This is a genomic window from Flavobacterium limnosediminis JC2902, from assembly GCF_000498535.1.
Lineage (GTDB): Bacteria > Bacteroidota > Bacteroidia > Flavobacteriales > Flavobacteriaceae > Flavobacterium > Flavobacterium limnosediminis.
Genome location: NZ_AVGG01000011.1, coordinates 115,344 through 173,014 on the forward strand (window position 1 = coordinate 115,344; position 57,671 = coordinate 173,014).

The following is a 57,671-nucleotide window of genomic DNA, read 5'->3' on the forward strand; positions in this document are numbered from 1 at the left end:
AAGTCACTGAACCACCCGAACAAATTGTAGTACCTGAAGCCGTAGTAGCCCCTGGTGCCGGAGTTCCGGAACATGCATTGGAAACTGCATAAGCCAGATATCCCGTATAACTACCCGAAGCAACAGCTGCATTAGAAGTTGTGGTGTTTGGAGTACCTGCCGCATAAGTTGCAGTAGATCCGAAAGCATTTGTATAGATTCCTGCTGCACTTGGCGCCTGTACAGGAATATTCACAGCAGAAATTCCGGAATCACCAAGTCTAACATTGACATTTGTAACTGTCCCACTTAGCAAAGGTGCTTCCCATCTTTTAGCCGATAATGACGTAATGGATGCGTCTACCGATCCGGTATTTGTATCGAAAGCTTCTGCTTTCATAACAGATACAGCAGTAGTAGCCGGTGCTATCGAAACGGGATTGTAAGCCGTTTTACCTACCGGATATAAAATATAGTTTGTATTGGCATTCCCTGAAGCGATGGTTCTTGAGAACGGCCCTTTCACATAAGCCGTAGCAGAACCTCCCGAAAGTACTCCGGCAGCTGCCGTTGTTCCTAAAGTCAATAAATTAACATTGGAGGTAGTAACAAAGCCTTGAGTCAGCGTTAAAGTCCCGCTTACAGACAATGGCACATTTAAAGTGACACCCGAAACATTGGAATTATTTACCACTAATGATGTCAGGTTTGCTGTTGGAGAAGCAGCTAAATTCTGAAATACTCCCGAACCTGAAATAGCTTGTGCGTTTGTACTTGCCGAAGCTGCCCCGTTTGTCCATCTGGCCATCTGGATGGTTCCCAAATTGGTAAGGGTTCCATTATTTACGACATTCCCTGCAACATATAGTGTTGAAGTTGAATTCGTTTCAAATACACCGGAAGCAATTGTCAAATCGCCTAAAACACCAAAGGCAGAAGTATATTTTACAAGTCTGTTTGTACCTGTATTTGCATCAACAATCATATTCCCCAGCGAATAATAATATGATCCCGGGAACAGATAAGCATAGAAACCATTGGCGTGCCCTCCCGCAGTTGTTGAAACGCCATTTCCGAATTTAACGGTGTGACTTGTACTCGCTGCATTTGCCGCACCCCCTTGGGATATTGACAATGCATAATCAGATGTTGACGCCCCGAAGTGAGGATCAACAATTGTTAAAGTTCCTCCGGTCCAATTTAAGTTAGCTACAGCAGATGCCGTTACACGTACCAACGGAGTTCCTGTGGTAACACTATTTGCCGTAGTCCCGTCACTACCATCCACAATAATATTTCCTGAAGATTGATTAAAAGTTGATCCGCCATTGTTCATTAAATTTCCATTGATGTTCAATGTTCCGCCAGAAACGGTTAAAGTACCGTTATTGATTAGAAAGTTATTATTTAATGTACAACCTACTGTTAGGTCTCCCGAAGCATTAACCAAAGTACCTCCAGAACTAATCGTTACATTTTTCGCAACATTACCGGCAGAGTTGGAAGTCACCGTGGTTCCCGCAGCGACAGTTACCGGATCCGTACAAGTAGGAACCGTCCCTTTATTCCATGTTGAAGCCGTATTCCAATCTCCGGATACGATCGAAGAGAACGGAATATCTGCAATAATAGTAGCCAACGTATAAGATCCGGTCACTAAATCTGTCGGTGTCAACCCGATTCTGTGACCTCCGGGAGTAGTTGTCCCGGCTTCATGCGTTCCTACAAAAGTATCATCGGTTTTTATTACCCGTGTACTTGCCGTCATCAAAGCTCCTCCGAAAAGTCCGGGTGCCACCATTTGAATTTTAAAGGACGCCACACTTGTGGGAGTACCCGCCAATGCAGAAACCGTCCAAAAATCATTTGCTTTTGTATCCAGGACTGTTGCTCCGTCTGTATAAGCCCCTGAGGTTGTTCCTGCGACGTTATTATATGCAACTCCCAATACTCCCGCCGCCGCCGTTGGGGTTACACGTTCAATCCAGGCAGAACGTCCCTGGCCGAAGGAATCTATAAAAGGATACCTGCTTGTGGCAGTAGTGGCATCAGCTCCCGAAGTAAACGAAGTACCGGTACCGGTAGCCGTAAACCATCTTCCGAAAACGGTACCGGAAGTAAATCCACCTGCTGTATAACTTAATGTACCAGCAGAAGGAGATGCGTTACCCAAAACAACGCTTGCACCTCCCGAAGTACTGACTCTTCCCGCTGTTAGCGTTAAAGTCCCACTAACCGATATGGAATTTGAAGGTTGTGTCGCGATATTAGCGGTCCCCGGTAATGTAACACCTCCCACAATAGGATTATTGATTGTCAAACTGGAGAAATTTGCAGTTGGAGTAGTCAAAGAGTTTACAAAAACACCAGTCCCTGAAACGGTTTGACTGTTTGCAACTGTAAAAGCACTGTTCGTACCTAAAACCAATGCTGATGTTGAGGAAGACCCCTGAACCGTCATTGTCCCGTTATTGACAATGTTACCACCAACAGCCAATAACCCGGAAGTATAGCTTTGTCTGAAATCACAATTTGCATTAATCGTCAGGTTTCCTTTGATATGACAACCATATGAAGTTGAATTGTTAATTGAGGCACTCAACCATCGTCCGGTCGTGTTACCGCCGTTCACAATTACGTTTTGAACTGGAGCATATCCTGAAGCATACGTTTCTAAAGAAAAACCATCATTATTCCCTGCTGTCGTGCTGGTCCCATCACCAAAAATAAATGTGTGAGTCCCGCTAAAATAATTTACAGAAGCCGCCAAACCAATACTAACCGATCGATTGGTACCACTTCCTGTCGCATAAGTGTTGACATGCGGATCTATTACTGTAATTGACCCAGCCGTACAACTAGGTGTTCCTCCCGAAATTGAGAAGAGGTGTGTTCCGGAAGCGACAGACCCTACAACAGTGTTGTTATTATTTCCGTCAACCGAAAACACCCCGCCGGATTGATTAAATGCCCCTGAAGACATTAAAAAATTTCCATTCAAAAGAACAGTTCCTGTTCCGGACAAATTAAAAGTCCCGCCATTTACCAAAAAGGTAGAGTTATTTGCCGAAGCAATACTAACCGTAAGCATATTCGAAGACACCGTTAAACTACCTGATGTCAGGGTCAGTTTCCTTACTGAGGCATCACCTGTCAGCACCATTGCAGATGCATTCTGAATGATAAAATCGTCCGCATTACTTACAGAAGCCGGAGCAGTTCCAGTTCCGTCAGTTGCAGTTCCCCAACTATTCACATCGTTGAAATCCGTTGCCGATGCTTTGGAATAATACGTTGTCTGGGCACTAACCTGCAAGCCGTACAACATCGTAAAGAAAAGCATGACCAACAAACCTAAAGGATTATTTCTCCTTTCAGATCTGTTCTCATGCCATCCCCGTAATACAGTTGAAGCTCGATTGAACGAACTTCTTTTTAAATTGTAAAAATTCACCATATAATAGAAATTTGTTAATAATTTCCAAATATATCGATATAGTGTTCTAAAAAACACAAAAAATATTGCGAATCACATATTTTAACAAATTTAAATTTTTTAAAACCAATAACAACAATTTGTGAGAAAAAACAAATGTAAATATCTTACATATTTTCCGCATAAAAAACCATAAACCACCAGAAAATCGGTATGCTCTCCACCCAGAAATCGGTGTAATAGTTCGAGCGCTTCGGACTGGAGAAAACAGTAAAAAGCGCAATAACGACAACCAAAACCAGATTAATCCAAAGTTGTTGTACCTGAAAATCGGATTTTAAAAATTCAAGGAAGTAAAAGGGTATCAATAAAAACAGATTGAGGATTTTAGTTTTTGCAACGCCTAATTTCTGCGGAACAGTCTGCAACGACAAATCATCGTTCTTCAAATCGATAATTTCGAAAATCAATATCAGAATGATAATCAGCAAAAAACGCTGACAGAACTTCAACCAGACATCATGAGAAAGCGTCAAACCGGCGTTTAGTATCGGAAGAAAAAGCGTAATCCCCGCCCAACAAAAAGCTACGATATAAATTTTTACGCCCGCCCAATTGCGTGCATTGCCAATCTTCGGGAAAACCGGCAACGTATAAAGCAGTGTCAGTGCCAAAAAACCAATCGCTACCAGTTGCGTTATTCGTTCGAGATGAAAAAAATAATATCCTGCAACCGCGAAAGAAACAACACTCACTACAACGATTCCTTTCAGTTGCCTGCTCCATCTTACTTTTTCAGCCCGAACCAATGCTTCATATTTCACAAAATTATACCCTACGATAGTTCCGAAAAACGCAAATAAAATCATCGGCTCATCATAAGCAATATGAAAGAAATGAAAGGTCATCCGAATCAGGGCATACACGGACAAAGCCACATGAATGCTTGCGCTGATATAAAAGGACAGTATTCGCTTGAGTAATTGCATCCTTACAAAAGTAATCAATCTGTTAATAAGTGTGATTTTCGGTTGACAATTCTGTATAAAATTGAGGTTAAAAAACAAGATTATTAGGATATTAATAATTATTTTTGTGCTCGTAAAAAACACAACTCATTTTTTTTTGTTTGAAGTGGTAAAACACTCAAGCGCTTAAACAAACAGTACAGATAACTGATGAAAACAGATGCATTTGCTTTAAGACACATCGGTCCGAGAGAATCAGACCTGCAACACATGTTCAAAACCATTGGTGTAAAGGACATGACGCAACTACTTTATGAAACTTTTCCGGACGGAATCCGTTTGAAACAAGATTTACAATTAGACCCTGCCATGACCGAATATGAGTATTTAACTCATGTGACACAGTTAGGCGCAAAAAATAAAGTATTCAAATCGTATATCGGTTTGGGCTATCACCCTGCTATCGTTCCGCCGGTTATCCAAAGAAATATTTTCGAAAACCCGGGATGGTACACGGCTTATACTCCGTATCAGGCTGAAATCGCGCAAGGCCGTTTAGAGGCTTTATTGAACTACCAGACTACGATTATCGAATTAACTGGAATGGAGATTGCTAACGCTTCCTTATTGGACGAAGGTACTGCTGCTGCTGAAGCAATGACGTTACTTTTTGACGTAAGAACGCGCGACCAAAAGAAAAACAACATCAATAAATTCTTCGTTTCTGAAGAAATTTTACCGCAGACTTTATCGATTTTACAAACACGATCAACTCCTTTAAACATTGAGTTAGTTGTTGGTAATCATGAAACTTTTGATTTTTCAGAAGATTTCTTCGGAGCAATGTTACAATATCCTGGTAAATACGGACAGGTTTTCGATTACGCAGGTTTCATCAACACCGCAAAATCAAAAGAAATTAAAGTAGCGGTTGCTGCTGATATCTTGTCTTTAGTAAAACTAACTTCTCCGGGAGAATTAGGAGCGGCTGTAGTAGTTGGTACTACGCAGCGTTTCGGTATTCCAATGGGTTACGGAGGTCCTCACGCAGGTTTCTTCGCTACTAAAGAAGAGTACAAACGTTCGATGCCCGGTAGAATTATTGGAGTTTCTATCGACGTAAACGGAAACCGTGCCTTACGTATGGCATTGGGTACTCGTGAGCAGCACATCAAACGTGAAAAAGCGACTTCTAACATCTGTACCGCACAGGTATTGTTAGCTGTTATGGCCGGAATGTATGCTGTATACCACGGTCCGAAAGGATTACAATACATCGCTGATAAAGTTCATGCTTCGGCGGTTACAACTGCAAAAGCACTATCTTCAATCGGTGTAAACCAAGTGAACTCGGCGTTCTTCGATACGCTTTTAGTGAAAGCCGATGCTGCTAAAGTAAGAGCGATTGCTGAGAAAAACGAAGTAAACTTCTTCTATCCGAACAACGAAAGCGTTTCCATCTCTTTCAACGAAACGACTTCAATTTCAGACATCAATACGATTGTTGCCATTTTCGCAGAAGCGGCCGGAAAATCAGCGGTTCATGTTTCGGAATTGGCTACTGAGGCACACTTACCGGAAAAATTAATCCGTACCTCATCGTTCTTACAACACGAGGTATTCAACAACCATCATTCGGAAAGCCAATTGATGCGTTATATCAAAAAATTAGAGCGTAAAGATTTATCATTGAACCACTCTATGATTTCTTTAGGTTCTTGTACGATGAAATTGAACGCGGCTGCTGAAATGTTACCACTTTCAATGCCAAACTGGAACAGCATCCACCCGTTTGCTCCGGCAGATCAGGTTCAAGGATACTTAACAATGTTGAAAAAATTAGAGCAACAGTTGAATGTAGTTACAGGTTTCCAGGGAACTTCATTACAACCAAACTCAGGTGCTCAAGGGGAATATGCCGGTTTGATGGCGATTCGCGCTTACCACATCTCTCGTGGCGAAGGACACCGTAACGTATGTTTGATCCCATCTTCTGCTCACGGAACCAACCCGGCTTCAGCTGCGATGGCGGGAATGAAAATCATCGTAACCAAAACCACTCCGGAAGGAAACATCGACGTAGAAGATTTAAGAGCAAGAGCTATCGAGCACAAAGACGATTTATCTTGTTTGATGGTAACATACCCTTCTACTCACGGGGTTTACGAATCATCTATCATTGAAATCACTAAATTAATCCACGATAACGGCGGATTAGTATATATGGACGGTGCAAACATGAACGCACAGGTTGGATTAACAAATCCTGCTACTATTGGTGCAGACGTTTGCCACCTGAACTTACACAAAACATTCGCAATCCCTCACGGTGGTGGCGGACCTGGAGTTGGACCAATCTGTGTGAACGAGAAATTGGTTGACTTCTTACCAACTAACCCGGTAGTGGCTACTGGCGGTAAAGATGCTATCTCTGCTATCTCTGCTGCGCCTTACGGTTCTGCTTTGGTATGTTTGATTTCTTACGGTTACATCTGTATGTTAGGTGCTGAAGGTTTACGTTCGGCTACTGAGCATGCGATCTTAAATGCTAACTACATGAAAGCGCGTTTCGAAGGTCACTTCCCTATCCTTTATTCAGGAGAAATGGGTCGTGCGGCTCACGAAATGATTTTAGATTGTCGTGAATTCAAACAAAACGGAATCGAAGTTACCGATATTGCAAAACGTTTAATGGATTACGGTTTCCACGCACCAACCGTATCGTTCCCGGTAGCAGGCACTTTAATGGTTGAGCCTACTGAATCTGAAGATTTAGCAGAATTAGACCGTTTCTGTGACGCATTGATTTCCATCCGAAAAGAAATCGCGGAAGCATCTGTAGAAGACACTAACAATCCGTTGAAAAACTCACCGCACACGTTAGCGATGTTGACTGCTGAGCGTTGGGATTTCCCATATTCAAGAGAAAAAGCGGCTTATCCGTTGGAATACATTGCCGACAACAAATTCTGGCCATCCGTTCGTCGTGTAGATGATGCTTATGGAGACAGAAACCTGGTTTGTTCTTGCGCACCGATTGAAGCGTATATGGAAAGCTAAAAAAAGAAAGCCAATAGGCAATAGGCAGAAGCCAACAGTAACCCTTTCGGAAACGGAAGGGTTATTTTTTTGTAAAATATCAATACATTTTTCGCACCAAAAAAGAAAATAAAAACACTTTTTACAATTTTCCTGACATTATCATAACATTTTCACAAAAATACCTTAAAAATTATTTTTTTTAAATATATCCCGATTTAGAATAACTAACTTAGTAGGATTGAAACCTACGTCATGGCTATAAAAATAACGGGCTCAGGAAGCTACATCCCGACCCAAATTGTTACCAATACCGATTTTGAAAGACATCAATTCCTGAATGAAGACGGCTCCACTTATGCCGTGCCGAATGATGTAATCGCAGAAAAATTCAAAGACATTACCGGAATAGAAGAACGCCGTTATGTTGAGAATAACTTAACCACTTCGGACATTGCTTTCTTTGCCGCCGAAAAAGCGATAGAAGATTCAAAAGTTGATCCGGAAACCTTAGACTATATTATTGTTGCCCATAATTTTGGAGATGTGAAACACGGTGCCATCCAATCGGATACCGTACCCAGCATTGCTTCCCGGGTAAAGCACAACCTGAAAATCAGAAACCCTAAATGTGTGGCATACGATGTTATGTTTGGCTGTCCGGGCTGGATTGAGGGCATGATTCAGGCACAGGCTTTTATCAAGGCAGGCATGGCCAAAAAATGTCTGGTGGTTGGTGCCGAAACTCTTTCCCGCGTGGTCGATGTGCACGATCGGGACAGTATGATTTATTCTGATGGTGCTGGGGCAACCGTTCTTGAGCTAACCGAGGAAGAAGGTGGCTTTCTGTCGCACGAAACCGCCTCGTTTACTTATGAAGAAAGTGAGTTTTTGTTCTTTGGAAAATCCTATAACGTAGATCATAATCCCGACATACGTTACCTTAAAATGTACGGCAGAAAAATATATGAGTTTGCCCTGAGTCAGGTTCCGCTTGCCATGAAAACCTGCCTGGACAACAGCGGCATTCCGATTTCCGATCTTAAAAAAATCCTGATTCATCAGGCGAATGAGAAAATGGACGAGGCCATTGTACAACGCTTTTTCAAATTATACAAACATACACCGCCTGAAAACGTAATGCCGATGAATATCAAGAAACTAGGAAACAGCAGCGTGGCGACAATCCCAACCTTATACGATCTGATCCTGAAAGGTAAAATTGAAAATCAGGAATTGCATAAAGGCGATGTGGTTATTTTCGCTTCGGTGGGAGCGGGTATGAACATTAATGCGTTTGTGTATAGGTGTTAGTCATTAGTGGTTAGTCGATAGTAGTTAGCCCGCTATGAAAAAGTCTTCCCGCCGTTCAAAGTCTCCCGACTTTGAGCAATAAAGTTTACAACAGTACGAACTAATCAATTAAAAGAAAAGCTACAGCGTTAAGTTGTAGCTTATTATTTTTGTTCTGGAAATGAGCACGCAAATTCTCCTGGCTTTGCAGAGCAGGTTTTTTAGACACAAGTATATCTCTTTATAGTCTACAATAATGCAGTAGCCAAAAAATCACCAATTTTGGTGATTGTGTAGGTGGTTTTTTATGGGTAGGTTTGGAGAATTGCACTAGGGAATCATTACAGCTAAATTACTCACAACTTTGTTGATAATCAACCATATTGATTTGAAGTGTTTTTATTACAAATTTGTATCTTAGTGCGACAAAAAAAATTCTCTTATAAAACAGGATTCAACCAAACATATCTAAACAAGGCATAAGCAACTTTAAAACAACGAATATGATAGAAAATGACTTCTTTGGACTTCATAAAGAACGAAAACTTAAAGACTCAAAAGTTAGAGAGATTTTCACTCCACATCAACCAATTCAAACAGTTGAATTTTTTTGTGGTAGAGAAATGGAAGTAACTAGAATCATTGAATATCTCAATACTCCAGGACAGCATGCATTAGTCTATGGAGATAGAGGTGTTGGCAAAAGTTCCTTAGCTAATATTACTTGCGATTTATTAATTCGGAATGTTATAAGCGGAAAACTCTATAAAAAAAGATGCGACAGTTACGATAATTTCGCAACTATTTTGAGATCTCCTTTAAATGATGTTGATGTTAACATAGATTTATTAGAAACACAAAAAACCACCTCTGGAGCTATCGGTTCGGATAAATCGCTCGTCCCTATTCTACCTAGCCTTGGAAAATCCCATGTTTCAAAAGTACAAGGGCATGGGCAATCTTCCCTTTCACCAAGTTGGGTCTGCGAAAAACTGAGAGGTGTTGATGGTATTCTTTTAATTGATGAATTTGATATTCTATCCAACGATGAAGACAAAAAAAAGATAGCGGAACTTATAAAACAACTAAGTGATTGTGCTTCAAAATTTAAATTATTTATTGTTGGAATTGCTGAAAGCAGTTCTGACTTGACAGCTGGACACCCTTCAGTCCAAAGATGTCTTAAAGAAACTCGAATTAGCAGAATGATAGATGATGAATTAGAAGCTATTATTTTAGCTGGGGAAAAGAAACTAAATTTAAAGTTTAATGATGCTGCAATTAAACGAATCGTAAAAGTTAGTTCCGGATATCCCCATTTCACACATCTTCTTGCTCTAAAATCCGCCGAAGATGCAATTTTAGACCAAAGAAAAGATATTAATCTTAAAAATATTATCGAAGCAACTAGAAGAGCAGTAGATGATTCAGAAGGCACATTAAAACAAGCTTATGACAATGCCGTAAGATCTTCTGCTACTGATGAATATAAAAAAATTCTTTTAGCAGCGGCTTGTAGTAATGCTGAAGAAATTAAAGCTTCAGAGTTAAGACAAAAATACAAGGATTTATTTGAGACCGATATAACGCAAGGACATTTAAATAATCATTTTCAAAAAATTGTTTCTGAAGACAATTCAAACATTTTAAGAAGAATTGCGAAAGGCGTTTATAGATTTAATGACCCGCGAATGCCAAGTTTTATTAAAATCGCTCAATCATTTATCGAGAAAGACTAAACACTAATTCTAAAAACAATTGTAATTCACCTGCTTCGCAAAGTCCTTCAGATAGCGCGAACTTCCTGCTCGTACCCATATAGCGTTTAACTGTTTTGAAAATAGATTTGAATTAGATTGTGGCATAAGCAAGATGCTCGCACTAGAGGGGGATTTGACAACAGACATCGCTGAAATGCTTTCTGTGAAAGAATTAAAATCGAACTAGTGAGATTATATAAAGCTAAAAAAACTATCTTTTTTGTTGTATATCCCTAGGTAGTCAAACATTTAATGAATCGCTCGAATTCAACTAACATTAATAAAAAATAAAAAATTATGCAAAAAACTATCATCTTAGCACTACTATTCATTTGCTTTCACACATTCGGACAAACTAGCAAAGAAGATTTAATTTCTTCCATTCTTAACCAAAAATATGACTCAGATACAACCATATGGGGAGAAAATGGAGATGAAACAAAAACCCTTTCTACAATCCGAACAAAAGTTTTAATAATAAAAAACAATATTAAAATTATCAATCCGAAAGGAAATAACTATGCAATCGTAATTATTTGTGACTCCATTATTACAAGTACAAGTTCCAAAATATCTTCAGAGTCCGATTTAAATATTTTCGCTAATTATGGTGGAGGTGTATTGACAATAGAAAACACGAAAGGAGCAATTGGTGAAAATGGGATAGAGTCTAATAATCCTGCTTTAAACATCAATAATAGAGCAACTGATGGCAAAAAAGGTAAAGGCGGAAAAGATGCAGGTTGCGGATCAAGAGGACGATGGGGTGCAAAGAGTGGTGGTAGTGGAAAATCAGGACAGAATGGGCAAAAGGGTATCAATGGTAATCTTGGGAATTTTGGACAAGACGGGACACCTGCAGGTGCGGTCGTGTTCATTTGTAAAAATTTCCATCCTAATACGGAAATATACATTAATTCTATAGGCGGAAATGGTGGAAATGGTGGCAAGGGACAAGATGGAGGGAAAGGACAAGATGGCGGAAATGGTGGAAAAGGCGGAAATGGTGGAGAGTCTGGCTGTGGCAGAGGCTCAAAAGGTGGTGGAAATGGCGGAAATGGCGGAAATGGCGGAAATGGTGGTGACGGTGGTGACGGTGGCGACGGTGGCGATAGTGGTGATGGCGGATTTGTAAAAATATATTCACTAAATTCTTCGATTTCTCCATTATTATATGTGGTAAATAATCTAAGTGGAGAGCCTGGTAATGGTGGAAATGGTGGAAACGGTGGAAACGGTGGAAATGGTGGTAAAGGTGGAAATGGTGGTAAAGGCGGAAATGGTGACATCTGGAGAGGACCTTCCGGAGGCGGTAAAGGTGGAGCCCCAGGAAATAATGGAGTTCAAGGAAACAAGGGACAAAATGGAAACACAGGCATCAAGGGGAAACGCGGAAAAATCCTTGTTGAAGAAGGGAATCAATATTTAAAAGTTGAAGAAACAGAAATCACACAGATAATCCGCGGAACGGTTACTGAAAGTCAGATTGTTTTTTAAACATATTATAAATAAAAGAAAGCAACTAGACGTTTTATACTGTGCAATAAAAAGAAAAGCTACATCATTAAGTTGTAGCTTTTTGTTTTTGTTCTATAAATGAGCACACAAAGTCTCCCACTTTACCGAGCAGGGTCTAAATTTTAAAATACAGTCGATGAAACAACAAAACGACATTTTTTTCGAGAGACAATACCTAACATTATTCATTTTGACAATGATTATATCATTAGCTATTCTGTTACTCATAAGCACTTTGTCACCTAACAAAGAAGAAGGCATGTTAGCCATTGCAATAGTTTCTGTACCATTACTAATCGCAGTGCTTTTATTCTATAAAATGGATACAAGAATGTCCGATACGGAATTATCTGTCTCCTTTGGCATAGGCCTGATTAAAAAAAGCTGGAAAACGAATGTTCTTGATTTTTCTGTTTCTAAAAATATGAACGCACCTTGGTACTATGGCATAGGCATCCGCATCTTGAATGACGGATTGCTTTACAATGCTCATCACGGTGATGCAATCGCTTTTTTCAATAAAGAAACAAACCGTTTTATCTATATCGGCACTAAAGAGAAAGCAAATTTCAAATTATTTCTCAATAGATTTACTCCCCGCTAGTTCGAAGATATTGCCGACGAATTTGTGGCTTGTACCCGAGGCTTTATAAAAACTGACGAAGTAACCCCGCTGCGCATCGGGGACTTATCATTCCGGATATACTGTACTTTCCAAAATATATTTATAAGTTTTTTGATACTCGCCAAAATAATAAGCACCTATATCACCGTAATACCGGGATAAAGTTATCGTCTTGTACACATTGTGATCGTTATCATATGAACGTGTACAATTGTAATCAAAAATGTAACCATTATTCGGAAAAGTGCATTGCAACAAACCCATAAAATCATACCAATGAATATTGGTAGTTGTTACTATATGACATTCCTGACCTTCAAGTTTTCCCTCTGTTATGGTGGCTATTGTTTGTTGGAAAGGATCAGCAATTGTTTGATCGTCATTTACAACAATTCTGCCATTTTGAAGTTCGCAATCGTTTGCTATTTCATTGCCCGATTCATCTTTAATACTTATTAATTTCCAGGTTTCTATACTTTTTAAAATAGGTGTCAAAACGGCTTTTTTATTATCGCTATCATTATCACTTGAACAGGATATTAATAGGATAAGGCAGATAAAAAATAAAATTTTCTTCATTTAAAGTTTGATTTTTAATTCAATACAATTTTTAGTTTGTTGTTATAGCAGTTTTTGAAATACTAAAATAAAAATCCTCAACATGGGTTGAGGGTTTTGTCACAGATGGTTACAAATATACCAAAAACCCGATAATGCGAATATGTCCACAACAAATAGCGCGGAGTTACACTTGAGCGTAGCGACAGCCAAAGGAATCCGTACCCACAAACAGAATAAATAAAAACTACAACCGTAAAAAATTACTAAACTTTAATTACAACATAAAGAGTTTAATTACAAATTGTTATCTTAGTACATAATCAAATCTTCTTGATAAAAGACAGCGTTTGATTGTACATACATGTTCAAATTAGCTCACATTGACAAAAACCAAAAACTAAAAAATCCATGAAAAAATTCACCTTTTTCATTTTAGCATTATTTATACCGTTGCTTGGCATTGCTCAAGAAGATTCAGGACAGGATTTAGAACAAAATCTAAAAGAATTCATTGATAACATTGTCAAGAATAGTGAGGTTTTTCAAAAAACCAAACTTAAATTTTTTTTAAATGGTAAAGAGATTAAGAACCTCTCTGATTACATAATAAATCTTAATGGCTTAGAAATGAAGGTAGAAAAAAAGGAAAATACAGAGAATGGAAAGAAGGAGGAAGAAATCGAAATCAAAATCACGGTTAAACAATTCAACGTCAGCTAAAAGTGGTCATTGTACCGAAACTCACACTAGAAAAGAAATTTATCTAATTTAAGACTGACAAAACAAAATGACAAACAAGAAACCTGATATTAAATTAAGACCGACCGAAATTTCAGACTTGGACACTTTATTTCAATTTCAACTTGACAAAGAAGGCGGATATTTAGCTGCATTTATGCCGAAAGACCCCACCGACAAAGAGGCATATATAAATAAATACACAGCATTGTTGGACAACCCAACCGTAAACAATCAAACAATCCTTCTTGACAATGTTATAGTAGGAAGTATTGCAAAGTTTGTTATGGAAGGCGACGCAGAAATCACTTATTGGATTGACCGGAAATTTTGGGGACAGGGAATAGCAACGACTGCACTAAACGATTTTTTAAAAATGGAATTAACCAGACCAATTTATGGACGTGTAGCCTTCGATAATTTTGGTTCACAGAAAGTTTTAGAAAAGTGTGGCTTTATAAAAATTGGAACAAACAAAGGCTTTGCCAATGCAAGACAAGTAGAAATTGAAGAATTTATCTACAAACTCTCAAGCTAAAATTTGTATAACAAAGAAACGCTAACACATGTTTTACGCTATTGTGGGTTTTGGCCCGCTGCGCATTCTATGATAAAAAAAAAGAAAAAATTAATTAAACAATCAACACTATGCATTTAGGCGCTTTCTCAGTTAGTCTGACCGTAAAAGACATCAACAAATCAAGAGAATTTTACGAGAACTTAGGATTTACAACCCTGGGCGGCAACATCGATCAAAAATGGCTGATACTGAAAAACGGGAACGCCATAATTGGTTTATTTGAGGGGATGTTTGACAAAAACATCATCACCTTTAATCCCGGTTGGGATGAAAATGCCAAAAACATTGAACCTTTTGATGATGTTAGAGTGATTCAGGAGCATCTGAAGAATTGCGGAATACAATTAAGGACGGAAGCAGACGCAACTACCACGGGACCGGCACACATTACCTTAACAGACCCTGACGGAAACAACATTCTAATTGACCAACACCGATAATTTAAACACAAAACATATGACAGCACAAGCAAAAAATCCATTTACATGGGTAGAAATCTATGTAGAGAACATGAGCAGAGCTCAAAAATTCTATGAAACCATATTAGCAATACAAATGGCTGAACTTCCGATGCCCGAAGGAATGGGAGAAATGCAAATGATAAGCTTTCCCTGGGCTGAAAACGAAAGAAACATTAGTGGTGCTTTGGTAAAAATGGAAAACATGAATCCGGGAACCGGCGGAACTTTAGTCTATTTTGCCTGTGAGGATTGCGCGACAGAAGAAAGCCGCGTAGAAAAGGCCGGCGGAAAAGTTTTACAACCCAAAATGCCTATAGGAGAGTATGGGTTCTGTTCCATTGTAATGGACACGGAGGGAAATACCATCGGTTTACATTCGATGAAATAATCGTAAGAACAGCAAAGGAACAGTCCTATTACAACTTTAAAACAATTTGCATTAGATGACTCTTTCTTCGAAAGCTCAAGCTATTCACAGCCAAACTGTCGAAGTAAATCCGCTACCAATCTGCGGAATTTTTGCATGAAATTTAAAGATCATCAAAAATTTAAACAAAAAAATGAGGCAATTGATGCCTCATTTTTTGTTGTTAAGAAATTTATTTCTTTATGGCTTTAGTGACTCTCACACTACCATCTTTTAGGGTCATGTTAAGAAAGTAAACACCGGCTGTTAAATCTCCTAAATAAATAGCATATTGCGGCTGCGCAATAGTTTTCACCTTCTTGCCGGCAAGATCTGAAAGAACGATAGTTTCTATCTCATCTGCTTTATCAATATGAATCATATCTGTAAATGGGGTTGGATAAACTCTTATCTCCTGCTGTTTTGTTACTTCTGTTGCAGATAAAGGTGCTTGTACAAGAGTAACGGTTACTTTCCAGGTATTGTTATCTACTTTGTTGTAATTAGTACCGCAACCAGTCCCTCCCCATGTTCTCCACGCTCTAAGTTCGAAGCTAACATTACCTGTAAGACCATTAGCAATCGTTAATCCAGTCCTGTTATACGAATAGGTTCCACCGTTACCAACTCCCGATGCCAATGCTGCTTCAGATGCACTGTTAGTAGTACATACCAAAAAACTTCTTTGCTCACTCATATAGCCACCACCTGCTCCCGTCATACTATAAGAAACATCGGTTGATCCGATTTGATAACCTGGGGGAACATTTATTGTTAATGTCGCCGGACATGAAGTTGAACTTGTTGTTGTAGGTGCTGGGGATGCATATTCAGTATTAATATCCCCTGCTGTATAAGTAGTAACGACTTGCCCTGTTGTAAACATTTTCATTTGCCAAAAGCCTTGGTCGGCCCCACAGTTAGATCTAACCCAAAGGTAATAGGTAGCGCCTATGTTAAGCCCTGTAAGGGTAAGAGTAGTTACCCCTGCAGCAATATTACCCGTTGGTGGTGTTGAAGCCGTTGGTGGTGTTGAAGAACTACTGTAGTAATATTGATAACCGGATGATGGCGCACTGGATGGTGCAGTCCAGTTAAAAATTCCTCCATCAGTAGTTGATGTATAAGTGATATTAGAAGGTCCCGGACAGCTCGTATATGCATCTGCTGAAAAAGCAAAGATATTAGGAATTCCGCCAGTTCCTGATTTTGTAACAGTAATACTTTGTATAAGTTTTGATTGATTGCCTGCACTGATGGCTAACGGAATTTGATAAAGCCTGGGATTTGTCCCGCCACCGGATTCTAAACCGTCATTACTAATATTAATTCTTCCGATGCCTTGTATTGCAAAATTGCTTCCGCCATACCAGTCTGAAATACTGATATTAGTGAATGTTTGGCTTGTAGCATCCGTAAAGTTCACAGTTGCATTTACCGTACAGGCACCACTTCCTCCTGTAGCCAACATGTATAAATTGACTGCCGCCAAAGGATTGGTTAAGAGTAAGGTTCCGGAGTCATTAGTGTTTTGAAGTCGTAAAGCGTTGTTGCCACTATACGAAGCGAGTTGGTAGCTTAACCCAGCTGGAGAACTTACAGCGCTATTAATAAGTCCGTTTACGGGAAGTCCATACGTTAATGCGGGACTGGCTGCAGTGACTTGAAAGTCTCTCGAAACAAAGGCATAACTCACTCCGTCAACATCGCTATTCGTGGACGTTGAAGCTGATCCGACACCATTGGCAATCACATCTGCATTAAAACCACTCTGAATTGGAATTGTCTGAAGGTTTTGTCCGATTGTTTTTTGAGAACCCAACAAGGACAATGCAACAAAAGAAGTAAATAGTAGAGTTTTTTTCATAAAATGTTACAATTTAGATTAATAGTTGTGGCTAATTTACTATTTTGAACTTATCGCAGATTTTATTTACTTCCCACTTTTATTATCTCACAAAATAGTTGTTTTTTGTTATGAATACAGAATCACGTTTATTAACAATCAGATATACCATTTTTCAGACGGCTGTAGTACTAAATACACTTTGACTACAACGTTATAGCGTTGGTGGTGTAAATTTTCGTAGTTATTATCCATTTGATAATAGGTGCTTTTTTTATCGCTGCAAAAAAGAAGGTTTTATATGTACTGCCCCTAAAAAGTAAGACACTATTTGAAAGCAATGCATTAAGTTAAAGCTTTTTTATTTGTACTAATTTAATGAATTAAAAAGTAGGAAGACATTGCGCATCTGGGTTTTCCTTATCTGTGACTTATTTTTAGTTATACCAAAATAGACTCAAAAAACGTAACTTTTTTAAACCTATCAGAAACCATAGTGCGCAGATAAAAATACGCACTGATACACCTCCCTAATGTTTAATTAATTAATCAATTAATTAGTATTTTTGTCGAAATTTAATTTTTAATTTAAAACAATAAAATATGACAAAGCTAGTATCCCGGTACGCCTTTCTTTTTCTTACATTATGTCTGGTTCTGGTAAGTTGTTCTAAAGAGGACGCTATTGAATCAACAAATGAAAATGGAGGGGAAATATTTCGTTTTCAGGCGGTAACTGTTACATTAAACAGCAACCTTATGCAGAATGAATACCAAGGAACTTTAGGAGGAGAAACAGTTTCCTTAGTTAGAGGCAACTCAAATACACTAACTTTTGTCGTGTCACCTTTAGCAGCAATAGGTAAATCGGATTTAATAATCCCATCTTTAGATAATCTGACTGTTCATTATGATGTAAAAGACACTGTACTTTCTGAGAGCGTTGAAAATACAGTATCTTCTTTTTTCGGAAATTTAAACACTTTTTCTCAGGGGTTAGAAAATGTCTCTCCTGTAGAGCCAGAATATGAAACTTCCTTAGGCTTAATTGCTGCTTTTGAAGATTACTACACTAATGCGACCACCGAAGAAAAGGAAGTTGTCGCAAAATTATATAAAGCAAATAAAGCATCTTTTGATTTTCTTATGCAATCAGGCATTGACTCGACCCATGAAAGATACACGCCTACTTCTGTAGCCAAAAACGCCTTACGCCTGTTTCTTATCGGTACCGCGACTATTGCCGTATATTGGGCGGTTGATAAAGTAACAGACATACTTGCAGCTATCCCTTTACCTTCATTAGCAGCCGTAATCAAAGCTACAAAATTCGTAGCCTCGGTTTTAGGTGCGGTAGCACTTCACACAATAATCACTAACTTTATAAAATTTATTGAAGCACGATGTGTTGCCGTAAATACAGCGATTTCCAATAATCTTGGAACCCTTGAAAGAAATACAAATGAAACATATCTATCGTTATCTGACAATGTCTCAACCATAGAAACCATAAAAACATATAGAAGAAGTGTAAATACTTCCGATTCAATTTCCGCTAATACACTTCTGAAGAGTTTCTTTGACGGTTATGTAATTTACAGTGACGCTTTAATTTCACTAAATAACATTATCGGTTATATAAACAATTACAATCCTTTCGATAATATTCCGAATGTTACAATGAGGACTGTACCTTCAACCAGCAATCAAACGCCTGAAACGGTAACGCAGGAAATTTTTAACAAATTATCTTTCAGCACTGACCATCCAAATCTTCAAATTGTTTCTTCTACTTTACAAGGAGACGGACAAATAAATCTAAAAGTTAAAATCATAGGAAATCCGTCAAGTTATCCGGTTCATGGCAATTTAAAATATTCCTATACTGATGATTTCAGTAGTTTTTCAGGGAACTTCCCAATTAATGTTCAACCATCCCTTGTCGGCTCTTGGACTATGGCAACATGGAACAATGGAATACCTTGTAATACTTATGTTAATCATTATACTACGCAATGTCCATCTATATTGGCTTACAAAGAATCAAAAACTGGCTCATTCCAATTTAACGAAAATGGCACATTTAACTTTACCTGGAATGATTTACAAACAAACTATAATATCAGTTATAACACAGCAAATTGTACTATAGAAAATGATGCTGCTGATACCGCTATGAATGGTTCCGAGTCTGGTACTGGTACATTTACAGGAAATACTATAAATTATAACGGCAACCCCGATCCGGATACAGCTCAGTTTATATCCGCAAACAGAATTAAAATTTATGATGAAGAATATGTAAGAAATTAACATCTGATTTTTTTATGCTTTTCAACATAAGATGAATAAATTAAAGAGGCTGTATTAAAAAGATAGCCTCTTTATTTTTTTTAACTTCTTTATGAATCTAAAGGCCAGCTTCAATTTACTTCGTCAGTTCGGCTAAAGCTTCGGGCACAATCCTATCCCACAAACAGAATGAATAAGAAACCACAACCGCAAACAGTTGTGGTTTTTTATTTTAATGATGTTTTAGAGTGATGACTAATACGGTTAACTTTTTAAAAACCACAAATTTAGTGATTGCACATGTCTCACTTTATTCTTATATTTGATAGTGAGTTAGTTACATAAAAAACTGACAAAAGCCCCATCTATATTAAAGCTCTTTTTCAAAAGAATTGATAAGCCCACACCGGGACTGTACGAGGTCAAAGGGCGTATTTTTTTGCATACGTATTTTCATAGTTTGTTTACAAAACATATTAAATAAACCGCAATAAATAACACAATATGGATAATCTGGATATTTACTCGAAAAAATTTATGGAGTGGCTCGCAATGTTCGGTCCAAAACTTCTAGGTGCGATATTAGTCTTTATCATAGGACTTTATTTAATCAACACGGTGTCACGACTTATTTCCAAAGGGCTAATCAAACGCGGACTTGATGTGTCCTTACAATCTTTTCTGGGAAGCTTAGTGAGTGTCGGATTGAAAATTCTGCTTCTTATTTCCGTTGCCGGAATGTTGGGCATTCAAACCACTTCTTTTGTTGCCGTGATTGGTGCCTTGGGTCTGGCCGTAGGTTTGGCTTTGCAGGGATCGCTTGCAAATTTTGCGGGCGGAGTTTTACTATTGGTTTTTAAACCTTTTAAAGTCGGAGATGTAATTGAATCCGGCGGACAAACAGGAAGTGTTCAGGAAATCCAAATTTTCAACACCATTTTACTTACGCCTGAAAACAAAACAGTAATACTTGCTAACGGTGGTGTATCAAATAGTACAATAATTAATTATAGTCGACACGGTAATCTACGTGTGGATATTACAATGGCGGTAGCACCGGACAGCGATATTGAAAAAGCGCGTGGGATTGCTATGCAGGCAATTGAAGCAAACAGGTTTGTTTTAAAGGAACCTGCTCCATCCGTAAATGTAATTAAAGTGGGTGATGGAATGATTTCGCTGGCAATTCGCCCTTATGCAACTCCAGCTGACTACTGGGACGCATTTTTTACTGTTCAGGAAGATGTGAAAAATGCCTGGGATAAAAATAATGTTTCCGGACCAATTCCAACCAGAGTGATAATAAGTAAATAACCGCTTGAATTGCGATTCAACCTCTTCCAGAGTTAATCACTGTAATGCCTTGGAAGAGCAATAGCATCTGCTGCTAACAAAGCATCATCAAAAGCGAGGCTTCTGGAACCTCAGCCACCCGATAGCGCTGATTTTAACGAGCGAGATGTTCGGGGCAGTTGGGGTAGTTCTATTTCCATAAGTTCTATAGAAAACACATTGCGGCTGAATTTCCGTGTGGAAAATCAGCCGCAATGTGTGTGCTTAACCTAGGTAGAATAATGGATTTAAAATCAATCGTATTTCAACTTAAATCCTTGCCGGCACGAGGTTAATCAATAGCTATTTCTTTAAGATATTTTTTTCCTCCTATTTGAATTTCAAAAAAGTAAAGGCCTGTTTCGCAATCTGAGACATCAAAACTTACATTGTTATCTGTTGGATTATGATTCAGATGTTTAATCAATTTACCGGCAACATCATACATTTTAACATCTTCAATAATGTCTGCTCCTTTAATAGTAACCTCATTTTGAGCAGGGTTGGGATACACATAAAGTTCAAAATCGGAAACTTGATTTTCACCTGTACTTAAATTAGTTGTCAAAATATTGGTGTGCGTCCAATTATGATTTCCGTCATTAACCAACCAGCTATAGGTACTTATATGATATCCTTCCCCAAACCACGGATCCATATACGAAATATTACTTCCGTTAATTCCGTGACCTACCACAAAATGTCCTCCACCGGAAACCCAGCCCCATCGCACTACAAACGGCCTGCCTGCACCTATTTGTGTTGATATTTGAGATAAACTCAAGGCATTACTGTAACCATAATTCTGAATATTGCTGAAATGAACTAAAATATCCTGTATACTGCCCGAATATCCCCAGGCATAGTTCCAATAATTACATCCTAAATTAGGATTTGTACAACAATTTACCGAACCGAAATTATTCCACGAAATAACCTGTCTGGCATAATCTGCTATTTGACATTGTGAAACATTCGTTCCATAATAATTAAGAATAGATTTTGAAACACCTGCCCAGCACCATTGGTTCTGCTCCTGAATGACTTGAGGCACGTTTAACTGCTGTGCTTTTAGATCGTATAATGATAAAAACAGAACGAAAAAAAGTATTGTTTTTTTCATAATTATTGTAAAATTAATTCAGTTAATTTTTGCTTGGAAATTTTCTCTCCTAGAGAAACTCCTTTACCGGATAAAAAGAAATTTTGTGCGGATTGCAAAGGGACAATACAATTTTGAAACCCTGGAGCATTAATTAATTCGTTTACAGATAAAAAATCTATTTTAAAATCATAGCTTCTAAGTAATACGTCAGGACTCTTCCCATTAATAACGACAGTATTAATTTCTTTAGCAAGAGAGGAACCTCCAAGATCGACAATCTCAAATTCACCTTTTGTATTTTTTATGACCGTAAACAACAACCTGTATTCATTATTTACAACAACCGGTATCCTCCATTCATTTTGTACTGATAATTTTCCATCATTGTTAATTTTGGCAACCATTAAGGGCACGCCTAATTTAGAATCAGTAAACTCTTCTCTTGTATTAAAACCAAAATTCCCCTCCTTTCCTACCGGTATTAAATTCAATGCTTTTTCAATAGAATTTGAGTCAAAATTCAAATCCTTAGACACAATTTGAGCAAGCATACTGTTAGCGTAAAAAGTAATAAATAAAAAAATAATTTGTTTCATCGTATCGTTGATTAAGTAATAGTTTCTTCAGGCCTGCTTTCTGCAACGTCCTTTGTCTGTTCCCTTCGCTCGGATTAAGCAATAGCGGTTGAGTCATCACGGCCGAAACCAAATGTACTGAAAATTTTGAAGTAAAAATCTTATTTTATAAGAAAAACATTTGTACCTGTTCTGAACGTCTTCGAACTAATTTACAAATCTAAAAGATCACAGTCGGGAGTAATGAAAATCCGGAAAACGGTTGGCCGGTAAATTCCAAGCTATCGGGAAGCTTTCAAAAAAAATCAATTTTTCTTCCCGAACAGTGATTTGGGCAACAGTTCTTTAATTTCGACTATCTTAAAAAAATGGTTCCCGAAAAAGAAAACCAAAAGCACCGCCATCGGTTTTAAACACATATTGACAAAATGATTCCCTCCGAAATCCGGAACCAGTAAACCTATTATCAACGAGAGGAATAACAAAACGATTATGCTGATATAATCTTTGGTGAACGGATGCACTCCAAACTTACGGTAATTGAAGTTCAGTTTCAGAACATTGAACAGGGTTAACGAAATGAACGTCGCTATGGACACGCCGGTAATACCCAAATCGGTGAACGAGATAAACAGCAGGTTACTCACTACCGTTACCACAGCCAGAAACAGCATCGAAATGATGTTGAATTTGTAATACTTCGAATAGGAAATAATGTATCCGTTAAATCCGGTAGCCAGGTCAAATAAAGTGGCAAATCCGAGAAAATAAATCACCCCTTTCGCATTCATCAGCTCCTCGCCTTTTTTCATGATGGAGAACAAGTCGTTCATCCCGGCCAAAATCATAGCCAATAAAAGAGCACCAAGCAGAAAGAGATGCAGGGATGTTTTTTTGTGGAATTTATCCAACGCTTCCATGTCGTTTTTGGCGATATAATCGGCAATGATTGGTGATGAAATCGTGTAAACCCCTAACGACGGCACGCTTATCAGTCCGACTATGGAAAAAGCGATGGCGTAGATTCCGTTGGCCTTGTAACCGATGAATTCGCCCACCATAAAATTATCGATACGGAGTGCGATGATGCTTCCGATACTTCCCAAAAGCGTGTAGAAGGCATAGGAAAACAACTCCTTTTTAAAATTGTCCTGGTATAAAAAGGAAAAGGATGTCTGCATGGGCAACGGATCCAATCGCAACAGATAGGCGAACATGATTACCAATGACACCACATAGAACGCAACGAAAATTCCAATGGAAACCACCTCCGAACAACCGAAATAAAAATAGGCTGCAAAAGCCGCAATCCCACCAAACTTAGGCATGCTGTTCTCGAGGATATTAGGAACCACGATGCGTTTTTTTATCGAAATGTATTTGGAAAACAGTTGCAGAAAGGAAAGTAAAAAAACCAAGGCAAAGATGTAATATCGCATCGACCATAAATCTTTTCCGCGAAAATAATCGGAGAAAAAACCAATGCAGAGGAAGCACAAAAACACGAAAGTGAAATTAACCAATGTAAAAAGCATGGAAAATTTCAACAGGTTATGATGCTGGTTTTCCGTGGACAGTTTCGGGTAAAATTTCACGTTAGCATACGCCATTCCGATGGTAACCAACGGCAGAATCAGTTCGGCAGCCGGAAGCACATAACGCAGTTTTCCGTAAAACTCCAAATCGTTGGGATACAGAAAAAACGTGGCGAGCGTTCCAATTAAAAAACTGAAATACCCCACGAAACTGTATTTTATACTTTGTCTGGCTACTACGGACATACTGTTAATTACGAATTAGGAATTTCAAATTATCAATTACGAATTACGATATAAAATTCAAATGACTATACAACACATAGAAGTTTTCTTGCCTCTTGTCTCTTGTCTCTCACAACTTCGGAATAAAAATAAAGTTATTAATATATGAATTAAAATCATTCAGATACTCGTCCTTCTGAAAATCGGCGATTTGCGCAACGTCAAACGGAACAGTTTGCAATGTTTTTCGGTCGAAATAAAACACTTCGTAACCAAAACCGATGATAAAATCAAAAATATCTTTAATCGTATAATGGGCGTGTCGCAGTTCGATTTCGATGATGAAAATCGGTTTGATGTTTTTCAGGATTTCCGTACAGCCTTTTACCGAATCGAATTCATGGCCCTCCACATCGATTTTGATCACATCAATTTTTGACCATCGTTGCTCTTTCGCAAATTCATCCAAAGCCACCATTTGGATTTCGACTTTCTCAACATCCTCACCCATTGCCTCCAAAGAAGCCCTTGTATCTTGTAACCCATCGCCTTTTTTAGGAATGTTCAACACCGCTGTACCCGAATGCGACGAAACGGCCAAAGGATAAATTTCGGCTTTGGGGAATAACGGTTTTATGTAATTCACCAGACTTTTGTTCGGTTCGAATCCGATGACTTTACCGGTTTTGATTACTTTTTCGGCTTGGTATAAATAAATCCCTTTGTTGGTTCCGATGTCGATAAACACCGAATCGCTTTTCAGAATCTGATTCAGGTACAGCAATTCCGGTTCGCATTTGTAATTATCCGTGGAAAGCGAATCCAACGTTTTGTAATACCGTTTTTTGTATAACGATGGCCAGAATCTGTAGGCCAGTTTGATTAAGAATTTCAGCATTTTATTTTGAATTGGCCAAAGCCAGTAATTGGTTTTCTAAATGGGTTTTCACGCTTTCGAAGGTGTACTGCTTCAAATAGGGTTGTAATTTTTCGTATTCCGAAGAAAGTTGTCCAAGGGTAAGATTATTCAAAATCGCTTCCAAATCGGAGGCGTTTTCGTAATACAGATTGTGCCAGTTCATTTTCGGATAGGACGTTGGAAATAAACCGATTTTACCGTTATAAATGCAATCGGCCTCGCTACCGCTGACTTTCGTTTTTCCGTAGATTTCATCCACCAGGTAAAATGAGGTTTCGTTTTTAATCGGACACAACAATAAATGGGATTTGGCAATCTCCCCGCTGTATTCCTCCCACGGAATAAAACGATGGTAATGTGTAATGGTTATTTTATCGGAACAGCTTTGCTTTAAATCTTCAAGTTGTTTCAGCACCTCATCGGATTCCGGTTTCCCCAAAAAGGTGAAATGCAGTTTCGATTGCGGATTCAACTTCGGAAGAACTTCAAATAAAGATTTAATGTCTTTACGTTTACCGGAAACATTACCGGGCATGACAATGTTGATTACTTCTGAAGCCGGAAAAGAATGCGACTGGCAATAATTCATCTGAATCAGTTTTGTTTTAGCAGCCAATGAGCTTCTGCTGTTTACCTCATCGAAAAGGCTCTGCGACAAGACGCCAAAACCAACTGCTTTTAAAATGGCTTTTCGTCTTGACCTTATTTTTTCAGCGAAATACAATTTCAGAAAATAGGTCAACCGTGCTTTTTCGGTCCAGATATTTTGCAAGTTAACCGATTTGAAAAAGAGACTGAAATTGAGATTGTGTAACACCACCAAACCCTTCTTCTGCTCTAAAATCGTCTGATACTGCTCAAAATGACGATGAAACGTATTGACAACCACAGCATCAAAACCGGCAAGTTTCGATTCGATTTCTTTGGCATTCTGAACCAACGTCATGCAATCCTTTGGAATCGCAGTAATTTTACTCTTTACTTTTGGGCTCACAAAAAAGAAAAAATCCACCGATTGCATTTCCTTCAGTAGTAAGTACCACTGCTCCAGCAAAGCGGAATGCGTTTCGAGTTCGATAAAAGCTATTTTTTTCTTTTCCAAAGTTTTAAAATTGATGATGACACTACAGTTATACTTTATAACTCTGTAACTTTGCTACTCAGTCACTCAGCAACTTTGCCACTTAGCAACTAAAATTCTTTATAATCCCACAAAAATAAAGATAATTACACACTACTTTTGTACAATCATGAAATATTACATCGTAATTCCGTCACATAACGAAGAAAAATTCATCTCACTTACCCTTGAATCGTTGGTGCAACAAACCGTTTTGCCTTCAAAAGTGGTAGTCGTGAATGACAATTCCACCGACAGGACCGAAGAAATTGTTAAGGCTTTCGCCGAAAAACATCCATGGATTTCATTGGTAAACAAAACTTCGGAGGCGATTCATTTGCCGGGAAGCAAAGTGATTCAGGCGTTTCACAAGGGATTGGAAACGATTGACGAAAACTACGACATCATCGTAAAGGCAGATGCCGATTTGATTTTTCCCGCCAATTATTTCGAGACGATACTGAACCATTTCAAATCAGATGACACCATCGGAATGGCGGGAGGGTTTGCGTATATCGAGAAAAATGGCGACTGGATTTTAGAGAATTTAACCGATAAAGATCACATCCGCGGTGCGTTTAAAGCCTACCGGAAAGCCTGTTTCAAACAGATTGGCGGACTCAGACCGGCGATGGGTTGGGACACGGTAGACGAATTGCTTTGCAAATTTTACAACTGGAAAGTCGTTACCGATGAACGTTTAATTGTAAAACACTTGAAACCTACCGGGGCCAACTACAACAAAGCCTCGCGTTACAAACAGGGCGAAGCATTTTACACTTTGGGCTACGGGTTTTTCATCACGGGTATCGCCTCCTTAAAACTGGCAATGCGTAAAGGGAAACCACTTTTGTTTTTGGATTACATAAAAGGGTTCTGGAAAGCCAAATCGGAGCGAAAACCGCTTTTGGTCACGGAAGAACAGGCTAAATTTATCCGGAAGTATCGTTGGAAGAAGATGAAAGAAAAACTGTTTTAAAATCACTTTTGCCTTAAACGAACAAATCACCCCAATACTACTATTGAAATGATTTGCAATTGAAAATCGTATCGGATAAATTCGTTATTTAATTCAAAAAAGACACATCAACATATTTATTTACAGCCTGTTGAAACTCTTTTTTATTAACCGGTTTTGAAAGAAAATCATTGAATGCCTGTCCGTAAACTCCTTTTTCATCCTCAAGAAGATACGCCGATTGCGCAATGATAGGTATTTCAGGTGCTTCATTTTTAATGAGTTGTGCTGCTGTATACCCGTCAACCTGAGGCATGCGAAGATCCATTAAAATCAGATTGATATCCGGATTGTTTTTATAAATCTCATAAGCCTCTTCTCCGTTTTTAGCTCTAAAAATCTGAACATTACCTTTTTCCAGCAATGATTTCAGAAGCAAAAAACTGATTTCTTCGTCTTCGGCAACCAATACTTTGATTGTTTTTTTAACCGAAACCGGTTCCACATCCACTGGTGCAGGAACATAAGGAACATCGAAATAAACAACGGTTCCCACGCCCAGTTCTGAATCTACTTTTAGTGCCCCTCCTAACAAATCAACATAGCGCTTAACCGTAGCAAACCCCAAACCTACATTACTGGTTTCATCGACATATTTTTCCAATTCGAACTTTGAAGCGGAGAGTTTTTCAACAAGGTTCTTATCCAAACCAGCGCCAGTGTCTTTCACATAAAATTTCAGTTCATTATCTGCCAATCGGTAACCGACTTCTATAAAACCCTTATCCGTAAATTTCAACGAATTATTGATCAGACTGGTGAATACCTGAGTAATCTTATTTTCGTCAATCATAACGGTATCTTCACCGTCAGGCAATCCTTTTTTGGTTCGGAAATTCAATTCTTTATAGGATGCCTGCACGCCAAATTTAATTTTCAGATCGTCCAGCAATTCATTTAAAGAAACCTTTTGCAGTTCGACCACTTCTTTCTGTAATTCCAAAGAATTATAATTTAAAAATTCAGAAACAATTCCCTGCAATTCATTGGAACAATTAACGATGATTTCCGCAAAATTATCCTTTTCTTTAAATTCCGATTTAGAGGCACTCAATAAACCGGCCAGACCGGCAATGGTGTCCAAAGGCATTTTAATTTTACGCAAAACCGACTCAATCAACGCTGCATTTAAAGCTTTCTTTTCCAGTAATTTTTCATTTTCCAGACTATCCGTAACCAATCCATACCCCCTATAGGTCTCACTCAGCATCGAGGACAGATTTATTACCTGCTCCTTCAATACCGCCACTTGAGTAGCCAACTCTTCATATGATGGTTTATTCGTGTTCATATCTTCTGATTTAAATTAATACCACATTTCGTTTTCATCCGGGGTTAATTCGTCTCATACTATACTCAACAAAAACAATAACTACTTGACTTTTACAAAGTTACCGCATATAAAAAAAGGAAAAGAAAATTTTATCATAATCTTTAAGTTACATAAGTTAAAATGAATTGGGAAAACCGAAATCCTAACAGTTTGCAGTCACGGTTTGCAATGAATTGTAAAACATAACACCTACCAAACAAATACCCTTTACAGATTTGCAGAAATATTCTTGTACTATTTCACACATCATTTCATCTTGGCACAGACCGCGTGAGGGATAGGAGCGGCATCCTTTTATGGATCTCGTTTTTTTAACGAGATCTATAAAAGATACAGCGTCCCGATAGCTATCGGGAAGCCCGACCTGAAAGGACACGCCCAAAAAACTCATAACTCATAACTCAAAACTCATAACTAATTGGTATTTTAGCCGATATTTTCATTACACTATGATTCGATATTTATCCCAGATAGGAAAATACTTTTTGATGTTGAAGGAAGTCTTCAATAAACCTACCAAATGGTCCATGATGAAGCAACTCATCATGAAGGAAACGGACGATTTGGTTATTGGTTCCCTTGGTATTGTGGCATTCATTTCGTTCTTCGTGGGCGGGGTTGTGGCGATTCAGACCGCGTTAAACCTTACCAATCCGTTGATCCCGAAATATTTGATCGGTTTTGCCACAAGACAATCCGTAATTCTGGAGTTCGCCCCTACCTTTATTTCCATCATTATGGCCGGTAAAGTGGGGTCGTTCATTACCTCAAGTATAGGTACCATGAGGGTTACGGAACAAATTGATGCTTTGGAAGTGATGGGTGTAAACTCATTGAACTATTTGGTATTCCCGAAAATCGTAGCCTTAATGCTGTATCCATTTGTGATTGGCATAAGCATGTTTTTAGGGATTTTTGGCGGATGGATTGCCGGTGTTTACGGCGGATTTGCCTCCAGTACCGAATTTCAGACCGGACTTCAGGTGGAATTTATTCCGTTTCATATTACCTATGCGTTTATCAAAACCGTATGTTTTGCCTTTCTATTGGCAACGATTCCGTCTTTTCACGGATATTATATGAAAGGTGGTGCCCTTGAAGTGGGAAAAGCAAGTACGACTTCTTTCGTATGGACGTCGGTAGCGATTATTTTGGTGAATTATATTTTAACGCAATTACTGTTAAGCAAATAAGATGATTGAGGTAAAAAACGTAGAAAAATCCTTTGGGGAACAGAAAGTCTTAAAAGGAATTACGACCACTTTTGAAACCGGAAAAACCAACCTGATTATCGGTCAGAGTGGCTCCGGAAAGACGGTTTTGCTTAAGAGCTTGCTGGGAATTCATAATGTGGATGCAGGAACCATTTCTTTCGACGGCCGTATTTATTCGAATATGAGCGCCGATGAAAAAAGAGAATTGCGAACTGAAATCGGAATGGTATTTCAGGGAAGTGCCCTTTTCGATTCGATGACGGTGGAAGAAAATATCGGTTTCCCGCTGAAAATGTTTTCGAATAAATCACCGAAAGAGATTCAGGAGCGCGTAGATTTCGTAATCGATCGTGTAAAACTGATCAATGCCCACAAAAAGAAACCTTCCGAAATTTCCGGAGGAATGCAGAAACGTGTGGCGATTGCGCGTGCGATTGTAAACAATCCGAGATATTTATTTTGTGACGAACCCAACTCGGGTCTGGATCCGAAAACCGCTGTGGTTATCGACAATCTGATTCAGGAAATCACAGAGGAATACAACATCACAACGGTTGTGAACACACACGATATGAACTCGGTGATGGAAATTGGCGAAAAGATCATCTTTCTGAAAGAAGGAATTCTGGCTTGGGAAGGCACCAAAAAAGAAATTTTCAAAACCGATAACGAAGCTATTGTGGACTTTGTTTACTCCTCGGAATTATTCAAAAAAGTACGAAAAGCTCAGAACAGAGCCGATAAATTATAAAAAAAAACGGAGTTAAAATTGACTCCGTTTTTTTTATATATTTTTTGTTTAATAGTTCAGATACACCCAACCGGTTTTCACATCGCCGCTATCAAACCTTACAACATAATAATAAGTGGCAGCCGGCAATAGATTTCCGTTATAATCTTCACCTGTCCAATCGTCTACATAACCGTCTTTTTCAAAAATGGTCACTCCGTATCGGTTGAATATTTTTACATTGGTGATTCCGCTCAGACAGGACAAATCGAAATTATCATTCAAACCATCGTCATTTGGTGAAACCCCTTTCGGAATACCGCAATTTGTACAGGCAAGAGGAACTGTCTGGGTAACAGAACAACCGTCGGCATTTGCAACAGTAAGTGTATAAAGACCGGTTACGTTTCCGCTCACATTAATCGGATTTCCGTTCTGAACGGTTCCGTCCGGGTAGGTCCATGTAAAGGTGAGTGTGTCCAAATTGATTTCCGGATTAATCATTGTTGCGGTAATGAAAGTCAAATTATCCTGACAACTGTCTTTAGCCGAAAAATAAGGCAAACTGTTAACCGTAACCTCAACAGAGTCGGATACAGATTCACATCCATCCTGAATTGCCGAAACAGTATATGTTCCTTGATTTAAAATCGTTACAGCATCCAATTCAGGGTTCTGATCATTAGACGAAAACCCGTTTGGTCCGGTCCATTGGTAAGTAACTCCCGGCACATCCGATGCAAAAAGCTGCAGCGTTTCACCTTCACAAATCACATTATCTCCAGTTGCATCTGGACTTAACGGAATCGGATTAATCTGAATTTGTACAAGTGCTTCCGAACTGCTTCCACACAGCCCATTAACCCTATACCTGAATGTATAAGTTCCTGATACGATTCCGGAAGTATTCCAAAAGTGATTCATCAGCATACCGCTTGAAGTCACCTCTTCCCATTCACCGAAATTATCGTAATTCCCGCTCAAAAAACTGAACAAATTTAATGTTCCCTGAGTACCGCAAAGATTCACTGTGCTACCCGTTCCGGCCTGAGGAGTATTCAGTTGGTTTGAAATCGTAAAATCCAACACACTGTTCAAACACGAATTGGGATTACCCGGATTTGTTATTCTTACGTGATAAACCCCGGAATGAGTCGCCAAATTAAAATTAGGCAGAGTTAAAACATTTGAAGTACTGAGAATCGCTGTTGTATTATTATCCTTCCACCATTCGTAATTCAGAAAGGGAAAATTAGGAACCACTAAGGACCCCGTTTGTCCGTTACACAGATTATCTGCCGTAATTGAAAAACTTACCGGAGAACTGATATCATACACCCTGTTCAATATATTCCCACAGGCATCTTCTATCTGAAAATTATAAATCCCGGGTTGCAATCCTGTAAATGCGGGTGAATTATTATTGTTAACCACAAAAGGCTGACCGTCTTTAACCGTGATTCGGTATTGCAACGGATCCGCTCCAAGCGCATCCACGATGACATCAAACGAATTATCCGAACAGGAATAACTGTAAATGTTCTCAATTTCAGGACCGCTCTGGTAGTCAAACTCCTTAATTATATTTTCACAAACCAACATTCCCCCGGCATTACCGTACACATTAAACGTATTCACTACCCTGAATTGCCCCATATAACTGAGGTTCGCATTATTAACGTAGTTATTCAACAGTATCGCATTGGACATACTCGGACTCAAACCGTCAAAAAAACCGGTCTGGGGATGCTCCCATCGGTTCAATAGGGAATTATATTTTTGCAGCCAAAAATTGTTTGGGGAGGCGTTGGAAGCATAATTCAGATAAACATCAAAAGAACTGCAATGTTCTGTAACCGTAACCTGATTCGAATAAATCTGGAGTCCGCTAATCGTAATGGTTTCCAGTCGTGTCCTGTTACAGGTATCAACTATTCTGAAAGTATAGCTACCTGCCGGAAGTGAATTCATTGAAAAACCATGAGTATCCGTAATATCTATGTTCTGACTCACATCATACGGCAATGCATGTCCGAAACCCATTGGTGCTGATTCAATAAAAACACGTTGGAAATGCTCATTCATCCACAACTTTACTGATCCTTTCCCCACTTCGCAACCCGGCAAATAAGATGCGGATAACGGTGAAGGAGTGAGGGGAAGTGTCGTATATGTTCGCGTGGCGGTTCTTCCGCATTCATCGGTAAGCTTAATCACATAGGTCCCCTCAGGGTAAGCCGTTGCCGAATTATAATACTCTGCTACATTGGTAAAAGGGCCGGGATGCGACGAATTGAACAACAAAGGGTTAAAACCGGCCGGAGAAGATACGAATTCGACAGTAAAATCCACGTCCGCCGCCACCTGAATCACTAGTTTTTTACCGCACCCCTCATCAAATTCATTTACATTGAAAATCAAAGGAATCTGTTGAGTCACATAATTTGTGGTTATCGTTCTGCCACAGGCATCCGTAACCCGAACAGAGTAGTTACCTTCCGGATATGGTGTACTCATATTAAAATACTCAATCGACTCGTTAAACGGTCCCGGATGATTCGGATTAAATGTTGTCGGATTAAATCCGGTTGGTGATGACAAAAAAGTAACGGTATATGGTGCAACGAAATTGGATGGAGCCACCTTCATTTTCTTGACGCAATCTTCCAACCTTTCATTTACCAGCAACCCCAGATGCAGATCAACTTCATTATTGTTTAGCCGATAAACATTTCCGCAGGCATCCGTAATCTTCAAATTAAAAAAATACGACTGATCGTAAAAAAAAGGTATCTGAAATACCAGCTGCTGGGAAATCAGATTCCCTGACGCAACATTATGATTTACTATAATTGGCGCACCCGACGGAGGAAAAACAGTACACTCGACCGTAATGGGGTAAGCGATTACATTTTGAAAATTAGGAGTCCCACTTGCAATGGAAACATTGAGCTCCACCGTATTACAAGTTATATCACCTTTAGTATAACCTAAAATATCAATATGAGGAATCGATGGTCGTGAAATAGTAACATCCCTAACAATTCCGTCGCCACAGGCATCAAAAACACGCACCTGATACGTTCCTGTTGTCAATCCCGTAAATACATTTGAAGTTTGTAACGGAAACAGCATCGGACCAGAGATAATTTCATAATTAACCGGATTACCCCGTGTTACATTTACAGTGATTCTACCGTCATTGCCGCATAACACATTTTGATACGTGAGATTATACTGGAGCGGATTAACCCGACTCACAATAGTAGCGTCCTGTTGTTGGGAATTAGACAATGCGCCTAACGATTGCACTGCAACCACCCTGTAATTGCCGGCAACAAGCCCGGTAAAACTATTGGCGCCTGTTACTGCAATCGGAGTCGTTACATCGGGTAATCGGTATATATTATAAACAATAGTTGCTCCGGGAGTTGTGCCGGAAACGGTGAAAGACAACACACCGTTTCCGCTGCATGTTTCATCTGTAGCGGTAAGCTGCAATGAAAAATTTGTTAATTGCCCGAATGATATATTCGAAATCAATAACAAAAGAATAAAAAGGGCTTTTTTCATAGAATAATTTACGGATTACTTCAATTGGTTTGCCATCGTAGTTATCCTCTTAATCTCTTGCTCCTTCCCTTTCGGATAAATCAATAGTACATCTTCTTTATCAACAATTATAAAATCCCGAAGGCCGTCAACCACCACCAACTTCTTTCCTTCTGTACGAATTATATTATTAGATGCATTTTCCAGTATAACGGTTGCGTTTACCACTGCATTATCCTGATCGTCTTTTGGCAATTTATCGTATAATGAACCCCAGGTCCCTAAATCATTCCAATCGAAAGTAGCTGGTAAAACGTATACATTTTGTGCTTTTTCCAGGATGGCATAATCCACTGAAATATTTTCAGCATTGGGATAATTTTCCTTGATGAATTGATTTTCATCGTTTGTATTCAACGCTTCATAGCCACCCATGAACTGTGAATACATTACCGGACTATAATGCTCATAGGCTTTTAAAACCGATTCAACACTCCAAACGAATATGCCTGCATTCCAGAGAAAATTACGGGACTGAATAAATTTACGCGCGGTGGCATAATCCGGTTTTTCGCGGAACTGTACCACCTTTTTAATCGGACGGGAATCCAATTTATCGTACTCAATATATCCGTAACCGGTATTTGGGAATGTCGGTAAAATTCCGAGAGTCATCAGTGTGTTTTCACGCTCACAGAAATCAAATGCACGTTGAAGGTTCGCCACGAACTGCAATTCGTCTTCAATCCAATGGTCACTCGGCGCTACCACCATAACCGCGTTCGGGTTCTGTTTTTTAATTTTCAGAGACGCATATAAGATACACGGGGCAGTATTGCGCATGGCGGGTTCCAAAACAATCTGTTCCTGCTTCACTAATGGGAGTTGTTCGAGAATCAAATCATTGTAAACTTCATTGGTAAGGATCAAAATGTTCTCCTTTGGGATAAGCTGTGATAAACGGCTGAATGTTTTTTGGATCAGTGTTTCTCCTGTTCCTAACATGTCGTGAAACTGTTTCGGAAATTCTGTTGTACTTACGGGCCAAAATCGGGAACCGACTCCACCAGCCATCACTATTGCGTAATAATTTTTATTCATTTTTTTTAAGTTGCTGAGTAACTCAGTTTCTGAGTTACTAAGGTTTTAACTGGGCAGTAACTCTACTTCGGCATTCGGATTGAACAGATAAATTCTTCCTGAACTTACTTCCACACATTCATACCGTTTGGTGCGAAGGGCCACTTTTTTAAATATCTTCCCGTTATGAATGCGGAATACACTTCCGTAGGGAATCTCAAAGATATAATTTTTATCGTTTAACGGATCGAATTGTTTTAAGGCCAACGATAAAGTCGCATCGGTATCGCTGCTTGCTTTGGGATTCCTGAAATGGCGTGCCAGCAAAGGCAGCAACTGGCTTGGAAAAACCTCAGGACGAATAAACGGCACCATCAGACGTTGGAATGTTAACTTCCATTCGTCTCCATGCGGTTTGATGTTTCTTCCATATTTTTCAAAAGCGACCAGATGAGCTATTTCGTGTATCAGAGTGATTAAAAAACGGTATTTATTCAAACTCGCATTTACGGTAATCTGATGAAAACCATCGGGATGCCTTCTGTAATCACCATGACGGGTCACACGCTCATTCACGATTTTCAGATGAACGTTATTTGCTTTGATTAATTCAAAACAAGAAGGAACGGCGAGTTCAGGAATATATTTTAAAAGTACTTCACTCACTTTTTTTATGGTGTAGTTGATGAAACCTGCAATACTTTCCCATTATAATATTTATTTCCGGTAAGCGCAAAGTTGAAAATATAATCAGCCATTTCTTTAGCGGAAATCGGTGCTTCATAGCCCGGAAAAGCTTCCTGTAACATTTCGGTCTGTACCGCTCCGAGTGCCAATACATTGAATGCGATACCTTGTCCCTTATACTCTTCTGCTAACAATTCTGAAAGCGTAATCACCGCACCTTTACTGGAACTGTATGCGGAAAGCCCGGCAAACTTCATACTACCCTGAATACCGCCCATGGAACTGATTGTAACCACATGGCTTCCCTTATGAAGGTACGGAAGACAGACACGCGTTAAATTGGCCACACCGAAAACATTCACTTTGTACACCTGCTCAAACTCTTCCGAAGAAATTTCCCCGAAAGGTTTTAATAAAAGGGAACCCGCATTATGAATAAGGACATCCACTTTTTTCCATGTTGACGAAATAAAATCTGAAACCTTTTGTAAATCCTCTTCCGATGACAGATCCACACTTAAACAACTGATATTTTTATTTCCGAGCAACTCCGGAGCTATTTTTCTGGAAACTGACAGAACCTGATGCCCTGCTGCTGCAAACTGCAAGGCCAACTCGTGCCCTATTCCTCGGGAAGTTCCTGTTATGATAATATTCTTCATAAAACTAAAATACTAAAAATCCCGTTCTGAAGTTCAAAACGGGATTTAATTTATTATGAACAACGGGCTTATGCCAACATTGTTACCGGATTTTCTAAAAATTGTCTCAGCGTTTGCAGGAACTGTGCGCCGGTTGCCCCGTCTACAGTTCTGTGATCGCAAGCTAAAGTAACCGTCATGGTATTCCCCACAACAATTTGTCCGTTTCTTACCACCGGTTTTTCTTCGATGGCTCCTACGGATAAAATGGCAGAATTCGGTTGATTAATAATCGAGGTAAACGACTGGATTCCGAACATTCCCAAATTAGAAACAGTAAACGTACTTCCTTCCATTTCAGCAGGCGTCAGCTTTTTGTTTTTCGCTTTTCCGGCTAAATCTTTTACGTTAGCACCGATTTGAGACAGGCTCATCTGGTCGGTGAAATTCAGCACCGGCACTACCAGTCCGTCTTCCACGGCAACAGCAACCCCAATATTCACATGGTGATTGATAACCATCGCATCTTCTCTCCATTGTGAATTTACTTGCGGGTGTTTTTTCAATGCCATCGCGCAGGCTTTCACCACCATATCATTGAAGGACACTTTCGTATCCGGAACCGTATTGATAACCGCTCTCGATTTCATTGCCTCATCCATTGCCACTTCAATAGTTAAGTAGTAATGTGGCGCAGTGAATTTCGATTCTGCCAAACGACGAGCAATCGTTTTACGCATCTGCGAATTCTTGATTTCCTCCTGGAATTTCTCTCCGGCAGGAACGAAAGGTTTTACCGCAGGTGCAGAAGTTGTTGCCGCAGGAGCTGAAGCCGCTTGTACAGCCGCTGCCTGTGGTGTGAATCCTTCCACATCGCTTTTCACGATTCTTCCGTTTTCACCGGAACCTTTTACCTGAGATAAATCAATTCCTTTGTCTTGTGCTATTTTTTTAGCCAATGGGGAAGCAAATACCCTTCCGCCAGTGCTCGTATTTTGTGTTGGTACAGCAGTTTCTGTTTTCACTTCCACAGCTTTTTCAACAGCCGGAGCTTCAACTGAACCCCCTGCGCTAAAATTAGCAGCAACACCCGAAACATCCGTTCCTGCAGGTCCGATGATTGCTAAAATACTGTCAACCGGAGCTGTTTGCCCTTCGTTAACACCAATATATAAAAGCGTTCCGGAATTGAAAGATTCAAATTCCATCGTTGCCTTATCGGTTTCAATCTCTGCAAGGATATCACCTTCTTTAACGGTATCGCCTACTTTTTTCAACCAAGTAGCAACCGTTCCGTCCGTCATGGTATCACTCAAACGCGGCATGGTTACCACTTTTACTCCTGCAGGAAGAGCCGCAGCAGCTTTTGGAGCTTCCGTTTTTGTTTCCGCAACGGGAGCAGCTTCTGTTTTTGGAGCTGGAGCACCTCCGCTTAATAAAGCAGAAATATCTTCGCCCGGAGCCCCTATAATCGCTAAAAGAGAATCAACCGGAGCCGATTCGCCTTCCGGGATTCCAATATGCAATAATGTTCCTGCATTGAACGACTCAAACTCCATAGTAGCTTTGTCGGTTTCAATTTCCGCAAGTATATCTCCCTCTTTAATAGTGTCCCCTACTTTCTTTAACCAGGTTGCCACAACGCCTTCGGTCATGGTGTCGCTTAAACGCGGCATTGTAATTACTACTGCCATAATCGATTATAATTTATGTGGAATAAATGGATAATTTTCCTGTTCGTAAACAACATCATACAACTGATTCACTTCCGGGTACGGAGATTCTTCCGCAAATTTCTCACATTCGTCCACCAAGTCTTTTACTCTTTGGTCGATAGCTTCGATTTCCGCTTCGGTTGCGTAGTTATTTTCTTTGATAATATCCAAAACCTGAGTAATTGGGTCGATTTTTCTGTACTCATCAACTTCTTCCTTGGTTCTGTAGTGTTGTGCATCCGACATCGAGTGTCCTCTGTATCGGTACGTTTTCATTTCCAGAAATGTTGGTCCGTCGCCACGACGCGCTCTTTCAATCGCTTCATGCATTGCTTCCGCCACTTTGATTGGATTCATCGCATCTACCGGTCCGCATGGCATTTCATATCCTAAACCTAATTTCCAGATATCAGTATGATTTGCGGTTCGTTCCACAGAAGTACCCATCGCGTAACCATTGTTCTCTACGATGAAAACTACAGGAAGTTTCCACAACATGGCCATATTGAAGGCCTCATGTAACGATCCCTGACGTGCAGCTCCATCACCAAAATAAGTCATGGTTACACCTCCAGTATTGAAATATTTATCAGCAAAAGCGATTCCGGCACCTACAGGAATTTGAGCCCCTACGATTCCGTGACCACCATAAAATCCGTGTTCTTTATCGAAAATGTGCATTGACCCTCCCATCCCCTTGGATGTTCCGGTTGCTTTCCCTAACAATTCTGCCATAACGCGCTTGGGATCAGTCCCCATTCCGATTGGCTGAACGTGGTTACGGTAAGCCGTGATCATTTTGTCTTTGGATAAGTCCATCGCGTGTAAAGCACCTGCTAACACCGCTTCCTGACCGTTATACAAATGCAAAAATCCACGAACTTTCTGTTGAATGTATAATGCAGCGAGTTTGTCTTCGAACTTTCTCCAGAACTGCATGTCTTCATACCATTTAAGGTAAACTTCTTTTGTGATTGGTTTCATTGTTGCGCTTTTAAGCTTAATTACACAATTTTGCGAAGGGCAAAAATAACACTTCCCTTTAAGACAAGAAAATATAAATCCGTTAAATTATTCTTTTTACAAAAAGTTTTTATCAAACAGGAGTGGGAGCAAATTTTTCAGGGAATCCGATTTACACACCTTACCCACTGCACCCATAAAATAAATCTCAATCGGCACATCCTGACGGATTTCGTATTCCGCGATAGACTGACGACAGGCACCACACGGCGGTATGGGTTCTGAAAGCTCTTTTGCGTCAGCAGTTGCCGATATAGCCATTTTTAAAATTTTGGCATTCGGATAGATTGCACCTGCCTGAAATATCGCAACCCGTTCCGCACACAATCCCGACGGATACGCGGCATTTTCCTGATTGGAACCCAAAACAACCTTCCCATTATCCAGCAAAATAGCAGCACCTACCCTGAATTTCGAATAAGGAGCATAAGCCTGCTTTCTGACTTCTACGGCCTGAGCCATCAAATCACGCGTTTCCGAAGAAAGTTCTTCAACGGAATCATAAACAGAAAAAGCCGACACGACACTAATATTCTTCATTTCATCAAATTATTACAGACAAAAAATCCAAACTCATTACGAATTTGGATTTTTATTGTTTTATTGCTTCTACTAATATTCATCATACTCATCTCCGAAACTGAAGGACAGCGAGAAACGCAGTGTATTTTCCAACGGATTTCTCACTTGCGACGTCGAGAACAGATACGAAACATCAACCTTAACGGTATTATATTTAAATCCGGCACCAATCGTAGCATACTGTCGAGCTCCTTTTTCCGGGCTCTCGTGGAAATACCCCGTTCTGAAAGCAAAGGAATCCTGATACCAGTATTCGGCACCCAAAGCCCATGCAATCTCTTTCATCTCTTCGCTGAATCCTCCGGGAGCATCCCCAAAAGATTTGACCATTCCCTCGAACCAGCCTATTTGTCTATATTTTTCATTAGCAATAGAATATGCCTCTGATTGTGTAATATCCTCCGGATCCAAAAGATCCCCATCATTGTTTGTATCTATAGGCCCTCCAGGATCTAGTGGCGTTGGCACCATCAGCTTATTTATCTCCCCGATAACCGACACCTTATTGTAATCATCCAAAATAAAATCAAAGCTACTTCCTAATTTAAAATTGGCAGGAAGGAAATTTGAACTACGCTCCACTTCCCCGTCATACGAAATTTTCGGCCCCATATTCTGAAGATTCAACCCGATGCGGTATCTTGCATTGAAATCACTCATTGCAAATTCTTCCGATTGATAAAACCCGGAAACATCCACCGCAAAAGAATTAGCTGCCGAAGCATCTGTATTACCATCCGGAATCTTTAAATTGGAACGTATGTAACGACCGGCAATCCCCATGGAAAACTGATCACTTAATTTTAGTGCGTAAGAAAGATCAAAAGCCAATTCATTCGGACTTACCGTTCTTGGAATTTCATTCGGATCTCCCGTTTCTCTAAGTTCGATATCACCTAAACCGAAATAACGCAAACTGGCTGCGAAAGCACTCCTCTCATTAAAACGATCGTAAAAAGTAACCTGCCCCAAAGAAATATCATTAGCGATACTAGTTAGATAAGGCGTATAACTTACTGAAAAACCATATTTATTTAATGCAAAAGCGTACTTTGAAGGATTGTATTGCTGCGAAAAAACATCCGCCGAAGTTGCTGCACCCATATCACCTATACCGGCCGCACGGGCATCTGCAGAAATCAACAAAAAAGGAACTCCTGTCGTAATCACTCTTTCCTGCGCGGTAACCGACTGTAAAACAAGCAAGAACAGGGAGACTATGGTTATTTTCTTCATTTTTATCATTATAATTTGTTTAACAAATATACTATTTTCTTAAAGTATTACAAGTTTCTCAATCTTTTCTGCAGATTTATTCGAACTTAATGATTTTACCGTTAGTTTATAAACATAAACTCCTTTTCCGATTTTATCACCGAAATCATCTCTGCCATCCCATTTGATTTGACGACTTAAAAAACCTTCTGTTGTAACCGATTGATTTATTGTTTTAACCACTTTGCCGGTAATCGTCATAATCTGAACCTGGACATCCAACTGCTCAAAGGGACGGTTATGCGAAAACCAGAATTCGGTGTAGCTCACAAAAGGATTCGGGTAATTGAGTACGTTTGACAGCGCTACTTCTTCATCACCCATCACAATAAACTGAATCTCTGCCGTAGCGAAGTTGTTATACACGTCCCAAACCTTCAGGGTAAGCGTATGTAATCCTTTGGCTAAATTTCGAAACGGGTAACGAACTTCCCCTTTGGTATAATTGTTAGGTTCCGTCTCATAATAATCATTCAGAATGAACGGATTATTTTCATCCCCATCCAATATTGCCACAATATCATGACCGATTCCGCTGGCAGTGTTGATTCCGTTTTCATCCTCAAGATCGGCTAAAAATATCGGAGAAGCATTGGTAATTCCACCTGAAACAAAGGATCTGTCATTCATGTACAAGCGGATACGCGGTGGTAAATTATCCGCAACGGCGTTCGTATTGATATCACCCACCTTAATAGTTAAATCATGACCGGTATTATCCCCCAAAGGTTCATTATTTTTCGCATAAAAGCTCACCCTCCCGGTTCCTACCGGCATACGAATGTCTCTCGGCACAATAAACCCAAACTCAAACTGCCCGTTGGTTACGGAAGCGTTTCCTCTGAAAATGGTTTCACCCAAAGTGGTAAAATTCATGATTGCAGGACCATAAATGGGCATAGGCGGATTGCTCCCAGGAACATACCCAACCACAACCTGAGTTCCGTCATTATTTAAAGTACTTCTGTTTATTTCCTTATCAAAAATCTGAACCGCCAGATCACCATTGTAACCGGATTGCAAATTATCAAATTCATCCACAACTTCGCCCGCCATTTTCACATAACTCAATGCCTTTAGAGTATCGGTTGGCAACGTAATTGGCACATCGTTAATTTTTGTCAACCTTACTTTTGGTCTTGGAATAGCAAGCTTAAGCGCAGGATCACCCACACAGAAAACAACATTTTGATCGCCGACACTTACTTGGTTTTTTGTCTGACGAAGTGCTTCGGCAACAGACACATAATTAGTAGAACCAAAGGCGTACAACTTTGAATTCAATACTGCATTGATATTATCACCTGGTCCTTGTCCAATCTCTCTCGTAGTAGTTATTAACGATATCGCCCCACCTGCCTTATTCCAATACATGTATTCGCCTGCAGTAGGCCTGAAAGGATTATCAAAACGGGTAAATTCACACGTTATTGTAACAAACAGCGGGTATCGGAACTGGTTTTTCAGATTCTGCGCCGTTGCCTTATCAAAAAGACGCTCCTGTGCCAATCCGTCTTCACCGCCGTGTCCGAAATAATTAAACACCAATCCGCCACTTTCCAGCTCACTGATAAAATCAGCATTAACAGAAGGATAGCGTTCTCCTCCGGCTGCAGTTACCTGAATGTAGGAATCGGAATGTATTTTTCTAACATTAACAAACGGTTTCTGAACATACAACTCATCTGCCAAATTATCGAGTGTTTGCTGCAAAGTCGCATCTGAAGTGTTTTCAGCATCATCAGAAATAACAACATATTTGTTCCGCCACCTTCCGTATGACTTTTCGTCGTGATACTCGATTACTTTATTCACCATTTGATCCGCCTGCTCAGGAGAATTCACCAACATTCTTCCTACCGCCACATCAACCCCTTTCGGACTCGCCATCGTCCCTTCATCATCATCCATCAAAACAAAAAAATCATCCGACATAAAAGTCAGATAATTATGGAAATTCACTGACGTAGAGTTATTTGCCGAAACAACCTTAAACAAGGCTTCAAAAACCGGAACCACATTGGTATTACCGAAAATCCGGTTTTTATAATCAAAAGAAGCATCTCCAAAAAGATTCACGTATTTGATTTTCCCGTCTTCGGAAGGAAAAGTCGGGTAACTGTTATAAATGTATTTTATAAAATTTCGTATGGCTCCGATATCCTGTTTACCGGATGAAAACTCCTGATAAATAAGCGGAAGTTCGACAACTTTCACATTGAGCTGCGAATAATTCCGGTGGAAATTAGCCAGCTTCTCAGCCTGAGCCTTTAATGATGACGGCGTTACTATAAGATAATCGATATCCTCCGGCACACCCTGACCATTAGTAAAGATACTTCCTTTCAGATTCTGATTGGCGATTCGTCCCCCAGACTGACTTGGAGGCGTATAAGCATCAGCTAAATCCAAAGCCACATATTTTCTGACATCACCCAAAACTACCTTAAAGGAAAAATTGGCTTGAGCCTGATTTTCTATTTTTGTTACATTATAAATATCGGTCACGTCCCAAACCTGTGAAATTCCCGAAGCACTGATTAACTGATATTCTCCAATGCCTATATTTGATCCGGTCAAATCATTTCTGAACAAAAACTGTTTGCCGTATCCCTGCAATTTCCGTTTGGCCACCAAAGCAATATTATCCAAATAACCATTAGAAGAAGGTACTCCGCCGTTATCGTATTCCAACTGAACAGAAACATTTGCCGAAGATGACGAAAAAACACCTTCAAAAACCCTTTCATACGCAGCAACATGCACAGCGGGATCTAAAGAAAGGAACGTCATGGTAGTCAAATCGGAATTATTTCCCTTGATCTTAAAAGTACTTTGACCATAGGATGCCGAAACCGCATTAACTTTAATTTTTACCGGAACTGTCGTTACTATATTTGGAAAACTGAAATCAAAAGACCGGACATTTTCAATATTGAAATTTTCTCCAACCCATTTTCTCCCCAAACGCCCAACATTAGTCAAATCCACTTCATGGTATTGATAATCGTCGAAATCGCTAAAAGTCATATCCGAAGGAGCAACCGGTTGGACATTTAATCCTATTCGTTTCCCGTTCCCTCCCTGTGATGTCACATAATAATAGGATTTGGAATCGTACAGATTAACACTGGTTTCACTATCATCGTTCCAAACATCAACACCTTCAGCGTAAAAGAGAACATAATCATCACCATCAAAAGAACCGTCATCTTCCCCGATTACCTGAACAGCATTCTCTTCAAGATCCATCGGATACGGATCAGAATTCAACAAAGGAACCATTCTTCCTCCGTTCCCGTAAATCTTGATTCTTCTGGGATCAACATTAGTATCAAAACCCAATTGCTGTAAAAAACTTTTGGACAATTTATAAATTCCTGATTTCTCTATATAAAAACGATACCAGTCACCTGATGCCAAAACAGAATTAACAATCGGACTTCTGGAAGTTACCCCTTTTCCGGATTCCGTTACAAAAGAGTAACTGAAGGAAAAAGATTTGACCTTTTTAACAACATTCCCTTCCTTTATAATAGGAGAAAAAGAAAGGATTACACTTTTAACGTCCCGCGCCAAAGTATAATCTATAGAAGCATTAAGTTTTAAAGGGAGCTTCGAAAAAGACAGGTCTTTCAGATCTTCTTTTGAAATCGTTTCGTAAACCACATTTGAAACCACAAGGGAATTTTCATCAACTGCAGAAGCCACCGGAATCCGTTTTCTGAAAACTATCGTTTTTTCAATCGGATTAAATTCGAAGTTCTCAGCTTTAAACTGAGGAATCAGAAATGGGATGGAATCAATATAATAACTGGTCGCAGGTTTCCAATCTACAACAACATCATTCCGTTGCTGACTAAAAACAGCAAAAGGAAACATTAGCAGTATAAGAAGCAGGTGTTTTTTCATTATATTGAAAACGTTTTATTTCAAAAGTTATTACAAATAGAAAAAATATTTTCATTAATAACTAATTTTACACAATATATATTGGTGCAAAACGTTTACAGAATAGGGTTTAACATGAAATTATATTTTTTTTAATAATTTACAAAAAAGTTGTTGCTGTTTAATGGTTAATTACTATATTGCGGCACTAAATTTATTACCTACTTGAAGTATGAAAATTAGAAGAATTTTGACTTTACAGATGTTTGCAGCGCTAGCGTTGACAGCGTCTTTTACTAGCTGTAGTAAAAAAGGGTCGTCCAAAGGGGGTTCTCAGGCAACAGGTTGGAAAATCAACGATAAAAAAGGTGGTTTCCAATACAATGACAAATTTAAAAAGCAGGAAACTCCTCCGGGAATGGTCGCTATTGAAGGCGGTACATTCACCATGGGTAAAGTGGAAGATGACGTGATGCACGACTGGAACAACACTCCAAACCAACAACACGTACAATCATTCTACATGGATGAAACAGAGGTAACCAACATGATGTATGCTGAATACTTGTTTTGGCTTAAAACCGTGTTTCCTCCGGAAGATGAAAATTACAAAAACATTTACACAGGTGCTTTACCTGATACATTAGTTTGGAGAAATCGTTTGGGATACAACGAAACGATGACAAACAACTATTTAAGACACCCTGCATACGGAAGTTATCCTGTTGTAGGTGTTAACTGGATTCAGGCTTCTGAATTCAGCAAATGGAGAACGGATCGTGTAAATGAGGCTATACTTGAAAGAGAACAGTTTTTGAAAAAAGACGCCAAAGTAAACGAGGTTGACGCTACTAACACATTTAGTACTGAAGCTTATTTAGCAAGCCCATCAACTGCACGTGGCGGTAACGAAGAAATCGTTTTCCGTGGCAAAAAAGGTGCTAAAGGAAAAAATGCTAAACCTCAAACAACGAAAGACGGCAAGACTATCGAGCCTAAAAACGTGTTTGCTCAAAGATCTACAGGTATTATCTTACCGGAATACAGACTTCCTACAGAAGCTGAATGGGAATATGCTGCTGTATCTTTAAACGGAATCAGAGAGTACAACATTTACAAAGGTAAAAAGAAATACCCTTGGAGCGGACAATACACCCGTAACGGGAAAAGAGCCCAAAGAGGAGATCAATTAGCCAACTTCAAACAAGGTAAAGGAGATTACGGCGGAATCGCAGGATGGTCTGATGACGGTGCTGACATTACCAACAAAGTTAAATCTTATGCTCCAAATGACTTTGGATTGTATGACATGGCCGGAAACGTTGCAGAATGGGTACAAGACGTTTACCGTCCGATGGTTGACGACGAAGCAAATGATTTCAACTACTTCAGAGGTAACGTTTACACTAAAAATAAAATTGGTGAAGACGGAAAAGTTGAAATGGTTACTCCAGAAAACGTAGCATACGACACTTTAAGCAACGGTAAAGTTATGGCTAGAAATTTCCCTGGTCAGATTGCTCAGGTTCCAGTTGACGAAAACGAAACATATTTAAGATACAACTTCTCAACTTCTGACAACAGAAACTACAGAGATGGTGATAAACAATCAACACGTTATTTCAAATTTGCAGATTCTGATGAAGAATCTGGAGATAAAAAAGCAGTTGACAACAAAAGAATGTACGACTCTCCTAAACACCAGATTTCTGTTGACAGTTTAGGAACAATGAAGAGACAGTTCGACAAATCTTCTAAAAGAACTACACTTGTAAATGATGACGCAAGAGTTTACAAAGGAGGATCTTGGAGAGACAGAGCTTACTGGTTAGATCCTGCTTCAAGAAGATACTACCCTCAGGATATGGCTACGGATTACATCGGTTTCCGTTGCGCAATGTCTAAAGTAGGTCCGAAAGACAACAAGAAAAAAGCAAGAGGTTAATCCAGAAAAATTTTCATACTATACAATAAAAGCCCTAACTTAGGGCTTTTATTTTTTTATACACTTCCCTATTCTTATGAAAATAGAAGAAATTTACCAATGTTTTTTACAAAGTACCGGCGTTTGTACCGATACACGAAAAATCACTTCCGATTGCTTGTTTGTCGCCCTAAAAGGAGACAACTTCGATGCCAACGAATTTGCTCAACAAGCTTTAAACCAAGGAGCAGCCTTTGCAATAATTGACAATAAAAAATTTCTCACCGACGAAGACAAAATGATTTTAGTTCCGGACAGCCTCACCGCTTTACAAGAATTAGCACATCATCACAGAAACGAACTGGGTTTACCCATAATCGCTCTGACCGGAAGTAACGGAAAAACAACCACGAAAGAATTAATAAACACCGTTCTTTCAAAAAAATACAACACCAAAGCAACCGTAGGCAACCTAAACAACCATATCGGTGTTCCGTTAACACTACTTTCCTTCGACGAAGACACAGATCTTGGCATTGTTGAAATGGGCGCCAATCATCAAAAAGAAATAGAACTGCTCTGCAAAATCGCCGAACCGGATTACGGCTATATAACCAATTTCGGAAAAGCACATCTGGAAGGTTTCGGGAGCACGGAAGGCGTTATCAAAGGAAAAAGCGAATTATACGAATACCTCGAAAAAAATCACAAGACAGCCTTCGTGAATCTTGACGATAAAATCCAGAAAGAAAAAACAGAGAACCTATCCCGTTTCACTTTTTCTGTTACCACAGATGGCGATATACAAATTAACAGTGTTTCCGCTAATCCAATGGTCAAAATAGGATTTAAGAACGAGGAAATCGATTCCCATTTAATCGGGATTTACAATGCCAACAACATTAATGCGGCAATTACTATAGGAACTTACTTTAATGTTGACACAGCAGACATCAAAGACGCTATTCAAAACTACACCCCAACAAACAACCGTTCCCAACTAACAGAGAAAAACGGAAACCAGATCATTCTGGATGCTTACAATGCTAATCCGAGCAGTATGGCCGCGGCAATTCAGAATTTCATTCAATTGGATGGCACTAACAAAATAGCTGTTTTAGGAGACATGTTTGAATTGGGAAAAGAAAGTCTCGATGAACATAAAAAAGTAGTAGAATCACTCGTTAATGAACCGCAAATCGAAACTCATTTTGTCGGCAAAGATTTTTATTCGAATAAAACCGAAAATCCGCATCTGCATTTCTATGAAAGCTTTGAATCTTTCTCAGTCGCTTTTCAAAACAGCAAACCAACTGAAAAACTAATACTAATAAAAGGCTCTCGTGGCATGGCACTGGAAAGAACATTAGATCTAATATAAAAACAAAAAAACACTGCGGTTAGCAGTGTTTTTTTTGTTTGTTTACGAAAACCGCATCTAACACAAAAGACATTTTTAAAGCCAAATATCTGAAGAAAATAAAAACCAGATATTCACAAAATAAAAAACTCCGCAATTTCTTGCGGAGTTTTCATTTGTGGGCGATGAGGGGTTCGAACCCCCGACCCCCTCGGTGTAAACGAGGTGCTCTGAACCAGCTGAGCTAATCGCCCGATAATTCTTGTATTATCAGTAAGTAGTGATAAAAGTGGTGGGCGATGAGGGGTTCGAACCCCCGACCCCCTCGGTGTAAACGAGGTGCTCTGAACCAGCTGAGCTAATCGCCCTTTTATCGAATAACATTCTCTGTTATTGTGGGTGCAAATATAGCGGTATTTTTTACTTCTGCAAAATTATTTTACAAAATTTCTGCAACCACAAACGTACTTCCGCCTATATAAATGAAATCATTCTCCCCAGAAACCGCCAAAGCTTCACTATAAGCTTCTGAAACAGAATTACATGCTTTTCCACTCAATCCAAAACCAGCAGCTTTTTCCAACAAAATTTTTTCATCAAGTCCGCGCAAAATATTTGGTTTGCAGAAAAAATAATTGGCATTTTTCGGAAATAAAGGCAAAATAGAATCCAAATCCTTATCATTTACCACGCCCAACACGAAATATAATTTATCAAATCGCTCCTTTGCAATCTGATTTAAAACAATTGTAAGTCCGTGACTGTTGTGCGCCGTATCGCAAATTACTTTAGGATGCGAATGAATCTGCTGCCATCTGCCCAACAAACCGGTATTGCTAACCACGTTCAGCAAGCCTCTCTCCAGATTTTCTTCCGTCACATTAAAATGCACCTTTAAGACTTCAATGGTTTGCACTACCGTTTTCTTGTTATGCAACTGATAATCGCCTAACAAACCACAAGGATACTCTTCCTGCACCAAATCGGAAGCGAAATAAATCTCCGAACCACATTCCATGGCTTTGGCCAAAAACACCGGTTTTGTCTCATCGGTATATTCGCCAATCACCACTGGTACATTCGGTTTGATAATTCCCGCTTTTTCAAAAGCAATTGCATCCAAGGTAGTACCCAAAAACTGCGTATGATCAAACCCTATATTTGTAACAACCGAAACCAATGGCGTGATGATATTAGTAGAATCCAATCGCCCCCCCATACCGACTTCAATCACAGCCACATCTACCTTTTCCTCAGCAAAATACTCAAAAGCCAAACCTACGGTCATTTCAAAAAAACTCAGTTCATTGGCCTCGAAAAAAGGCTTGTTCCGAGCAATAAAATCTACGACGAAGGACTCTGAGATTTCTTTTCCGTTTATTTTAATACGTTCTCGAAAATCCTTCAGATGAGGGGAGGTATATAATCCGACCTTATAACCAGCTTCCTGCAAAACCGATGCAATCATCGACGAAACGGAACCCTTTCCGTTGGTTCCCGCCACATGAATGCACTGCACATTTTTTTCCGGTGCACCCAAATGTTCCGAAAGCAAAATGGTATTGGTTAAATCTTTTTTATACGCTGAAGCGCCTTGCTGCTGATACATCGGCAACTGAGCAAACATCCAGTCTAAAGTTTCCTGATATGTCATTTGGAACACTATTTGCTGTTAAAATCCATATCCACAAAATAAATAAACTTTTTTTTAGTTTATTAGGGTATAGAAATTTATCTTTATTGCAAAATTGAGACTATTTTTAAAATAAATTATAGCTACTTTAGAATTTATGACTGGATTTTTTTTACAAGTACAAAATGACACCCTCACACAGGCCACAGGCGCTGTAGTGCAAAATGTGATAAAAGACAACGAAATTTCCGTGTTGGAATTCATTTTAAAAGGGGGTATTTTCCTGATTCCGATTGCTGTTTTGCTGTTCTATACGATTTACATCATCATCGAACGATTCATGTACATCAAAAAGGCGACGAAAACCGATCCGCATTTAATGAAGGATATCCGTACCCATTTGAATGCCGGAAACATTGATATGGCAATTTCTTCTGCAGAACGCGACGGAGCTGCTTCAGCCATTGTAATCAAAGAAGGAATCCAAACCATTGGCCGTCCTATTGCCGAAATCGAATCCAACATGGAAAAAATGGCCAACATCGAAATTGGCGAAATGGAGAAAAAACTGGGTGTTTTAGGACTAATCGCCGGTATCGCCCCTACCCTTGGCTTCATCGGAACGATTTCCGGAGTAATCAAGATCTTCTACAGCATTTCGGTGACAGAAAACATCAGTATCGGAAACATTTCCGGAGGTTTGTATGAGAAAATGATCAGTAGTGGTGCCGGACTTATCGTGGGTATTATCGCTTATTCGGCGTATCACTTATACAACAGCATGATCGACAACTACTCCTTGAACATGCAAAGACACGTATTGGAATTCGTTAACATAATCCAGAGACCAAATGCCGATAAAACGAAATAAAAGATTTCATGCAGAAGTTGCCACGAGTTCGCTCAGTGACATCATGTTTTTCCTGCTGCTGTTCTTTCTGATTATTTCGACCTTGGCGAATCCGAACGTGATTAAAATGACGCTTCCCAAATCGAAAAACAACGAAAAGACCAACAAGCAGCTCATCAGTCTTTCCGTAACGGAAGAAAAACGCTTTTTCCTTGACAAACAGGAAGTCCCTTTCGATCAACTGGAAAAAGAATTGCTAACCAAAATCGGCGACAACAAAGAACAAGCCGTAGTGGTGCGTATTCCTTACAACTTACAGGTTCAGGATTTAGTGGACGTATTACAGATTGGGGTGAAAAACAATCTGAAATTTGTGATAGCCACGAGCGCTTCGAAGTAAAGTTATTTTCATCAGGAGCTTTATCCCGCTATACGCTATATCTTTTACAGAAAATCCCACCACGCTGCAGCATGGTGGGATTTTCTGTAAAAGGATGCCGCTACTATCGGGGCTAGGGGCTTTGTTTTTCATAACTGGAATTTCTTTTACACATCTTTTATCTCCTTTCAGAAATATACTGAAAACAAAAACCGCTACCTGAACAACCATTTCAATTTACATCAAACAAATAAAAAAGCCGACTAAACAGTCGGCCTTATCTATCGTCTATTTTCTTTCATCTATTTTCTAACACCACTAATTCAGACTAAAGCTGTAAATTATTTTTCCAACCTGACGTTCCGGAGCATCTTCACTCGCCTGCCATCTGGTATTCATGGCCGCGATTCGCGCCTGATCCAACAAACATTTTGCGGTATTGGTAGTTCCTTTGATTCCCGGAGTTGCCGCAATGGTTTTTCCGTTTTTATCGACAGACACTTCCACCACTACTTTCCCTTCCTCATTGCAATTGTAATTTGGCGCCGGTTTCGAGAGTGCTTTTCGGTTTCCTAAGGAATAACCCGCTCCGTTACCAGTACCATGACCGCTTCCGTTACCGCCACCAGAACCGCTTCCGCTTCCAGGACCGGTTCCCGTTCCGTTTCCGGTACCGTTACCGCCGCCGGTTCCTCCTCCGGAACCTCCACTGCCATAATAACCTCCGGAAGCCAAATCACCGTTGTTTTTCCCTTTATTACCTGCTTGGTTATCGTCACCGTCACCACCTTTTTTGGAACCGTTCATCAAACTTGCCAAAGCGTCGTTGGTATTTTTGGAAACCGTTGGCTTCTTCACTTCAACCGGTTTCGGATCGGTTTTTACAACCGGCTTGGTTTTCACCGGATTCGGGTTTTTCGGAATCACCACCGCATTATCTTCAGGAGTGTCGCTGGAAATAATATCCTCTTCAGGAGCCGACTCTGCAACTGCCTGCTTCACATCATTCTTAACATTCAGCACTTCACTCTGAAAGTTATCGCCCATTCCCACATCACTGTCCCCGAAGTTGATGGTCACACCACCTCCTCCGCCACCGCCGCCAAGCATGGCTAGCGTTTCCGGATTGGTCGGTGGCCAAAATCGGATAAAAAACAAAAGCAGCAGTAAAAAGGCATAAATCACTACGGTTATCAGTAATGATTTTCTTTTTTCTGCTGCTGATATATCAAACTGTTCCATATTCTTGCTCTTACTCAATCATTAATAACGAAAATACGCTTTTTTTGTTATGTTCGAAGAGCTAAATATACAAGAATTATACCAATTGCTTCAATGCAATCTCAAAAGCTCTTGCACTGATGTTTTTCTTGTCAGAACTTACTTCATATGTTTTCTGGATGGCTTTCTTAATGATTTCAGAGGTATCACTAAAGATAGCCTCGTCAGTCATTGCTACTTTTTTCTCCATGAAATAGGCAAAAACACGCGCCATTCCACAGTTAGAGATAAAGTCAGGAATCAAACTTACTTTGCTGTCCACTTCTTCCATAATCGGTCCGAAGAAAATTTCTTTGTCAGCGAAAGGCACGTTAGCTCCACAAGAAATCACTTCCAATCCTGCTGCTGCCATACTGTCTACCTGCGCTTTTGTCACTAAACGTGAAGCTGCACATGGTGCAAAAATTTCGGCACCAACAGACCAGATTTTTTCGTTGATTTCCGCAAAAGGAATCATTTTATCCGAAACCAAAGTATTTCCGTTTTTATTCAGGAACAATGTTCTGATTTCTTCAAAAGAGAATCCGTTTTCGTTGATCACACCACCATCTCTGTCGATGATTCCAACAACTTTCGCCCCCATTTCTGCCAAGTAGAAAGCAGCTGCCGATCCTACATTACCGAAACCTTGAACAATAGCTCTTTTTCCGGTAACATTACCTCCGTAGATATCGTAAAAATGACGCACCGCCTGAGCTACCCCATAACCAGTAATCATATCCGCCACAGTATATTTTTTAGTGATGTCCGGAGAAAAAGTCGTATTCTCAATTACTTTTACCACACCCTGACGCAATTGCCCGATACGGTTGATTTTGTCTGCTTCCGTTGGTTTGAAATGCCCGTTGAAAACTCCTTCCTGCGGATGCCAAACACCACAAGCTTCGGTCATCGGAATCACTTCGTGAATTTCATCCACATTTAAATCACCACCAGTACCATAATAACTTTTTAATAACGGCGAAACCGCTTTATACCAACGCTGTAATACTTCTTTTTTTCTTGGATCGTTCGGATCAAAATTAATTCCGGATTTCGCTCCGCCAATCGCAGGGCCGGAAACCGAAAACTTCACTTCCATTGTTTTTGCCAAAGAAAGCACCTCATTCATATCCAAACCTTTACGCATACGTGTTCCTCCGCCTGCAGCACCGCCACGAAGTGAGTTAATCACTGTCCATCCTTCCGCATCGGTTTCGGCATCTTTCCAATGAAACACAACTTCAGGTTCTTTATTTTCGAATTTTTTTAGTAAATCCTTCATCTGTAAATTTAATTTTGATATGCAAATCTAACTTGTTTCAAACAATGTAAAAAAGAAAATTTATTTTTTTTTGCCGTTTAGATACCGATTGGTATCTTTGCGTATGCGATCATCGGAAATGACAAAAGCAAAAGTGCTAAAAGAAGCGACTGCCCTTTTTAATACAAAAGGGTATAAATCTACATCATTGAGCGATATCACTGAGGCTACAGGCTTAACCAAAGGTGCAATTTACAGGCATTTTGAAAGCAAAGAAAGTCTTGAAATTGAAGCTTTCCAAAAAATGATGCAAGCTATTTTCGTGACTTTAAACGAGAAAATCAAGGCGGAAAACAACACTAGAGACAAGCTCTTTTGCGTACTGAATTTGTTTCAAAGTTACATTACAAATCCATTCATTATTGGCGGTTGCCCGCTACTAAATGTTGCTGTGGAAGTTGATGATACCAACTTAGAATTGAAGCAAAAAGCACAACAAGCCTTATTTGTTTTTCGGGACTCTGTGGAGAAAATAATTATCAATGGAAAAACACACAAACAAGTCAGGAATTTAGTTAACGAAAAATTAGTCGCAACTATCCTAATATCAACGCTTGAGGGTGGTGTAATGATGAGTAAATTACAAAATTCAAACGCCGATATTGAGATTGTGGTGAACCACTTAAAAAACTGGATCGTTTCGGACATCTTACTGTAAAAAAATTTAAACAATTTGATACCGATCGGTATCTTAAAATAAAAATAATTATGAATTCTAAAAAAATAATGCAAAAATCTATAGGTTTTTATTTCAATTTCCTCTCGTTTGCACATCCAAAAAAACTAAAAAAGGAAGGTTTTCTACTTTTTTGCAATCCATTTGCCCGAAAAGTGAAACCGCATCAATTGGAATTTTTGCAAAAAGGAATGGCTGACAGCTTTACTTTGGAAGGTTACAAAATCCAAACATACAAATGGGGCAACGGAAGTAAAAAAGTACTTTTGGTCCATGGTTGGGCAAGCCATTCTTTCCGTTGGAAAAACTATATTGAGCATTTGGTGAAAAACGACTTTACGGTGTATGCGTTAGATGCACCGGCTCATGGTTTGTCTTCGGGGAAGTCCATTCATGTGGTTTTGTATGCGAAGGTTATCAACGCCTTTTTAGAAAAAAATTCGGAGATTTCATCCATTGTAAGTCATTCCATCGGTGGATTCGCAACCACTTATTTTTTAGACCACTACAAAGAGCATACTATTAAAAAAGTGGTCGTCATGGGCGCACCCGGTGAAGCTTCCGATTTTTTTGATTTTTACAAACAAACATTAGGATTAACGACAAAATCTGTCGACTTAATAATTGATGAATTTCAGGCACAATTAGGAAAATCACCAAACTATTATTCGAGCGCCAAATTTGCTGAAAGTATTACTATTCCGGCTTTAATTGTACATGATAAAGATGATTTGGCTACCAGTTTTAAGTATTCCATCCGATTAAGTAAACATTGGAAAAACAGCCAACTGCTACTTACAGAAGGATTGGGTCATGATTTAAAAAGTAAGGAACTGCTAAAAAAAGTTACCGATTTTGTCACAAACTAAATTCATAAATTTCACCGGAACAATGATCATGCATCGCTCCCGTAACACTTGCCAGTACATTTGCCTCGTTTCTAAGCCTTAACACTCCTAACAGCCCAAAAATCAGCGCTTCCTTAAATTCTATGGTTTTGGCATCTGGGATTACAATCTGCATTTCCGGTAGATAAATCTGCATTCGCTCAATTAAAAAATCATTATAGGCTCCCCCACCCGTAACTAAAAGCTTTCCTCTTTTTTCAGGCAAAGCCGACGCAATCTGAAAAGCCACATGCTCGGTAAATGTCCGGAGTTTATCTTCAACCGGTATAGAATACTTTTCCATCATTGGCAACACCGTCTCTTTCACGAATTCAAAACCGAGTGATTTCGGATAACTTTTCCGATAAAAATCCAAGGCATTTAATTCGGACAACAACACTTCAGAAATGCTTCCGCTTTTTGAAATCTGTCCTTTATCGTCGTATTTCAATCCTAATTTATCAGCATAAAAATTCAGCACCGTATTCACCGGAGAAACATCGAAGGCAATTCTGTTTCCGTTTTCTTCAAAAGAAACATTGGAAAATCCGCCTAAATTAAGACAATACTCATAATCCGAAAACAAAATACGGTCGCCTATAGGAACTAAAGGGGCGCCTTGTCCACCCATTTTCACATCCTGAACCCGAAAATCACAAACTACTTTCTGATTGGTTAGCGTTGCTATTTCCGGAAGATTCCCTATCTGCAGAGTGAATCCGTTTTGCGGCTGATGTAAAATCGTATGGCCGTGCGAACAGACCGCATCTAAAGCTTCAATTTTATTTTTTTTGATAAAATCGGAAATAATTTCAGCCAACAAAACCGTGTATTTTTCATTAAGCACAATCAATTCGGCATCCGAAAAACTGACGGCATTTTTAAGTTGACTCACCCATTCTTCCGAATAAGCGACCGTTTCGCTCTCAAAAATCTGAAATTTCCATTTCCCGTTTTCAACAGAAAAATTAATATGTGCCAGATCAACACCATCAAGTGAAGTGCCCGACATTACCCCAACAATATTGTACGTCTTATTTTGCATGGGTTAAAATTAGGTAATCCAGTTGAAAATATGACATTTATAAAGTATCTTTGGGGACTTTTTTAAAAGACTTACGAACAAAACATTGAAAATAAAATGAATTTTAATTTAAGCGAAGAACAGTTAATGATTCAGCAGGCAGCAAGAGATTTTGCTCAGACTGAATTGTTACCGGGAGTTATTGAAAGAGACGAACATTCAAAATTCCCTACAGAACAAGTCAAAAAAATGGCTGAACTTGGTTTCTTGGGAATGATGGTTGATCCTAAATACGGTGGAGCCGGACTAGACAGTGTTTCCTACGTTTTAGCAATGGAGGAGATCGCAAAAATTGACGCTTCTGCTGCTGTGGTGATGTCGGTGAACAACTCTTTGGTTTGTGCCGGATTAGAGAAATTCTGTAACGAAGAGCAAAAAATGAAATATTTGGTGCCGTTAGCAAAAGGAGACGTTATCGGTGCTTTCTGTTTGTCTGAGCCGGAAGCAGGTTCGGATGCGACATCTCAAAAAACTACCGCAATTGATATGGGAGACCATTATTTAATGAATGGTACTAAAAACTGGATCACCAACGGTGGAACAGCTTCTACTTATATTGTAATTGCTCAGACTGATATTGAAAAAGGACACAAAGGAATCAATGCGTTCATCGTTGAAAAAGGATGGGAAGGTTTCTCTGTAGGACCAAAAGAAAAGAAAATGGGTATCAGAGGATCTGACACGCATTCTTTAATGTTCTCTGACGTTAAAGTTCCGAAAGAAAACAGAATTGGTGAAGACGGATTCGGTTTCAACTTCGCCATGGCGGTGTTAAACGGAGGCCGTATCGGTATTGCTTCTCAGGCATTGGGAATTGCATCAGGTGCTTATGAATTGGCGTTGAAATACTCACAAGAGCGTGTGGCTTTCAAAAAACCGATTTTCCAACACCAGGCCATTGCTTTCAAATTGGCAGATATGGCTACGCAAATCACGGCAGCCAGAATGTTATGTTTCAAAGCAGCTTGTGAGAAAGATGCAGGTCAGGATATTTCACAATCAGGAGCTATGGCTAAATTATATGCTTCTGAAGTGGCAATGAACACGACTGTTGAGGCGGTTCAGATTCACGGAGGAAACGGATATGTAAGTGAATACCATGTGGAACGTATGATGCGTGACGCGAAAATCACTCAGATTTATGAAGGAACTTCTGAAATTCAACGAATTGTAATCTCAAGAGGATTGGTTAAATAATCCCTTCACTTTATAAAATGAAAAAGGCTGGTATTTAAACCAG

44 protein-coding genes and 2 tRNA genes (1 of these 46 only partly in view) are annotated in these 57,671 nt (G+C 39.4%); 21 read left to right on the forward strand and 25 right to left on the reverse strand.

Going from position 1 to position 57,671, the window contains the following annotated elements:
- Positions 1-3,436, reverse strand: the 5' portion of a protein-coding gene (locus FLJC2902T_RS09890; RefSeq protein ID WP_023579647.1) for an Ig-like domain-containing protein. 3,062 nt of this gene lie to the left of the window's left edge; the window shows 3,436 of its 6,498 coding nt (coding positions 1-3,436); it begins with the start codon at positions 3,434-3,436; its stop codon lies off the left edge, out of view.
- A gap of 146 nt (positions 3,437-3,582) precedes the next feature.
- The gene (locus FLJC2902T_RS09895) at positions 3,583-4,404 is read right to left on the reverse strand and encodes a hypothetical protein (protein ID WP_035678229.1); all 822 of its coding nucleotides are present in this window, start codon (positions 4,402-4,404) and stop codon (positions 3,583-3,585) included.
- 189 nt (positions 4,405-4,593) lie between these two features.
- On the opposite strand from FLJC2902T_RS09895, the gene gcvP reads away from it, so the two are divergent.
- The 5 genes from gcvP (at position 4,594) to FLJC2902T_RS15855 (ending at position 12,597) form a co-directional block, all read left to right on the forward strand.
- Positions 4,594-7,443 (forward strand): aminomethyl-transferring glycine dehydrogenase, encoded by a 2,850-nt coding sequence (gene gcvP / locus FLJC2902T_RS09900; protein WP_023579649.1) that lies wholly within the window; start codon positions 4,594-4,596, stop codon positions 7,441-7,443.
- Positions 7,444-7,677: 234 nt separating this feature from the next.
- Positions 7,678-8,736, forward strand: coding sequence for a 3-oxoacyl-ACP synthase III family protein (locus tag FLJC2902T_RS09905; RefSeq protein WP_023579650.1), 1,059 nt, complete (start codon positions 7,678-7,680; stop codon positions 8,734-8,736).
- 482 nt (positions 8,737-9,218) lie between these two features.
- The gene (locus tag FLJC2902T_RS09910; RefSeq protein ID WP_023579651.1) at positions 9,219-10,454 is read left to right on the forward strand and encodes an nSTAND1 domain-containing NTPase; all 1,236 of its coding nucleotides are present in this window, start codon (positions 9,219-9,221) and stop codon (positions 10,452-10,454) included.
- Between the two features lie 318 nt (positions 10,455-10,772).
- Positions 10,773-11,972, forward strand: coding sequence for a hypothetical protein (locus FLJC2902T_RS16245; RefSeq protein ID WP_023579652.1), 1,200 nt, complete (start codon positions 10,773-10,775; stop codon positions 11,970-11,972).
- Positions 11,973-12,129: 157 nt separating this feature from the next.
- Positions 12,130-12,597 (forward strand): hypothetical protein, encoded by a 468-nt coding sequence (locus tag FLJC2902T_RS15855; protein WP_023579653.1) that lies wholly within the window; start codon positions 12,130-12,132, stop codon positions 12,595-12,597.
- Between the two features lie 87 nt (positions 12,598-12,684).
- On the opposite strand, the gene FLJC2902T_RS09925 is transcribed toward FLJC2902T_RS15855, so the two are convergent.
- Entirely contained in the window at positions 12,685-13,197 is a 513-nt protein-coding gene (locus tag FLJC2902T_RS09925; protein ID WP_023579654.1) for a hypothetical protein, read from the reverse strand.
- Positions 13,198-13,587: 390 nt separating this feature from the next.
- Here FLJC2902T_RS09925 and FLJC2902T_RS09930 point away from each other — a divergent pair, with 390 nt between their 5' ends.
- The 4 genes from FLJC2902T_RS09930 (at position 13,588) to FLJC2902T_RS09945 (ending at position 15,346) form a co-directional block, all read left to right on the forward strand.
- Positions 13,588-13,899, forward strand: coding sequence for a hypothetical protein (locus FLJC2902T_RS09930; protein ID WP_023579655.1), 312 nt, complete (start codon positions 13,588-13,590; stop codon positions 13,897-13,899).
- 67 nt (positions 13,900-13,966) lie between these two features.
- Positions 13,967-14,455, forward strand: coding sequence for a GNAT family N-acetyltransferase (locus FLJC2902T_RS09935; RefSeq protein ID WP_023579656.1), 489 nt, complete (start codon positions 13,967-13,969; stop codon positions 14,453-14,455).
- A gap of 110 nt (positions 14,456-14,565) precedes the next feature.
- Positions 14,566-14,937 carry a VOC family protein gene (locus FLJC2902T_RS09940; protein WP_023579657.1) on the forward strand — a complete coding sequence of 124 codons (372 nt, stop codon included), beginning with the start codon at positions 14,566-14,568 and terminating at the stop codon, positions 14,935-14,937.
- Positions 14,938-14,953: 16 nt separating this feature from the next.
- Entirely contained in the window at positions 14,954-15,346 is a 393-nt protein-coding gene (locus FLJC2902T_RS09945) for a VOC family protein (RefSeq protein ID WP_023579658.1), read from the forward strand.
- A gap of 211 nt (positions 15,347-15,557) precedes the next feature.
- On the opposite strand, the gene FLJC2902T_RS09950 is transcribed toward FLJC2902T_RS09945, so the two are convergent.
- Positions 15,558-17,231: a T9SS type A sorting domain-containing protein gene (locus FLJC2902T_RS09950; protein ID WP_023579659.1), complete on the reverse strand. Its 1,674-nt coding sequence runs from the start codon at positions 17,229-17,231 to the stop codon at positions 15,558-15,560.
- A 582-nt stretch (positions 17,232-17,813) separates the two neighbouring features.
- Here FLJC2902T_RS09950 and FLJC2902T_RS09955 point away from each other — a divergent pair.
- Complete coding sequence (locus FLJC2902T_RS09955) at positions 17,814-19,523, forward strand: hypothetical protein (protein WP_023579660.1); 1,710 nt, start codon at positions 17,814-17,816, stop codon at positions 19,521-19,523.
- Between the two features lie 516 nt (positions 19,524-20,039).
- Positions 20,040-20,816: a mechanosensitive ion channel family protein gene (locus FLJC2902T_RS09960; RefSeq protein WP_245594750.1), complete on the forward strand. Its 777-nt coding sequence runs from the start codon at positions 20,040-20,042 to the stop codon at positions 20,814-20,816.
- A gap of 310 nt (positions 20,817-21,126) precedes the next feature.
- On the opposite strand, the gene FLJC2902T_RS09965 is transcribed toward FLJC2902T_RS09960, so the two are convergent.
- The 5 genes from FLJC2902T_RS09965 to FLJC2902T_RS09985 all read right to left on the reverse strand — a co-directional run bounded on the left by FLJC2902T_RS09965 (position 21,127) and on the right by FLJC2902T_RS09985 (position 26,295).
- Positions 21,127-21,957, reverse strand: a complete 831-nt coding sequence (locus FLJC2902T_RS09965) for a T9SS type A sorting domain-containing protein (protein WP_023579662.1) — start codon at positions 21,955-21,957, stop codon at positions 21,127-21,129.
- Between the two features lie 2 nt (positions 21,958-21,959).
- Positions 21,960-22,535, reverse strand: coding sequence for a hypothetical protein (locus tag FLJC2902T_RS09970; RefSeq protein ID WP_023579663.1), 576 nt, complete (start codon positions 22,533-22,535; stop codon positions 21,960-21,962).
- A 284-nt stretch (positions 22,536-22,819) separates the two neighbouring features.
- Positions 22,820-24,295 (reverse strand): lipopolysaccharide biosynthesis protein, encoded by a 1,476-nt coding sequence (locus FLJC2902T_RS09975; RefSeq protein ID WP_023579664.1) that lies wholly within the window; start codon positions 24,293-24,295, stop codon positions 22,820-22,822.
- A gap of 109 nt (positions 24,296-24,404) precedes the next feature.
- A complete protein-coding gene (locus FLJC2902T_RS09980; protein ID WP_023579665.1) occupies positions 24,405-25,172 on the reverse strand; it encodes an FkbM family methyltransferase in 768 nt (255 codons plus the stop codon).
- 1 nt (position 25,173) lies between these two features.
- Positions 25,174-26,295, reverse strand: a complete 1,122-nt coding sequence (locus tag FLJC2902T_RS09985) for a hypothetical protein (protein WP_023579666.1) — start codon at positions 26,293-26,295, stop codon at positions 25,174-25,176.
- A gap of 148 nt (positions 26,296-26,443) precedes the next feature.
- Between FLJC2902T_RS09985 and FLJC2902T_RS09990 the strand changes: the two genes are divergently transcribed.
- Positions 26,444-27,292: a glycosyltransferase gene (locus tag FLJC2902T_RS09990; RefSeq protein ID WP_023579667.1), complete on the forward strand. Its 849-nt coding sequence runs from the start codon at positions 26,444-26,446 to the stop codon at positions 27,290-27,292.
- Positions 27,293-27,380: 88 nt separating this feature from the next.
- Here the strand turns inward: FLJC2902T_RS09990 and FLJC2902T_RS09995 are convergent, their stop codons facing one another.
- The gene (locus FLJC2902T_RS09995) at positions 27,381-28,622 is read right to left on the reverse strand and encodes a hybrid sensor histidine kinase/response regulator (RefSeq protein ID WP_023579668.1); all 1,242 of its coding nucleotides are present in this window, start codon (positions 28,620-28,622) and stop codon (positions 27,381-27,383) included.
- A 491-nt stretch (positions 28,623-29,113) separates the two neighbouring features.
- Between FLJC2902T_RS09995 and FLJC2902T_RS10000 the strand changes: the two genes are divergently transcribed.
- Positions 29,114-29,857, forward strand: coding sequence for an MlaE family ABC transporter permease (locus tag FLJC2902T_RS10000; protein WP_035678236.1), 744 nt, complete (start codon positions 29,114-29,116; stop codon positions 29,855-29,857).
- A gap of 1 nt (position 29,858) precedes the next feature.
- Positions 29,859-30,629, forward strand: coding sequence for an ABC transporter ATP-binding protein (locus FLJC2902T_RS10005; protein WP_023579670.1), 771 nt, complete (start codon positions 29,859-29,861; stop codon positions 30,627-30,629).
- A 48-nt stretch (positions 30,630-30,677) separates the two neighbouring features.
- On the opposite strand, the gene FLJC2902T_RS10010 is transcribed toward FLJC2902T_RS10005, so the two are convergent.
- From FLJC2902T_RS10010 to porU, 9 genes are all read right to left on the reverse strand, one after another.
- Entirely contained in the window at positions 30,678-34,181 is a 3,504-nt protein-coding gene (locus tag FLJC2902T_RS10010) for a T9SS type B sorting domain-containing protein (RefSeq protein WP_023579671.1), read from the reverse strand.
- A gap of 15 nt (positions 34,182-34,196) precedes the next feature.
- Positions 34,197-35,261: a mannose-1-phosphate guanylyltransferase gene (locus FLJC2902T_RS10015; RefSeq protein ID WP_023579672.1), complete on the reverse strand. Its 1,065-nt coding sequence runs from the start codon at positions 35,259-35,261 to the stop codon at positions 34,197-34,199.
- Between the two features lie 45 nt (positions 35,262-35,306).
- Positions 35,307-35,906, reverse strand: coding sequence for a SprT-like domain-containing protein (locus tag FLJC2902T_RS10020; protein ID WP_023579673.1), 600 nt, complete (start codon positions 35,904-35,906; stop codon positions 35,307-35,309).
- 5 nt (positions 35,907-35,911) lie between these two features.
- On the reverse strand, positions 35,912-36,589 hold the full coding sequence (locus tag FLJC2902T_RS10025; protein ID WP_023579674.1) for an SDR family NAD(P)-dependent oxidoreductase: 678 nt from the start codon (positions 36,587-36,589) through the stop codon (positions 35,912-35,914).
- A gap of 68 nt (positions 36,590-36,657) precedes the next feature.
- The gene (locus tag FLJC2902T_RS10030) at positions 36,658-38,262 is read right to left on the reverse strand and encodes a pyruvate dehydrogenase complex dihydrolipoamide acetyltransferase (RefSeq protein ID WP_023579675.1); all 1,605 of its coding nucleotides are present in this window, start codon (positions 38,260-38,262) and stop codon (positions 36,658-36,660) included.
- 6 nt (positions 38,263-38,268) lie between these two features.
- A complete protein-coding gene (gene pdhA / locus FLJC2902T_RS10035; RefSeq protein ID WP_023579676.1) occupies positions 38,269-39,267 on the reverse strand; it encodes a pyruvate dehydrogenase (acetyl-transferring) E1 component subunit alpha in 999 nt (332 codons plus the stop codon).
- Between the two features lie 96 nt (positions 39,268-39,363).
- Positions 39,364-39,846, reverse strand: a complete 483-nt coding sequence (gene cdd, locus FLJC2902T_RS10040) for a cytidine deaminase (protein WP_035678239.1) — start codon at positions 39,844-39,846, stop codon at positions 39,364-39,366.
- A gap of 72 nt (positions 39,847-39,918) precedes the next feature.
- Positions 39,919-41,124 (reverse strand): type IX secretion system outer membrane channel protein PorV, encoded by a 1,206-nt coding sequence (gene porV, locus FLJC2902T_RS10045; protein WP_035678278.1) that lies wholly within the window; start codon positions 41,122-41,124, stop codon positions 39,919-39,921.
- A gap of 39 nt (positions 41,125-41,163) precedes the next feature.
- Positions 41,164-45,075, reverse strand: a complete 3,912-nt coding sequence (gene porU / locus FLJC2902T_RS10050; RefSeq protein ID WP_023579679.1) for a type IX secretion system sortase PorU — start codon at positions 45,073-45,075, stop codon at positions 41,164-41,166.
- A 211-nt stretch (positions 45,076-45,286) separates the two neighbouring features.
- On the opposite strand from porU, the gene gldJ reads away from it, so the two are divergent.
- Positions 45,287-46,999 carry a gliding motility lipoprotein GldJ gene (gldJ, locus tag FLJC2902T_RS10055; protein ID WP_035678241.1) on the forward strand — a complete coding sequence of 571 codons (1,713 nt, stop codon included), beginning with the start codon at positions 45,287-45,289 and terminating at the stop codon, positions 46,997-46,999.
- A gap of 76 nt (positions 47,000-47,075) precedes the next feature.
- The gene (locus FLJC2902T_RS10060; RefSeq protein WP_023579681.1) at positions 47,076-48,359 is read left to right on the forward strand and encodes a UDP-N-acetylmuramoyl-tripeptide--D-alanyl-D-alanine ligase; all 1,284 of its coding nucleotides are present in this window, start codon (positions 47,076-47,078) and stop codon (positions 48,357-48,359) included.
- Between the two features lie 158 nt (positions 48,360-48,517).
- Here FLJC2902T_RS10060 and FLJC2902T_RS10065 read toward each other — a convergent pair.
- From FLJC2902T_RS10065 to FLJC2902T_RS10075, 3 genes are all read right to left on the reverse strand, one after another.
- A tRNA-Val gene (locus FLJC2902T_RS10065) sits at positions 48,518-48,592 on the reverse strand.
- A gap of 36 nt (positions 48,593-48,628) precedes the next feature.
- Positions 48,629-48,706: transfer RNA gene (locus FLJC2902T_RS10070), tRNA-Val, on the reverse strand.
- A gap of 71 nt (positions 48,707-48,777) precedes the next feature.
- Positions 48,778-49,992, reverse strand: a complete 1,215-nt coding sequence (locus FLJC2902T_RS10075) for a bifunctional folylpolyglutamate synthase/dihydrofolate synthase (RefSeq protein ID WP_023579682.1) — start codon at positions 49,990-49,992, stop codon at positions 48,778-48,780.
- A 136-nt stretch (positions 49,993-50,128) separates the two neighbouring features.
- Between FLJC2902T_RS10075 and FLJC2902T_RS10080 the strand changes: the two genes are divergently transcribed.
- Together FLJC2902T_RS10080 and FLJC2902T_RS10085 are read left to right on the forward strand one after the other, a co-directional pair.
- On the forward strand, positions 50,129-50,842 hold the full coding sequence (locus FLJC2902T_RS10080; protein WP_023579683.1) for a MotA/TolQ/ExbB proton channel family protein: 714 nt from the start codon (positions 50,129-50,131) through the stop codon (positions 50,840-50,842).
- Complete coding sequence (locus tag FLJC2902T_RS10085) at positions 50,823-51,221, forward strand: ExbD/TolR family protein (protein WP_035629494.1); 399 nt, start codon at positions 50,823-50,825, stop codon at positions 51,219-51,221. The genes FLJC2902T_RS10080 and FLJC2902T_RS10085 overlap by 20 nt, the downstream gene beginning before the upstream one ends.
- 297 nt (positions 51,222-51,518) lie before the next feature.
- Here the strand turns inward: FLJC2902T_RS10085 and FLJC2902T_RS10090 are convergent, their stop codons facing one another.
- Positions 51,519-52,442 (reverse strand): hypothetical protein, encoded by a 924-nt coding sequence (locus tag FLJC2902T_RS10090; protein WP_023579684.1) that lies wholly within the window; start codon positions 52,440-52,442, stop codon positions 51,519-51,521.
- A 76-nt stretch (positions 52,443-52,518) separates the two neighbouring features.
- Positions 52,519-53,745: a Glu/Leu/Phe/Val dehydrogenase dimerization domain-containing protein gene (locus tag FLJC2902T_RS10095; RefSeq protein WP_023579685.1), complete on the reverse strand. Its 1,227-nt coding sequence runs from the start codon at positions 53,743-53,745 to the stop codon at positions 52,519-52,521.
- A gap of 103 nt (positions 53,746-53,848) precedes the next feature.
- On the opposite strand from FLJC2902T_RS10095, the gene FLJC2902T_RS10100 reads away from it, so the two are divergent.
- Both FLJC2902T_RS10100 and FLJC2902T_RS10105 read left to right on the forward strand, forming a co-directional pair.
- Complete coding sequence (locus tag FLJC2902T_RS10100; RefSeq protein ID WP_035678248.1) at positions 53,849-54,442, forward strand: TetR/AcrR family transcriptional regulator; 594 nt, start codon at positions 53,849-53,851, stop codon at positions 54,440-54,442.
- A gap of 50 nt (positions 54,443-54,492) precedes the next feature.
- The gene (locus tag FLJC2902T_RS10105) at positions 54,493-55,329 is read left to right on the forward strand and encodes an alpha/beta hydrolase (RefSeq protein ID WP_023579687.1); all 837 of its coding nucleotides are present in this window, start codon (positions 54,493-54,495) and stop codon (positions 55,327-55,329) included.
- Here FLJC2902T_RS10105 and FLJC2902T_RS10110 read toward each other — a convergent pair.
- Positions 55,319-56,392 carry an anhydro-N-acetylmuramic acid kinase gene (locus FLJC2902T_RS10110; RefSeq protein ID WP_023579688.1) on the reverse strand — a complete coding sequence of 358 codons (1,074 nt, stop codon included), beginning with the start codon at positions 56,390-56,392 and terminating at the stop codon, positions 55,319-55,321. The two genes, FLJC2902T_RS10105 and FLJC2902T_RS10110, sit on opposite strands and share 11 nt — an antisense overlap.
- 96 nt (positions 56,393-56,488) lie before the next feature.
- Between FLJC2902T_RS10110 and FLJC2902T_RS10115 the strand changes: the two genes are divergently transcribed.
- Positions 56,489-57,628, forward strand: coding sequence for an acyl-CoA dehydrogenase (locus FLJC2902T_RS10115; protein ID WP_023579689.1), 1,140 nt, complete (start codon positions 56,489-56,491; stop codon positions 57,626-57,628).
- The last annotated feature ends 43 nt before the right edge of the window (positions 57,629-57,671 follow it).

What these genes read in the sequence shown, in the direction of transcription:
- FLJC2902T_RS09895 (WP_035678229.1), bottom strand. Translation starts at nt 4,404, where the DNA reads ATGCAATTACTCAAGCGAATACTGTCCTTTTATATCAGCGCAAGCATT.
- gcvP (WP_023579649.1), top strand. Translation starts at nt 4,594, where the DNA reads ATGAAAACAGATGCATTTGCTTTAAGACACATCGGTCCGAGAGAATCA.
- FLJC2902T_RS09905 (WP_023579650.1), top strand. Translation starts at nt 7,678, where the DNA reads ATGGCTATAAAAATAACGGGCTCAGGAAGCTACATCCCGACCCAAATT.
- FLJC2902T_RS09910 (WP_023579651.1), top strand. Translation starts at nt 9,219, where the DNA reads ATGATAGAAAATGACTTCTTTGGACTTCATAAAGAACGAAAACTTAAA.
- FLJC2902T_RS16245 (WP_023579652.1), top strand. Translation starts at nt 10,773, where the DNA reads ATGCAAAAAACTATCATCTTAGCACTACTATTCATTTGCTTTCACACA.
- FLJC2902T_RS15855 (WP_023579653.1), top strand. Translation starts at nt 12,130, where the DNA reads ATGAAACAACAAAACGACATTTTTTTCGAGAGACAATACCTAACATTA.
- FLJC2902T_RS09925 (WP_023579654.1), bottom strand. Translation starts at nt 13,197, where the DNA reads ATGAAGAAAATTTTATTTTTTATCTGCCTTATCCTATTAATATCCTGT.
- FLJC2902T_RS09930 (WP_023579655.1), top strand. Translation starts at nt 13,588, where the DNA reads ATGAAAAAATTCACCTTTTTCATTTTAGCATTATTTATACCGTTGCTT.
- FLJC2902T_RS09935 (WP_023579656.1), top strand. Translation starts at nt 13,967, where the DNA reads ATGACAAACAAGAAACCTGATATTAAATTAAGACCGACCGAAATTTCA.
- FLJC2902T_RS09940 (WP_023579657.1), top strand. Translation starts at nt 14,566, where the DNA reads ATGCATTTAGGCGCTTTCTCAGTTAGTCTGACCGTAAAAGACATCAAC.
- FLJC2902T_RS09945 (WP_023579658.1), top strand. Translation starts at nt 14,954, where the DNA reads ATGACAGCACAAGCAAAAAATCCATTTACATGGGTAGAAATCTATGTA.
- FLJC2902T_RS09950 (WP_023579659.1), bottom strand. Translation starts at nt 17,231, where the DNA reads ATGAAAAAAACTCTACTATTTACTTCTTTTGTTGCATTGTCCTTGTTG.
- FLJC2902T_RS09955 (WP_023579660.1), top strand. Translation starts at nt 17,814, where the DNA reads ATGACAAAGCTAGTATCCCGGTACGCCTTTCTTTTTCTTACATTATGT.
- FLJC2902T_RS09960 (WP_245594750.1), top strand. Translation starts at nt 20,040, where the DNA reads ATGGAGTGGCTCGCAATGTTCGGTCCAAAACTTCTAGGTGCGATATTA.
- FLJC2902T_RS09965 (WP_023579662.1), bottom strand. Translation starts at nt 21,957, where the DNA reads ATGAAAAAAACAATACTTTTTTTCGTTCTGTTTTTATCATTATACGAT.
- FLJC2902T_RS09970 (WP_023579663.1), bottom strand. Translation starts at nt 22,535, where the DNA reads ATGAAACAAATTATTTTTTTATTTATTACTTTTTACGCTAACAGTATG.
- FLJC2902T_RS09975 (WP_023579664.1), bottom strand. Translation starts at nt 24,295, where the DNA reads ATGTCCGTAGTAGCCAGACAAAGTATAAAATACAGTTTCGTGGGGTAT.
- FLJC2902T_RS09980 (WP_023579665.1), bottom strand. Translation starts at nt 25,172, where the DNA reads ATGCTGAAATTCTTAATCAAACTGGCCTACAGATTCTGGCCATCGTTA.
- FLJC2902T_RS09990 (WP_023579667.1), top strand. Translation starts at nt 26,444, where the DNA reads ATGAAATATTACATCGTAATTCCGTCACATAACGAAGAAAAATTCATC.
- FLJC2902T_RS09995 (WP_023579668.1), bottom strand. Translation starts at nt 28,622, where the DNA reads ATGAACACGAATAAACCATCATATGAAGAGTTGGCTACTCAAGTGGCG.
- FLJC2902T_RS10000 (WP_035678236.1), top strand. Translation starts at nt 29,114, where the DNA reads ATGATTCGATATTTATCCCAGATAGGAAAATACTTTTTGATGTTGAAG.
- FLJC2902T_RS10005 (WP_023579670.1), top strand. Translation starts at nt 29,859, where the DNA reads ATGATTGAGGTAAAAAACGTAGAAAAATCCTTTGGGGAACAGAAAGTC.
- FLJC2902T_RS10010 (WP_023579671.1), bottom strand. Translation starts at nt 34,181, where the DNA reads ATGAAAAAAGCCCTTTTTATTCTTTTGTTATTGATTTCGAATATATCA.
- FLJC2902T_RS10015 (WP_023579672.1), bottom strand. Translation starts at nt 35,261, where the DNA reads ATGAATAAAAATTATTACGCAATAGTGATGGCTGGTGGAGTCGGTTCC.
- FLJC2902T_RS10025 (WP_023579674.1), bottom strand. Translation starts at nt 36,589, where the DNA reads ATGAAGAATATTATCATAACAGGAACTTCCCGAGGAATAGGGCACGAG.
- FLJC2902T_RS10030 (WP_023579675.1), bottom strand. Translation starts at nt 38,262, where the DNA reads ATGGCAGTAGTAATTACAATGCCGCGTTTAAGCGACACCATGACCGAA.
- pdhA (WP_023579676.1), bottom strand. Translation starts at nt 39,267, where the DNA reads ATGAAACCAATCACAAAAGAAGTTTACCTTAAATGGTATGAAGACATG.
- cdd (WP_035678239.1), bottom strand. Translation starts at nt 39,846, where the DNA reads ATGAAGAATATTAGTGTCGTGTCGGCTTTTTCTGTTTATGATTCCGTT.
- porV (WP_035678278.1), bottom strand. Translation starts at nt 41,124, where the DNA reads ATGAAGAAAATAACCATAGTCTCCCTGTTCTTGCTTGTTTTACAGTCG.
- porU (WP_023579679.1), bottom strand. Translation starts at nt 45,075, where the DNA reads ATGAAAAAACACCTGCTTCTTATACTGCTAATGTTTCCTTTTGCTGTT.
- gldJ (WP_035678241.1), top strand. Translation starts at nt 45,287, where the DNA reads ATGAAAATTAGAAGAATTTTGACTTTACAGATGTTTGCAGCGCTAGCG.
- FLJC2902T_RS10060 (WP_023579681.1), top strand. Translation starts at nt 47,076, where the DNA reads ATGAAAATAGAAGAAATTTACCAATGTTTTTTACAAAGTACCGGCGTT.
- FLJC2902T_RS10075 (WP_023579682.1), bottom strand. Translation starts at nt 49,992, where the DNA reads ATGACATATCAGGAAACTTTAGACTGGATGTTTGCTCAGTTGCCGATG.
- FLJC2902T_RS10080 (WP_023579683.1), top strand. Translation starts at nt 50,129, where the DNA reads ATGACTGGATTTTTTTTACAAGTACAAAATGACACCCTCACACAGGCC.
- FLJC2902T_RS10085 (WP_035629494.1), top strand. Translation starts at nt 50,823, where the DNA reads ATGCCGATAAAACGAAATAAAAGATTTCATGCAGAAGTTGCCACGAGT.
- FLJC2902T_RS10090 (WP_023579684.1), bottom strand. Translation starts at nt 52,442, where the DNA reads ATGGAACAGTTTGATATATCAGCAGCAGAAAAAAGAAAATCATTACTG.
- FLJC2902T_RS10095 (WP_023579685.1), bottom strand. Translation starts at nt 53,745, where the DNA reads ATGAAGGATTTACTAAAAAAATTCGAAAATAAAGAACCTGAAGTTGTG.
- FLJC2902T_RS10100 (WP_035678248.1), top strand. Translation starts at nt 53,849, where the DNA reads ATGCGATCATCGGAAATGACAAAAGCAAAAGTGCTAAAAGAAGCGACT.
- FLJC2902T_RS10105 (WP_023579687.1), top strand. Translation starts at nt 54,493, where the DNA reads ATGAATTCTAAAAAAATAATGCAAAAATCTATAGGTTTTTATTTCAAT.
- FLJC2902T_RS10110 (WP_023579688.1), bottom strand. Translation starts at nt 56,392, where the DNA reads ATGCAAAATAAGACGTACAATATTGTTGGGGTAATGTCGGGCACTTCA.
- FLJC2902T_RS10115 (WP_023579689.1), top strand. Translation starts at nt 56,489, where the DNA reads ATGAATTTTAATTTAAGCGAAGAACAGTTAATGATTCAGCAGGCAGCA.